The sequence below is a fragment of the Streptomyces sp. NPDC021020 genome (genome assembly GCF_044333285.1).
Lineage (GTDB): Bacteria > Actinomycetota > Actinomycetes > Streptomycetales > Streptomycetaceae > Actinacidiphila.
Genome location: NZ_JBIRQQ010000015.1, coordinates 110,119 through 166,570, shown reverse-complemented (window position 1 = coordinate 166,570; position 56,452 = coordinate 110,119). Strand labels below are relative to the sequence as shown.

General features: G+C 74.3%; 51 protein-coding genes (1 of these 51 cut by a window edge). 21 read left to right on the top strand and 30 right to left on the bottom strand.

Annotated features, from left to right (window positions below; translation table 11 throughout):
• Window positions 1-191 precede the first annotated feature (191 nt).
• Window positions 192-761: a peptidoglycan-binding protein gene (locus ACH4SL_RS34760; protein ID WP_398453606.1), complete on the top strand. Its 570-nt coding sequence runs from the start codon at window positions 192-194 to the stop codon at window positions 759-761.
• A 73-nt stretch (window positions 762-834) separates the two neighbouring features.
• Here ACH4SL_RS34760 and glnA read toward each other — a convergent pair whose 3' ends face one another.
• Entirely contained in the window at window positions 835-2,244 is a 1,410-nt protein-coding gene (glnA, locus tag ACH4SL_RS34755; RefSeq protein ID WP_398453603.1) for a type I glutamate--ammonia ligase, read from the bottom strand.
• A 197-nt stretch (window positions 2,245-2,441) separates the two neighbouring features.
• On the opposite strand from glnA, the gene ACH4SL_RS34750 reads away from it, so the two are divergent.
• Window positions 2,442-2,909, top strand: a complete 468-nt coding sequence (locus ACH4SL_RS34750; protein WP_398453600.1) for an RDD family protein — start codon at window positions 2,442-2,444, stop codon at window positions 2,907-2,909.
• An 82-nt stretch (window positions 2,910-2,991) separates the two neighbouring features.
• On the opposite strand, the gene ACH4SL_RS34745 is transcribed toward ACH4SL_RS34750, so the two are convergent.
• The 4 genes from ACH4SL_RS34745 to lipB all read right to left on the bottom strand — a co-directional run bounded on the left by ACH4SL_RS34745 (window position 2,992) and on the right by lipB (window position 6,314).
• Window positions 2,992-3,669 (bottom strand): DUF4191 domain-containing protein, encoded by a 678-nt coding sequence (locus ACH4SL_RS34745; protein ID WP_398453598.1) that lies wholly within the window; start codon window positions 3,667-3,669, stop codon window positions 2,992-2,994.
• Window positions 3,670-3,735: 66 nt separating this feature from the next.
• On the bottom strand, window positions 3,736-4,008 hold the full coding sequence (locus tag ACH4SL_RS34740; RefSeq protein WP_398453596.1) for a hypothetical protein: 273 nt from the start codon (window positions 4,006-4,008) through the stop codon (window positions 3,736-3,738).
• Window positions 4,009-4,368: 360 nt separating this feature from the next.
• Window positions 4,369-5,346 carry a lipoyl synthase gene (gene lipA / locus ACH4SL_RS34735; RefSeq protein ID WP_398453594.1) on the bottom strand — a complete coding sequence of 326 codons (978 nt, stop codon included), beginning with the start codon at window positions 5,344-5,346 and terminating at the stop codon, window positions 4,369-4,371.
• A 59-nt stretch (window positions 5,347-5,405) separates the two neighbouring features.
• A complete protein-coding gene (gene lipB / locus ACH4SL_RS34730) occupies window positions 5,406-6,314 on the bottom strand; it encodes a lipoyl(octanoyl) transferase LipB (RefSeq protein WP_398453592.1) in 909 nt (302 codons plus the stop codon).
• 319 nt (window positions 6,315-6,633) lie between these two features.
• Here lipB and ACH4SL_RS34725 point away from each other — a divergent pair, with 319 nt between their 5' ends.
• Complete coding sequence (locus ACH4SL_RS34725; RefSeq protein WP_398453590.1) at window positions 6,634-8,415, top strand: regulator; 1,782 nt, start codon at window positions 6,634-6,636, stop codon at window positions 8,413-8,415.
• A 550-nt stretch (window positions 8,416-8,965) separates the two neighbouring features.
• Here ACH4SL_RS34725 and ACH4SL_RS34720 read toward each other — a convergent pair.
• The 22 genes from ACH4SL_RS34720 to ACH4SL_RS34615 all read right to left on the bottom strand — a co-directional run bounded on the left by ACH4SL_RS34720 (window position 8,966) and on the right by ACH4SL_RS34615 (window position 38,176).
• Window positions 8,966-10,234: an NAD(P)/FAD-dependent oxidoreductase gene (locus ACH4SL_RS34720; protein ID WP_398453588.1), complete on the bottom strand. Its 1,269-nt coding sequence runs from the start codon at window positions 10,232-10,234 to the stop codon at window positions 8,966-8,968.
• A gap of 167 nt (window positions 10,235-10,401) precedes the next feature.
• Entirely contained in the window at window positions 10,402-11,298 is an 897-nt protein-coding gene (locus ACH4SL_RS34715; RefSeq protein ID WP_398453586.1) for a TIGR01777 family oxidoreductase, read from the bottom strand.
• 292 nt (window positions 11,299-11,590) lie between these two features.
• Complete coding sequence (locus tag ACH4SL_RS34710) at window positions 11,591-12,103, bottom strand: DUF4240 domain-containing protein (protein WP_398453663.1); 513 nt, start codon at window positions 12,101-12,103, stop codon at window positions 11,591-11,593.
• A gap of 139 nt (window positions 12,104-12,242) precedes the next feature.
• Window positions 12,243-13,355 carry a GNAT family N-acetyltransferase gene (locus tag ACH4SL_RS34705; protein WP_398453584.1) on the bottom strand — a complete coding sequence of 371 codons (1,113 nt, stop codon included), beginning with the start codon at window positions 13,353-13,355 and terminating at the stop codon, window positions 12,243-12,245.
• A gap of 217 nt (window positions 13,356-13,572) precedes the next feature.
• Window positions 13,573-16,272 (bottom strand): pyruvate dehydrogenase (acetyl-transferring), homodimeric type, encoded by a 2,700-nt coding sequence (aceE, locus tag ACH4SL_RS34700; protein ID WP_398453581.1) that lies wholly within the window; start codon window positions 16,270-16,272, stop codon window positions 13,573-13,575.
• A 242-nt stretch (window positions 16,273-16,514) separates the two neighbouring features.
• Entirely contained in the window at window positions 16,515-17,153 is a 639-nt protein-coding gene (locus ACH4SL_RS34695) for a GntR family transcriptional regulator (RefSeq protein ID WP_398453579.1), read from the bottom strand.
• A 148-nt stretch (window positions 17,154-17,301) separates the two neighbouring features.
• Window positions 17,302-19,092: a 2-oxoglutarate dehydrogenase, E2 component, dihydrolipoamide succinyltransferase gene (sucB, locus tag ACH4SL_RS34690; protein WP_398453576.1), complete on the bottom strand. Its 1,791-nt coding sequence runs from the start codon at window positions 19,090-19,092 to the stop codon at window positions 17,302-17,304.
• Between the two features lie 52 nt (window positions 19,093-19,144).
• On the bottom strand, window positions 19,145-20,533 hold the full coding sequence (gene lpdA, locus ACH4SL_RS34685; protein WP_398453573.1) for a dihydrolipoyl dehydrogenase: 1,389 nt from the start codon (window positions 20,531-20,533) through the stop codon (window positions 19,145-19,147).
• 288 nt (window positions 20,534-20,821) lie between these two features.
• Window positions 20,822-22,330 carry a leucyl aminopeptidase gene (locus ACH4SL_RS34680; protein WP_398453570.1) on the bottom strand — a complete coding sequence of 503 codons (1,509 nt, stop codon included), beginning with the start codon at window positions 22,328-22,330 and terminating at the stop codon, window positions 20,822-20,824.
• Window positions 22,331-22,722: 392 nt separating this feature from the next.
• Complete coding sequence (locus ACH4SL_RS34675; RefSeq protein ID WP_398453567.1) at window positions 22,723-23,514, bottom strand: adenosylcobinamide-GDP ribazoletransferase; 792 nt, start codon at window positions 23,512-23,514, stop codon at window positions 22,723-22,725.
• Window positions 23,511-24,185, bottom strand: a complete 675-nt coding sequence (locus tag ACH4SL_RS34670; protein WP_398453564.1) for a hypothetical protein — start codon at window positions 24,183-24,185, stop codon at window positions 23,511-23,513. The genes ACH4SL_RS34675 and ACH4SL_RS34670 overlap by 4 nt, the downstream gene beginning before the upstream one ends.
• Window positions 24,186-24,245: 60 nt before the next feature.
• Window positions 24,246-25,340: a nicotinate-nucleotide--dimethylbenzimidazole phosphoribosyltransferase gene (gene cobT, locus ACH4SL_RS34665; protein WP_398453561.1), complete on the bottom strand. Its 1,095-nt coding sequence runs from the start codon at window positions 25,338-25,340 to the stop codon at window positions 24,246-24,248.
• Window positions 25,341-25,617: 277 nt separating this feature from the next.
• A complete protein-coding gene (locus tag ACH4SL_RS34660; RefSeq protein ID WP_398453558.1) occupies window positions 25,618-26,085 on the bottom strand; it encodes an NUDIX hydrolase in 468 nt (155 codons plus the stop codon).
• Window positions 26,082-27,143 carry a CHAD domain-containing protein gene (locus tag ACH4SL_RS34655; protein ID WP_398453660.1) on the bottom strand — a complete coding sequence of 354 codons (1,062 nt, stop codon included), beginning with the start codon at window positions 27,141-27,143 and terminating at the stop codon, window positions 26,082-26,084. The genes ACH4SL_RS34660 and ACH4SL_RS34655 overlap by 4 nt, the downstream gene beginning before the upstream one ends.
• Window positions 27,144-27,723: 580 nt before the next feature.
• Window positions 27,724-29,961, bottom strand: a complete 2,238-nt coding sequence (locus ACH4SL_RS34650) for an RNA degradosome polyphosphate kinase (protein ID WP_398453555.1) — start codon at window positions 29,959-29,961, stop codon at window positions 27,724-27,726.
• 504 nt (window positions 29,962-30,465) lie between these two features.
• Window positions 30,466-31,392: a mycothiol synthase gene (gene mshD / locus ACH4SL_RS34645; protein WP_398453552.1), complete on the bottom strand. Its 927-nt coding sequence runs from the start codon at window positions 31,390-31,392 to the stop codon at window positions 30,466-30,468.
• Window positions 31,389-32,585 carry an MFS transporter gene (locus ACH4SL_RS34640; RefSeq protein WP_398453550.1) on the bottom strand — a complete coding sequence of 399 codons (1,197 nt, stop codon included), beginning with the start codon at window positions 32,583-32,585 and terminating at the stop codon, window positions 31,389-31,391. Before ACH4SL_RS34640 ends, mshD begins: the two co-directional genes overlap by 4 nt.
• 89 nt (window positions 32,586-32,674) lie before the next feature.
• Window positions 32,675-34,093, bottom strand: a complete 1,419-nt coding sequence (locus ACH4SL_RS34635; protein ID WP_398453546.1) for a sensor histidine kinase — start codon at window positions 34,091-34,093, stop codon at window positions 32,675-32,677.
• Complete coding sequence (locus tag ACH4SL_RS34630; protein ID WP_398453544.1) at window positions 34,090-34,857, bottom strand: response regulator transcription factor; 768 nt, start codon at window positions 34,855-34,857, stop codon at window positions 34,090-34,092. Before ACH4SL_RS34630 ends, ACH4SL_RS34635 begins: the two co-directional genes overlap by 4 nt.
• 135 nt (window positions 34,858-34,992) lie before the next feature.
• Window positions 34,993-36,213, bottom strand: coding sequence for a S1C family serine protease (locus ACH4SL_RS34625; protein WP_398453540.1), 1,221 nt, complete (start codon window positions 36,211-36,213; stop codon window positions 34,993-34,995).
• Between the two features lie 138 nt (window positions 36,214-36,351).
• Window positions 36,352-37,374 carry a LacI family DNA-binding transcriptional regulator gene (locus tag ACH4SL_RS34620; protein WP_398453537.1) on the bottom strand — a complete coding sequence of 341 codons (1,023 nt, stop codon included), beginning with the start codon at window positions 37,372-37,374 and terminating at the stop codon, window positions 36,352-36,354.
• Between the two features lie 43 nt (window positions 37,375-37,417).
• Window positions 37,418-38,176, bottom strand: coding sequence for a response regulator transcription factor (locus ACH4SL_RS34615; RefSeq protein WP_398453534.1), 759 nt, complete (start codon window positions 38,174-38,176; stop codon window positions 37,418-37,420).
• Window positions 38,177-38,269: 93 nt separating this feature from the next.
• On the opposite strand from ACH4SL_RS34615, the gene ACH4SL_RS34610 reads away from it, so the two are divergent.
• The 8 genes from ACH4SL_RS34610 to ACH4SL_RS34575 all read left to right on the top strand — a co-directional run bounded on the left by ACH4SL_RS34610 (window position 38,270) and on the right by ACH4SL_RS34575 (window position 43,928).
• Window positions 38,270-39,097 (top strand): alpha/beta fold hydrolase, encoded by an 828-nt coding sequence (locus ACH4SL_RS34610; protein ID WP_398453532.1) that lies wholly within the window; start codon window positions 38,270-38,272, stop codon window positions 39,095-39,097.
• Window positions 39,098-39,215: 118 nt separating this feature from the next.
• Complete coding sequence (locus tag ACH4SL_RS34605) at window positions 39,216-39,509, top strand: MoaD/ThiS family protein (protein WP_398453529.1); 294 nt, start codon at window positions 39,216-39,218, stop codon at window positions 39,507-39,509.
• A complete protein-coding gene (locus tag ACH4SL_RS34600; protein ID WP_398453526.1) occupies window positions 39,506-41,047 on the top strand; it encodes a hypothetical protein in 1,542 nt (513 codons plus the stop codon). The genes ACH4SL_RS34605 and ACH4SL_RS34600 overlap by 4 nt, the downstream gene beginning before the upstream one ends.
• A gap of 99 nt (window positions 41,048-41,146) precedes the next feature.
• A complete protein-coding gene (locus ACH4SL_RS34595; protein ID WP_398453524.1) occupies window positions 41,147-41,863 on the top strand; it encodes a DUF2993 domain-containing protein in 717 nt (238 codons plus the stop codon).
• Between the two features lie 156 nt (window positions 41,864-42,019).
• On the top strand, window positions 42,020-42,100 hold the full coding sequence (locus ACH4SL_RS34590) for a putative leader peptide (RefSeq protein WP_355342331.1): 81 nt from the start codon (window positions 42,020-42,022) through the stop codon (window positions 42,098-42,100).
• 189 nt (window positions 42,101-42,289) lie between these two features.
• Complete coding sequence (locus ACH4SL_RS34585) at window positions 42,290-43,126, top strand: sulfurtransferase (RefSeq protein WP_398453521.1); 837 nt, start codon at window positions 42,290-42,292, stop codon at window positions 43,124-43,126.
• A gap of 72 nt (window positions 43,127-43,198) precedes the next feature.
• A complete protein-coding gene (locus tag ACH4SL_RS34580; RefSeq protein WP_398192027.1) occupies window positions 43,199-43,489 on the top strand; it encodes a DUF1416 domain-containing protein in 291 nt (96 codons plus the stop codon).
• 121 nt (window positions 43,490-43,610) lie between these two features.
• On the top strand, window positions 43,611-43,928 hold the full coding sequence (locus ACH4SL_RS34575; protein WP_398453519.1) for a DUF3099 domain-containing protein: 318 nt from the start codon (window positions 43,611-43,613) through the stop codon (window positions 43,926-43,928).
• 71 nt (window positions 43,929-43,999) lie between these two features.
• Here ACH4SL_RS34575 and ACH4SL_RS34570 read toward each other — a convergent pair whose 3' ends face one another.
• Window positions 44,000-44,362, bottom strand: a complete 363-nt coding sequence (locus ACH4SL_RS34570) for a DsrE family protein (protein ID WP_398453516.1) — start codon at window positions 44,360-44,362, stop codon at window positions 44,000-44,002.
• 149 nt (window positions 44,363-44,511) lie between these two features.
• Here ACH4SL_RS34570 and ACH4SL_RS34565 point away from each other — a divergent pair, with 149 nt between their 5' ends.
• The 6 genes from ACH4SL_RS34565 (at window position 44,512) to ACH4SL_RS34540 (ending at window position 49,741) form a co-directional block, all read left to right on the top strand.
• The gene (locus tag ACH4SL_RS34565) at window positions 44,512-45,351 is read left to right on the top strand and encodes a hypothetical protein (RefSeq protein WP_398453514.1); all 840 of its coding nucleotides are present in this window, start codon (window positions 44,512-44,514) and stop codon (window positions 45,349-45,351) included.
• Window positions 45,348-46,406: a hypothetical protein gene (locus ACH4SL_RS34560; RefSeq protein WP_398453512.1), complete on the top strand. Its 1,059-nt coding sequence runs from the start codon at window positions 45,348-45,350 to the stop codon at window positions 46,404-46,406. The genes ACH4SL_RS34565 and ACH4SL_RS34560 overlap by 4 nt, the downstream gene beginning before the upstream one ends.
• The gene (locus ACH4SL_RS34555; protein WP_398453510.1) at window positions 46,406-47,407 is read left to right on the top strand and encodes a hypothetical protein; all 1,002 of its coding nucleotides are present in this window, start codon (window positions 46,406-46,408) and stop codon (window positions 47,405-47,407) included. Before ACH4SL_RS34560 ends, ACH4SL_RS34555 begins: the two co-directional genes overlap by 1 nt.
• A 205-nt stretch (window positions 47,408-47,612) precedes the next feature.
• Window positions 47,613-48,176: an FABP family protein gene (locus tag ACH4SL_RS34550; protein WP_398453507.1), complete on the top strand. Its 564-nt coding sequence runs from the start codon at window positions 47,613-47,615 to the stop codon at window positions 48,174-48,176.
• Between the two features lie 109 nt (window positions 48,177-48,285).
• Window positions 48,286-48,759: a Fur family transcriptional regulator gene (locus ACH4SL_RS34545; protein WP_398453504.1), complete on the top strand. Its 474-nt coding sequence runs from the start codon at window positions 48,286-48,288 to the stop codon at window positions 48,757-48,759.
• Window positions 48,760-48,769: 10 nt separating this feature from the next.
• Entirely contained in the window at window positions 48,770-49,741 is a 972-nt protein-coding gene (locus ACH4SL_RS34540; protein ID WP_398453502.1) for a YgfZ/GcvT domain-containing protein, read from the top strand.
• A 13-nt stretch (window positions 49,742-49,754) separates the two neighbouring features.
• On the opposite strand, the gene dtd is transcribed toward ACH4SL_RS34540, so the two are convergent.
• Window positions 49,755-50,180 (bottom strand): D-aminoacyl-tRNA deacylase, encoded by a 426-nt coding sequence (gene dtd, locus ACH4SL_RS34535; protein WP_398453499.1) that lies wholly within the window; start codon window positions 50,178-50,180, stop codon window positions 49,755-49,757.
• A gap of 391 nt (window positions 50,181-50,571) precedes the next feature.
• Between dtd and ACH4SL_RS34530 the strand changes: the two genes are divergently transcribed.
• From ACH4SL_RS34530 to ACH4SL_RS34515, 4 genes are all read left to right on the top strand, one after another.
• On the top strand, window positions 50,572-51,162 hold the full coding sequence (locus ACH4SL_RS34530; RefSeq protein WP_398453496.1) for a hypothetical protein: 591 nt from the start codon (window positions 50,572-50,574) through the stop codon (window positions 51,160-51,162).
• A 406-nt stretch (window positions 51,163-51,568) separates the two neighbouring features.
• On the top strand, window positions 51,569-52,828 hold the full coding sequence (locus ACH4SL_RS34525; RefSeq protein WP_398453493.1) for a GNAT family N-acetyltransferase: 1,260 nt from the start codon (window positions 51,569-51,571) through the stop codon (window positions 52,826-52,828).
• A gap of 77 nt (window positions 52,829-52,905) precedes the next feature.
• A complete protein-coding gene (locus ACH4SL_RS34520) occupies window positions 52,906-53,760 on the top strand; it encodes a dihydrodipicolinate synthase family protein (RefSeq protein WP_398453491.1) in 855 nt (284 codons plus the stop codon).
• A 95-nt stretch (window positions 53,761-53,855) separates the two neighbouring features.
• Window positions 53,856-54,878, top strand: coding sequence for an aspartate-semialdehyde dehydrogenase (locus ACH4SL_RS34515; RefSeq protein WP_398453489.1), 1,023 nt, complete (start codon window positions 53,856-53,858; stop codon window positions 54,876-54,878).
• Between the two features lie 427 nt (window positions 54,879-55,305).
• Here ACH4SL_RS34515 and ACH4SL_RS34510 read toward each other — a convergent pair whose 3' ends face one another.
• Window positions 55,306-56,452, bottom strand: the 3' portion of a protein-coding gene (locus ACH4SL_RS34510; RefSeq protein WP_398453486.1) for a M14 family zinc carboxypeptidase. It continues 116 nt past the right edge of the window; only the last 1,147 of its 1,263 coding nucleotides appear in the window; the start codon falls outside the window, past its right edge; the stop codon is at window positions 55,306-55,308.

Sequence of the window (56,452 nt, the reverse complement as noted above, 5' to 3'; positions counted from 1 at the left end):
GAGGGCGACGGTATGCCTGGTGGCAGGCCCGCCGGCGCCTCCCCGGCCGGCGACCCGCGGCAGGGGACACACCTGCTTCACAGCTTCGGCATATGCCTGTGCGAGGTCTTCACAACCCTCGTCGTCAGCCTCTAACGTCCTCCGCGGTCATGACTTTCGATCACCGCACCTTGCTCCCGAGAGGATCCACTGTGCCTTCGACCTCGTTCCGCCGCCGCGTACTGGCCCGCGCCGCCGTCCCCCTCACCGCTGCCGTGATGGCCACCGGTGTGGCCGCCGTGATGGCCACCCCGGCCGCGGCGAGCAACAGCTACAACGGCAACGCGTACATCTCCGGCACCGGAAACCCGTACGACGATTTCAACGACGAGGGCGCGCTCAACACCAGCACCAACGCGGTCTCCAACGCGACCTGCCTGTGGCAGAGCATCCTCGTCGCGGACGGCTACCTCGACAACACCGTCTACGAGATCGACGGCTCCTTCGGCGCCAAGACGCGGGACGCCACCGAGTCGTGGCAGTCCAACCACGGCCTGGACGACGACGGCTCCGTGGGAAAGCTCACGTTCAAGAAGGTGGCCGAGATCGGCCTCATCGTCAAGAGCCAGAATGACGACGGCAGCGCGACCGCCGTGTACGACGGCTGGGCCATGACCCTCCAGCTCAAGCGCGCGACGAACGGCCGCTGGTCCTTCCTCAACGAGCGTAACGACAAGTGGTACACAGCCAGCTACAACACCCGCACCTGCCCCAACCCGTAACCCCGCCCCCCGCCGGGACCACCTGGTCCCGGCGGGAGCCCGCCCCTCGGGCGGAGGGGCCAAGGACCGCGGTTTAGAGGTCGAAGTAGAGCTCGAACTCGTGCGGGTGCGGGCGGAGCTGGATCGGGGCGATTTCGTGGGTGCGCTTGAAGTCGATCCAGGTCTCGATCAGGTCGGCGGTGAAGACGCCGCCGGCCTGGAGGTAGTCGTTGTCCTCCTCCAGGGCGGTCAGGACCGCGGGGAGGGAGGTGGGGACCTGGGGGACGCCGGCGTGCTCCTCGGGGGCCAGCTCGTAGAGGTCCTTGTCGATCGGCTCGGCCGGCTCGATCTTGTTCTTGACGCCGTCCAGGCCCGCCAGGAGGAGGGCGGCGAAGGCCAGGTAGGGGTTGGAGGACGGGTCGGGGGCGCGGAACTCGACGCGCTTGGCCTTCGGGTTCGAGCCGGTGATCGGGATACGCATCGCCGCCGAGCGGTTGCGCTGCGAGTAGACCAGGTTGACCGGGGCCTCGAAGCCGGGGACCAGGCGGTGGTAGGAGTTCACCGTCGGGTTGGTGAAGGCCAGCAGCGACGGGGCGTGCTTGAGGATGCCGCCGATGTAGAAGCGGGCGGTGTCGGACAGGCCCGCGTAGCCCTGCTCGTCGTAGAAGAGCGGGGTGCCGCCCTGCCACAGGGACTGGTGGACGTGCATGCCGGAGCCGTTGTCGCCGAAGATCGGCTTGGGCATGAAGGTCGCGGTCTTGCCGTTGCGCCAGGCGACGTTCTTCACGATGTACTTGAAGAGCATCAGGTCGTCGGCCGCGGCCAGCAGCGTGTTGAACTTGTAGTTGATCTCCGCCTGGCCCGCGGTGCCGACCTCGTGGTGCTGGCGCTCGACCTGGAGGCCGGACCTCTCCAGCTCCAGGCTGATCTCGGCGCGCAGGTCGGCGAAGTGGTCGACCGGCGGGGTCGGGAAGTAGCCGCCCTTGTAGCGGACCTTGTAGCCGCGGTTGTTCTCCAGGGCGCCGGTGTTCCAGGCGCCGGCCTCGGAGTCGATGTGGTAGAAGGACTCGTTCGACGACGTCTGGAAGCGGACGCTGTCGAAAACGTAGAACTCCGCCTCCGGGCCGAAGTACGCGGTGTCGGCGATGCCGGTCGACGCGAGGTAGGCCTCGGCCTTCTTCGCCACGTTCCGCGGGTCACGGCTGTACTGCTCGCCGGTGATCGGGTCGTGGATGAAGAAGTTGATGTTGAGGGTCTTGTCCCGGCGGAAGGGGTCGACACGCGCCGTGGACAGGTCGGCGCGCAGCGCCATGTCCGACTCGTGGATCGCCTGGAAGCCCCGGATGGACGAGCCGTCGAAGGCGAGTTCCTCGGCCGGGTCGAACGCCGATGCCGGGACCGTGAAGTGCTGCATGACACCGGGCAGGTCGCAGAACCGGACGTCGACGAACTTGACGCCCTCGTCCGAGATGAACTTGTTGACGTCGTCGGCGTTCTGGAACATCCCACTCCTCCTAGGCCCGGCCGACCGGCCGGGGGTGGCGATCGAGGTGCGGCCACTTCAGCGGCCCACACTGCCATGACCTTAAGGACCTGGCATTTCTCAAGCATGACCCATTTGTTTCGTGGGTGTTAACCGGGTGGTGGCGCAGCGGGTCCCCGGCGCGCGGCGCTGGGCCGTCCGGGGGTTACCGTGGTCGGGTGGACAACAGGGAAGTCATCGGATCGTGGCTCTCGGGGCCCCGCGCGGCAGCCGAGCAGATGGGTGTGGAGTTCGGGTACCGCGGTCAGCGGCTCGGGCTCCCGGAGAACGGACCCGGCTCCATCGCGTCCGTCGGCCGGCGCATCGCCGCGCTGTTCATCGACTGGTTCCTCAGCGTGCTGATCGCATACGGTCTGCTCGCGCACCGTCACGTACATCTGGCGAGCAACTGGGCGCTGCTGGTGTTCGGTGCGGTGAGCGTCATCGGTCTCGGGCTCGTCGGCGCGACCCCCGGCAAGCTGATCATGCGGACGCGGGTCGTGCAGGTCGACGGCAAGCGCCTCACCCTGCTGGGCGCCCTCCTGCGCACCGTGCTGGTGCTGCTCGTCGTCCCGGCCGTCGTCTTCGACCGCGACACTCGCGGCCTGCACGACAAGGCCGTCAAGACCGTGCAGATCCGGGTCTGAGCCGCCGCTTCCGGAGCGGGAAGCCAGAAAAAGGGCGCCCCCGTCGCGGGGGCGCCCTTTCCGGGTCAGGTGAGGGAGACGGTCAGCGGCCCTTGGGCATCCGCATGCCCTTCGGCAGCGGGCCCTTCGGGATCGGGAGCTTGGACATCGGGTCGCCCAGCGCCCGCAGCCGGTCGTTGACCTGGGTGGTCTGCGGGCCGGTCAGGGTGCGGGGGAGGCGCAGCAGCGTCGTCCGCAGCTTCTTGAGGGACAGCTCGCCCTCGGCGGTGCCCACGATGTAGTCGTGCACCGGCACGTCGTAGACGATCCGGGAGACCTTCTTCTTCTCGTTGGCCAGCAGGCCCTTGACCCGGTTGGGGTTGCCCTCGCCGATGAGCACCACGCCGGCCTTGCCGACCGCCCGGTGCACCACGTCCTGGCTCTTGTTCATGGCCACCGCCGGTGTCACGGTCCAGCCGCGGCCCACGTTCTGGAGCACTGCCGCGGCCGCGCCGGGCTTGCCCTCCAGCTGACCGAAGGCGGCCTTCTCGGCGCGGCGGCCGAAGATCACCGCCATCGCGAGGAAGGCCAGCAGGAAGCCCAGGATCCCGGCCCAGATCGGATGTCCGATCAGGAATCCGAGCGCGAGGATGACACCGAAGGTGACGATTCCCACAGCCGCCACGATCAGCCCGACCTTGGGGTCGGCCTGCCGGGTCATCTTGTATGTCTGAGCGATCTGCGCCAGTCGCCCAGGGTTCTCGGATGTCTTCCTCGCCATGGGGCAAAGGATACGTGGCCACCGGCTCACCCGTCACGGCGACCACCTGGCTGTGCCGGGACGTGCTCAGTCGCGTACGGCGTCCTCGCGCGCGGCTGTGGCCAGGGCCGCCGCCGGGTCCGGGACGGCGGCCGTCACCAGGGCCGCCATCTCGTGCTCGGCCTCCCGGCGGTCCTTGGCGCGCTGCCGGTCGGCGACGACGGACGCCCAGGCGTTACGGCGGGCGGTCTGCTGGCCACCGCGCAGCAGAAACGATTCGACAGCACGCAGCGCGCCGGCGACCGGCGTATGCGTGGGCAGGTGCGGATACGGACGGGCGTGGACCGACTCGGACGGCATGGCGTCCCCCTCAGGAGCAACGAGACGAACCGGAGTGCGCGGTGCTGGGTCGTGCGTGGTGCGGGCGTACGCGGTACGTACGGGCGTGCGTGGCGCGTCGTGCGGGCGGTGCGGTACGGCGACGGCGGTGCGGGCTGCGGGGCGTACCGGCGATCCGCCTGCGGTGCGACGCCGTACCCGCGTACCGGCCGTGAGAACCAGGCTCGCGACAACGTGTTACCAGCCGGTGACCACCCGGTCAATCTCACATGAAAGCCGCACTCCCGCCCGCACCCCGCCCCGCCAGGTCACTCTTCCGGCAGCCCGGCAGGGCCAGGTGAGGGGATTCACACGCCGGCCCCCGCGGAGGCCTTGGACGGATCAGCCCGCGTGCACCGCGCCGGGCACCGCGCCCAGCCCCGCGCGGCGGTCGACGGCCTGCTGGAAGAGCCGCCCGGCGCGGTAGGACGAGCGGACCAGCGGCCCGGACATCACCCCGGCGAAGCCGATCTCCTCGGCCTCCTCCTTCAGCTCCACGAACTCCGCGGGCTTGACCCAGCGCTCCACCGGGTGGTGCCGCACCGAGGGCCGCAGGTACTGCGTGATGGTGATGAGCTCGCAGCCCGCGTCGTGCAGGTCGCGCAGCGCCTGGCTGACCTCGGCGCGTTCCTCGCCCATGCCCAGGATCAGGTTCGACTTGGTCACCAGGCCCGCCTCGCGCGCCCGGGTGATGACCTCCAGCGAGCGCTCGTAGCGGAAGCCGGGGCGGATGCGGCGGAAGATCCGCGGCACCGTCTCGACGTTGTGCGCCAGCACCTCCGGGCGCGACCCGAAGACCTCGGCGAGCTGCTCGGGCACCGCGTTGAAGTCCGGGACGAGCAGCTCGACCTTGGTCCGTCCGGCGGCCCGCCCGGCGGTCATGGCGTGGATCTGCCGCACCGTCTCCGCGTACAGCCAGGCGCCGCCGTCCTCCAGGTCGTCGCGCGCGACGCCGGTGATCGTGGCGTAGTTCAGGTCCATCGTGACGACGGACTCGCCGACGCGGCGCGGCTCGTCGCGGTCCAGCGCCTCCGGCTTGCCGGTGTCGATCTGGCAGAAGTCGCAGCGCCGGGTGCACTGGTCGCCGCCGATCAGGAACGTCGCCTCACGGTCCTCCCAGCATTCGTAGATGTTGGGACAGCCGGCTTCCTGGCACACCGTGTGCAGGCCCTCGCGCTTCACGAGCGACTGCATCTGGGTGTACTCGGGGCCCATCTTCGCCCGGGTCTTGATCCACTCGGGCTTGCGCTCGATGGGGGTCTCGCTGTTGCGGACCTCCAGGCGCAGCATCTTGCGTCCGTCGGGTGAGACTGCGGACACGACCGGCTCCCTAAAGCTGAGATTGTGCCTGAGGCTTTGATTCTTCGGTGAACGCCAGCTTACGCCGCGGAATTCCTGGAAGGCGTGTCGATGACGCGGGGCAGCGGGACGGCCGTGGTCAGGACCTCGGCGAGGTGCTTCTCGACGACCGGCAGCACCTCGGCGACGGTGACGTCCCGCCCCAGCTCCTCCGCCAGCGAGGTGACGCCCGCGTCCCGGATGCCGCACGGCACGATGCGGTCGTACCAGGTGGTGTCGGGGTCGCAGTTGAGGGCGAAGCCGTGCATGGTCACGCCCTTGGCGACGCGGATGCCGATCGCCGCGAGCTTGCGGTCCTCGCGCCGCTGGCCGGCGTTGGAGGGCGCGTACTCCGGGCCGTTGAGCCGCGGGTCGAACTCGTCGTCCGTGAGTCGCGGGTCGAAGTCCAGGGTCAGCCCGCCCGGCCGCTTCGCTGTGCTTGCGGTCGCGCTCCGGCTCGACTCCGCTCCGGCCGCGTGCCCCTCCCTCGTTCCTCGGTCGGAACCCGCAACCTGCGCTGCATCTCGCCTGCGCTGCTCCACCGGGTCGCCCAGCACCCACACCCCCGACCGCCCCTCCACCCGGGAGGTCTCGACGCCGAAGTCGGCGGCCACCCGGATGAGGGCCTCCTCGATACGGCGGACGTGCGCCACGACGTCCACCGGACGCGGCAGCTTCAGGATCGGGTAGCCCACGAGCTGGCCGGGACCGTGCCAGGTGATCTTGCCGCCGCGGTCGACGTCCACCACCGGGGTGCCGTCCAGCGGGCGCTCGCTGTCCTCGGTACGCCGCCCCGCGGTGTAGACCGGCGGGTGCTCCAGCAGCAGGCAGGTGTCCGCGATCTCGTCGGCGAACCGGGCGGCGTGCACGGTGCGCTGCTGCTGCCACGCCTCCTCGTACTCCACGGCGTCGGGTCCGAAACCCAGGTGAACGAACTTCAGCTCACTCACGGCGACTCCTCTGCGGTGCGGCTCTGCGGTGCGGCGGCGCGGCCGACGCGGGTTGTCGCGAGGCGCCCCGTCAACTGTACGGCGACCAGGCGGAGCAACCCTGCGCGGGGCGGACCCGCCGGGCGCGAAACGGCGTGACCCATACCACGGTGGCCGGCACCGGCGCGATCGGCTTACCCGGCAATGCGGACCGTTGTCGCTCAATCGGACGAATACGGGGCTCTTGTGGCGAGGCGGACGGCGCAGACCGTTACATTCGCGCCGATCCGACGTTCCCGCTGATCCGACGTTCCCGCAGAGGAAGAGGGCCGTACCGCCGATGGCCGACCGTGTCACGCCGCGCATCCCGAACGGACCCTCCGCCGTCCCGGCCCCGGGGCCCGGACGCCCGACCGCCGCGGGCCACCACCCCCCACCCGCGCAGTTCGCACCGGACGAGGAGGCGCGGGCCGCGACGGACGCCGACCTCGAAACCGGCCAGGACCCGAAGACCGCGGCCGCCGGGCCCCCCGGCACGGGCCGCGCCGAACGCACCCAGCACCGCAACGCCCGGCTCGCCGCGCTCATCGCCGAGGCCGGCTTCTCGCACGCCGGCCTCGCCCGCCGGGTCGACCGGCTCGGCCAGGAGCACGGCCTCGACCTGCGCTACGACAAGACCTCCGTGACGCGCTGGCTGCGCGGCCAGCAGCCGCGCGGCACCACGCCCGCGCTCATCGCCGAGGTCTTCACCCAGCGCCTCGGCCGCCGGCTGTCCGCGCAGGACCTCGGGCTCGACGCGTGCGCACCCGTCTACGCCGGGCTCGAATACGCCGCGGGGGCGGCCGAGGCCATCGACATCGTGAGCGGCCTGTGGCGCAAGGACACCGGCAACCAGGCGGAGCTGCGCAAGATCGCCTTCTCGCCGGCAGGCCTCGTCGTCCCCAGCCGCGACTGGCTCATCGGCGCCGCCGACGACTCCGTGAGCCGTCTTTCCACTCCCCTCCCGCCGCCGCGCACCGCCGTCGCCGCGCCGCGCACCCCGCCGCCCGGCACGGCCACGGCCGTACGCGTCCCGGGCGGGGCGTACGGCGCCGCGGCGCGCGGGCCCGGCGCCGGGTACGGCCAGAGCGGCGTGCGGGTGCCCGCGCAGAGCCGCGGCGCGCAGCGCGGCGCCGGACAGGACGCCCGCGCCGTCCCGCCCGGCGGCGCGGGCCGGGTCGGGGCCGGGGACATCGCCGCGCTGCGCGCCGTCGGCGACCTCTTCCGCACCCTGGACCACGCGTACGGCGGCGGCCACGCCCGCCAGGCCCTCGTCCGCTACCTGGAGCACGAGGCCGAGCCCATGCTGCGCGGCAGCTACGGGGAGACGCAGGGGCGCCGGCTCTTCGGGGCCGTCGCCGACCTCACCCGGCTCGCCGGGTGGACCTCCTACGACATCGGGGCGCACGGCCTCGCGCAGCGCTACTTCGTCCAGGCGCTGCGCCTCACCCAGGCCGCGGGGGACCGCGTCTACGGCGGGTACGTGCTCGTCACGATGAGCCGCCAGGCGGTCTACCTCGGGCACGGGCGGGAGGCGGTGCAGCTCGCGCGGGTCGCGCAGCAGGGGGTCGGGACGGCGGCGCCGCCCGCCGTACGGGCGCTGCTGCACGCGGCGGAGGCGCGCGGGCACGGCGTACTCGGCGAGACCCGCGCGTGCACCGCCGCGCTGGCCCGCGCGGAGCGCGCGTACGCCGCCGCCCGGCCCGGCGACGAGCTGCCCGGGTGGGCGCGCTTCTTCGACGAGGCGCAGCTCGCGGACGAGTTCGCGCACTGCCACCGCGACCTCGGCCAATACCGCGCCGCGGTGGCGCAGGCCGAGCGCTCCCTCCAGCTGCGCGCCGCCGGGTACGCGCGCAGCCGGCTCTTCTGCCGCGCCGTCCTCGCCTCCGCGCGGCTCGCCCTCGGCGAGGTGGACGCGGCCTGCGCGCTCGGGGCGGAGGTGGTCCGCGGCGCGGCGGACATGCGGTCCGCTCGCGCGGCGGATTACGCGCGGGACTTCGCGCGGCGGCTCGACCCCTACCGCGACACGTCCGCCGCCCGCGCCTTCTTCACCCGCACATCCCCCGCGGGGCTCCCCCTCTGACCCCGCGCGGGGTGAGCGTTTGCGCTGCCGCGCGGGGTACGTCAGGGGCGCGGGGCGGGTGCGCTTGCCGCGCGGGGTGAGCGTTTTTTAGGGGCGCGGGGAACTGCGCGGCCAGCCAGGACGTGCCGTCACGTCGTCACCGGCCCGGTGGGGCAGTTCGGTGCGTTCCGGACCACCGGCCGGTGGGTGGTTGCTCGCGCAGTTCCCCGCGCCCCTGGCGGGGCGCTGGTCCTGCGCTGCCGCGCGGGGCGCGCCCGTAGGGGCGCGGGGAACTGCGCGACCGGCCACGGCGTGCCGTCACTTCGTCACCGGCCCGGTGGGGCAGTTCGGTGCGTTCCGGACCACCGGCCGGTGGGGGCGGGTCGCGCAGTTCCCCGCGCCCCTGATGGTGCCCGGCGCCGCAGCGTGAAGCCCCCGCGCGCCAGCGTGAAGCCCCCGCGCGCCAGCGCGAAGCCCCCGCGTGGCGGCGCGGAGCCCTCGCGCCCATGGCGCCCGGCGCCGCAGCGCGAAGCCCCCGCGTGGCGGCGCGGAGCCCCCGCGGGGGGTGGGGTCAGGCCGCGGCCTGGTGGGGGGAGGGGGACGGGAGAGTGTCACGGACCATCGTGGAAGCGGCGCGGCGCGCGGAGATCAGCGCGCCCTGCAACGTGCTGGAGGTGCGGTGGGAGCCGCAGACGTAGAGGCCGTCGAGGAGGCGGACGGGGCGGTGGAGGTCGTGGGGGGCCGGCATCGCGGCGACCGCCTCGGGGTCGGTGTGGAAGCCGAGCAGCTCCCACTCGTCCGTCGGGGTGTCGTACAGCTCCGCGAGATGCGCCCGTACGGACTTGTCGGAGTCGCCGTCCGGCGGCGGGCCGAGGACGACCGAGGTGATCAGGGGGCGCCCGGCGGGCGCGCGGGTGGGGTCGATCGCGGAGGCGGGCAGCGAGTGCGAGACGGGTCCGAGCCGGTCCGCGTCCAGGACGAGCACCGGCTCCCGCAGCGGCGCCACGGGCGCGGCGTGGTGGTAGACCGTCACCTGGTGGAAGCCGGGCACCCGCAGCCCCGGCAGCAGCTCCGCCGCGGCCCGCGCCCCCGTCGCCACGAGCACCGCCCGGCAGGGCAGCTCCGTACCGTCCGCGGTGCGTACGCTGTGCACCGCGACCCGCTCCGCGCGTGTACCCAGCCGTACCGTGCCCGACGGCAGCGCGGCCGCGAGCCGTTCGGGCAGGCTCGCCGCGCCGCCCGCCGGCACGCACGTACGGCCCCGGGCGAAGCCGCGCAGCACCAGGTCGGCGACCCGGCTGGACGTCTGGAGCTCCGGGTCGCACAGCAGCGCGGCCAGCAGCGGCCGCAGGAAGCCCTCGACGCTGCGCGGCGCGAAACCGCGCCGGGAGAGCGCCTGCGCCGCGGTCGTCTCGGGGCGCGCGGCGAGCCGCCCGTCGGGCGCGCCCGCGAGCCGGCCGAGGGTCGTGGCGAGCCGGGCCCGGTCCAGCGCGGAGCCGAGGCCCGCCGCCCGTATGCCGCGCGGGTCGCCGACCCGGTAGCCGCGTCCCCCGGAGCGTACGAGCGCGCCGGGCGCGAGCGGGGCGAGCGGCAGCCCGCGCAGGGCGGGCACCCGGTGGAATTCCGGATAGGAGGTGTTGAGCAGTTGCGGCCTGCGGTCGAGCCGGAAGCCGTCGACGGTGTCGGTGGCCATCCGGCCGCCGACCCTTTCCGCGGCCTCCAGCACGCCGACCGTCAGGCCCGCGTCCAGCAGGTGGTGCGCTGCGGACAGGCCCGCGAGGCCCGCTCCGATCACGATGACGTCCACAGGTGCCGTGGTCTTGCCGCGTGCTGACAGCACGATGTCCCTCCCCGAGGTTCGGGCCGACTCCCCGCTCGTGTGGCGCCCGGCGCGGGGCGCACGACCGGTGCGGCTCGGTCGGTGGGGCGCGCGCGGCGCGGAACGCTGGTAAGGGTCATGCCCCCATCAAAGGTCCTTGATGCGGGCGCAACCGGTCCGATCCGGCCTTATCCGGTACGCAGCGCCGCGCGGATCGCGTCGTCGATGCCGGGGTGGGCGAAGGTGAAGCCGCTTTCCAGCAGCCGCGCGGGCCGCACCCGCTGACTGCCCAGCACGTCCCCGGCGAATTCGCCGAGCGCCGCGCGCAGCACCGGCGCCGGTACGGCCGCGAGCGTCGGGCGGTGCAGCACACGGCCCATCGCCGCGGTGACCTCACGGTTCGTCAGCGGCTCCGGCGCGGTCAGGTTGACCGGGCCGGTCAGGGCCGGCGTGCCGAGGATGTGCCGCAGCGCCGCGAGCTCGTCCCGCAGCGAGATGAAGCTCCAGAACTGCCGCCCGTCGCCGAGCCGGCCGCCCAGGCCCGCCTTGAAGATCGGGAAGAGCCGCCCCCAGGCGCCGCCCTCCCGCGCCACGACCAGGCCCGTACGGGCGAACGCGGTACGGATCCCGGCCTCCGCGGCCGGCTGCGCCGCGGCCTCCCAGTCGCGGACCAGCTCGGCGAGGAAGCCGCGCCCCGCGGGGGCGGACTCGTCGACTGGCTGGTCGCCGGTGTCGCCGTAGTAGCCGATCGCGGAGCCGCACACCAGCACGCGGGGCGGTACGTCCATCGCGGCGAGCGCCGCGGCGAGCGTCCGCGTGCCCTGGACCCGGCTGTCGTACAGCACCTTCTTGCGGGCGTCGGTCCAGCGCCGGTCGCCGACACCTGCGCCCGCGAGGTGGACGACGGCCTCGACGCCGGTGAGGTCGCGCGGGTCGAGCCGCCCCGCCGCGGGATCCCACCGCACCTCGTCCGGCCCCGCGGCCTCCCGCCGCACCAGCCGTACGACCTCGTGCCCGCTTCCGCGCAACTCCGCGCCCAGCGCACCCCCGATGAGCCCCGACGCACCCGTGACGGCAATTCGCATGCCCTCATCCTCCCCCGGGGCCCACCATTACGCCGCCGGGCGCGCGGTTCTGCTGCGCAGGGCAACCCCCAGGGGCGCGGGGAGGGCGCGCTTGCCGCGCGGGGCGAGCGTTTTTAGGGGCGCGGGGAACTGCGCGACCAGCCACGACGTGCCGTCACGTCGTCACCGGCCCGAAGGGGCAGTTCGGTTCGTTCCGGACCACCGGCCGGTGGTGGGCTGAGCGCGCAGTTCCCCGCGCCCCTGCGGGGCGCCCCGCGCCGCAAGGCGGGACCGGCCCCGCGCAGCGGCAAGCTCAGGCGAACGCGTCCCACAGACGCGGCAGCTTCGCTGCCATCGCCGCGGAGTCGTCGAAGTCGAGGGCCTCGCCCTCGGGACTCTCCCGGGCCGGGAGGCCCAGCTCGGGGAGAGGGAGCGCGGTGAGGCGCTCGTACGCCTCGTCCGCCGCGTAGCCGACATCCTCCGCGTCGCCGTCCGTGTCGGGGTCGAAGCCGGGTGCCAGCTCGGCGAGGTCGTCCGGCTCGGCGAGGGCGCCCTCGAAGACGTGCCGGCCCTGGGCGATGAGCCAGCAGCGGAAGTAGTCGAAGGACTCCTCGTCCGCGCCGCCGAGCATGATGTCGGCGGCGGCCCACAGATCCCAGCGGAAGGCCCGCAGGAAGCGGGTCTCGAAATGCCGGGCGAAGTCGAGCACCGCCTCGGGGTCGAGCCGGGTGAGGCGCTCGACGAGCAGATCCGCATGCTCGTCCGGATCGCCGCCCGCCGCGTCGCGCGTGCTGTCGACGATCTCCCAGAACTCCGTCTCGTCCATCACGGGTCCAGCTTCCCGGTTGCCGCGGGCGCATGCACGCGATCTCCGTCGGCCGCGTCCGTGTCGTTACGCACACCGGTGCGCGGCCCGGCGCGCGGACGTGCCCCCGCGCCGGGCTGGGGCACCCGGGGCGCACCGCTCAGCGGCGCCGCAGCCGCAGCCGGTAGCGGACGGTGCGGCGCAGCGGGCGGAAGCCCAGCGTCGCGTTGACGGTCAGCAGGTGGCGGCTGTCGTCCGGGACGGCGGTGTGCAGCTCGGTCAGGCCGGGCTGCGCGGCGGCGAGCCGGCGCAGCAGCTCGGCCGTCATCCACAGGGCGAGGCCGTGGCCGCGGTGGTCGGGGACGACCGCGGTGTCGTACTGGCGGGCGCGCCGCGCGCCGTCGCCGGGGAGCAGCACGGTGGTGTAGCCGACGAGGTCGCCGGTGTCGTGCAGCGCGGCGACGGTGAGGAGCCGGTCGCCGCGGCGGGCGGCCAGCTCGGCGGTCTCGTGGACGCACGAAGGGTCCCAGCGGGTCGCGCCGGGGGCGAGCCCGGCCTCCGGGGGGAGCGGCGGGAGGGTGCGCAGGGCGGCGGTGAAGCCGTCGGCGAGCGTGTCGGGGGCCGCGCCCTCCCAGGCGGTGAGCCGGTAGCCGGGGTGGGGGACGTCGGGGAGCTTGGCGACGGGCGCGGGGACGTCGTCCAGCGGCAGCCGCTGCCAGGTGCGGCGCAGGACGGGGACGAAGCCGCGGGTGGCGAGGAAGCCCTCGCCGGACGTGCCGGACGTGACCTCGCCGACGAGGCTGCCGCACCCGGCGGCGGCCGCGGCCTCGGTGACGGTCGCGAGCAGCCGCGAGCCCGTGCCGAGCCGCCGGTGCGCCGGGTGCACGGTCATGCGGATCTCGCCGGTCACCCCGCCCTGCCCGCCGCCGCGGGAGCCGGAGCCGCCCGCACGGGAGCCGGAATCGCTTCCGCCCGCGCCGGAATCGCCCGAGCCGCCCGTACCACCGGCCGCCGTACCGCCAGGGGAGAGTTCGTCCTCGGCGGCCGGGAGGCGCAGGGACGCCGTGGCCACCGGGTCGGACGCCGCGCTGCGCAGCAGCCACAGCACCTGCCGGAGGCGGCTGCCCGTCGTGGTCAGCCGGGCCCGGACCGCGGCGTGCGAGGGCACCGGCTCGCCGGGCCGGTCGTGCGCGAACGCGGCCGACTGCACGCGGTACCACGCGTGCAGGTCCTCCGCCGTGGGAGCGGCCAGCGGGCCGGGGTTGGCAGGCATCCGGGGCAAGCTAGCGGGTACGTGTAAGCACCCGCAATCCCTTTCGGGCCAAGGTTGGTTTCCAATTCACCTAAACGGTGGGGCACTTGGGCCGCACGGGCGGCGAACGGCCGCCGCCGCCCGGCCAGTCGGCCCGGCCGGGCGGCGGCAACTCAGCACGTACGGGAGACGCGTACGAGCGGCGGGTACGGGGCGCGCGGCCCCGTACCCGAGGGCCTCAGAGGCCGTACCGCTCGGCCGCCTCCTTGACCTTCGACGGCTCGATCTCGCCGCGCCGCGCGAGCGCCGCGAGCGCCTGCACGGTCACCGACTGCGGGTCGACACCGAAGTGCCGGCGGGCGGCGTCGCGGGTGTCGGACAGGCCGAAGCCGTCCGTGCCGACCGACGTCCAGTCCTGCTCGACCCACGGCGCGATCTGGTCGGGCACCGCCCGCATCCAGTCGCTGACCGCGACGACCGGACCCGGCGCGCCCTCCAGCGCCCGCGTCACGTACGGGATGCGCTCCTCGCCGCGCAGCCGCGCCGCGTCGCACTCCAGGGCCTCGCGCCGCAGCTCGGTCCAGGACGGCGCGGACCACACGTCGGCGGCCACGCCCCAGTCCTCGGCGAGCAGCCGCTGCGCGTCGAGCGCCCAGTGGATCGCGGTGCCGGACGCGAGCAGCTGGAGCCGGGGGGCGTCGGCCGCGGCGCCCGCGGCCTCCTGGTAGCGGTAGAGGCCCTTGAGGATGCCCTCCTCGGCGCCCGCGGGCATCGCGGGCTGCACCTTCGGCTCGTTGTAGACCGTCAGGTAGTAGAAGACGTCCTCGGCGTCGGGCCCGTACATCCGCCGCAGGCCCTCGCGGACGATCACCGCGACCTCGTACGCGAACGCCGGGTCGTAGGAGAGCGCCGCCGGGTTGGTCGAGGCGAGCAGGTGCGAGTGGCCGTCGGCGTGCTGGAGGCCCTCGCCGGTCATCGTGGTGCGGCCCGCGGTCGCGCCGATCACGAAGCCGCGGCCCAGCTGGTCGGCGAGCGCCCAGAACTGGTCGGCGGTGCGCTGGAACCCGAACATCGAGTAGAAGATGTAGAACGGGATCATCGGCTCGCCGTGCGTGGCGTACGACGTGGCCGCCGCGGTGAAGTCGGCGAGCGAACCGGCCTCGGTGATCCCCTCGTTGAGGATCTGGCCGTCCTTCGCCTCCTTGTAGTACAGCAGCTGGTCGCGGTCGACCGGGTCGTACGTCTGGCCCTTGGGCGAGTACAGGCCCGCGGACGGGAAGAGCGACTCCATGCCGAAGGTGCGCGCCTCGTCCGGGACGACCGGCACCCAGCGGCGGCCGGTCTCCTTCTCCCGCATCAGGTCCTTGACCAGCCGGACGAACGCCATCGTGGTGGCGATCTCCTGCGTGCCCGAGCCCTGCTCCAGCGCCTTGTACGCCTTGTTGTCGGCGGCCGGCAGCGGCAGCGGCCTCGCGGTGACCCGCCGGGCCGGGGCCGGACCGCCGAGCGCGGCGCGCCGCTCGCGCAGGTAGCGCATCTCGGCGGAGTCCTCGCCCGGGTGCCAGTACGGGACGGTGTCCCCGGCCAGCGCGCTGTCCGGGATCGGCAGCTCCAGCAGGTCGCGCATCGTGCGGAACTGCGTGAGCGTGAGCTTCTTCATCTGGTGGTTCGCGTTGCGCGACTCGAAGCCCGCGCCCAGGGTGTGGCCCTTGACGGTCTGGGCCAGGATCACCGTCGGAGCGCCCTTGTGCTCGACGGCGGCGCGGTAGGCCGCGTAGACCTTGCGCGGCTCGTGCCCGGCGCGCGAGGTCTGGAACAGCTCCAGCAGCTTGGCGTCGGCCAGCGTCCCGCCGAGCGCCCGCAGCGCCGGGTCGGCGCCGAAGAAGTGCTCGCGGATGTAGGCCGCGTCGCGCGTGGCGTACGTCTGGAACTGCGCGTCCGGGACCTCGCGCAGCCGCCGCAGCAGCGCGCCCTCGGTGTCCTGGGCGATGACGGAGTCCCACGCCGAGCCCCACAGGGCCTTCACGACGTTCCAGCCGGCGGCGCGGAACTGCGCCTCCAGCTCCTGCACGATCTTGAAGTTGGGGCGGACCGGTCCGTCGAGGCGCTGCAGGTTGCAGTTGACGACGAAGGTCAGGTTGTCCAGGCCCTCGCGCCCGGCGAGCGCCAGGGCGGCGGTCGACTCGGGCTCGTCCATCTCGCCGTCGCCGAGGAAGGCCCACACGTGCGAGTCGGAGGTGTCCTTGATGCCGCGGTGCTCCAGGTAGCGGTTGAAGCGCGCCTGGTAGATCGCGGACAGCGGGCCGAGGCCCATCGAGACGGTGGGGAATTCCCACAGCCACGGCAGCCGCCGCGGGTGCGGGTACGAGGGCAGGCCGTCGCCGCCGGCCTCCTGCCGGAAGCGGTCGAGCTGCGCCTCGGAGATCCGGCCGTCGAGGAAGGCCCGGGCGTAGATGCCGGGGGAGGCGTGGCCCTGGATGTAGAGCTGGTCGCCGGAGCCCGCGCCCTCCTTCCCGCGGAAGAAGTGCTGGAAGCCCGTCTCGTACAGCCACGCCGCCGACGCGAAGGTGGCGATGTGGCCGCCGAGGCCGAGCTTGCTGCCGCGGGTGACCATGGCCGCGGCGTTCCACCTGTTCCAGGCGGTGATCCGGGACTCCAGCGCCTCGTCGCCCGGGTAGGCGGGCTCGGCGGCGGTGGGGATGGTGTTGACGTACTCCGTCTCCAGGAGGGCGGGCAGCACGGGGCCGCCCCCGGGGCCGGAGGTGTCGCCGGCCGAGGCGTGGTCGAGAACGCGCCGCATCAGGTACGCGGCCCGGTGCGGGCCGGCGGCCTGGGTGACCGCGTCGTACGACGCGAGCCATTCCGCGGTCTCTTCCGGGTCCCGATCCGGGATCTGATCGAGCTGACCTGGCCGGGTACGGCCAACGGCGTCAGGCATGGGGTGCCGCCTTCCGGACGGAGGGAGGTGATGAGGAGCGATGGATTCGTCGGCAGACAGGGCTCGCCCTCTGAAAACGACGATACCTCTGCGATCGATGATCGATCAATCCTGCTCAGGGGGTGAATCCAAAGTCGGCACGGGGTGCCAGCCTTCGAGGCACGCCGTGCCGTGCTGGCTGCGCCTTCGAATCCCGCGCGACCCTCCGTGCGCTCCGGAGGATTATGCGGCCGACAGCATGCCTATACCTGCGGAGCGCAGCTCAGCACATGCGACTTGATGAGCGCGCAGATCTCCGGGTCGCGCCGGGTGAAGGCGTCCACGATCTCCTGGTGCTCGGCGGCGTACGCCCGCGGCGCGGGGCTCAGCCAGCGGATCGACAGCGTCGTCCACACCTCGATGCCCAGCGCCTCCCAGGCGTGCAGCAGCACCTTGTTGTGCGTCGCCCGGACGATCTCGTGGTGGAAGGCCACCGTGTGCCGGGCCTGCGCCTCGCCGTCCAGCGCCGCGTCCGCCACCCGCAGCGCCTCGACCTCCCGCTCCAGCGCCGACGGGTCGTCCGCCAGCCGCGGCGCCGCGAGCTCCGCCGCGACCTGCTCCAGCCCCGCGCGCACCGGGTAGCTCTCCCGCAGCTCGGCCGCGGTGAGCCGGCGCACCCGCACGCCCTTGTTCGGCGCGGACTCGATGAGCCGCAGCGTCTCCAGCTCGCGCAGCGCCTCCCGTACCGGCGTCTGGCTGACCTCCAGCTCGGTCGCGATCCGGCGCTCCACGATGCGCTCGCCCGGCTTCCAGCGGCCGCTGACGATCCCCTCCAGGATGTGCTCGCGGATCTGGTCGCGGAGGCTGTGCACGACCAGGTGGGGGACTGCGGCATGGGTCATGGGGCGCGCTCCTTCACGGGTGGCGTGCTGTAGACGATACGACGCGGAAGCAACCCTGCCTCCCACCGGACCGCATGTCAGACGGCCGCGCCCCCCCCCCGGGAACCGGGACGGGGGCGCGGCCGGCCGGCCGAGAGCCTCGCGGGGCCTACAGGCCCAGCTCGACCTCGAACTCGCCGGCCTCCAGGATCTCCTTGACCGCCGTCAGGTAGCGGGCCGCGTCGGCACCGTCCACCAGGCGGTGGTCGTAGGACAGCGACAGGTACGTCATGTCGCGGACGCCGATCGTCGTGCCGTCCACCGTCTCCAGGACCACCGGGCGCTTGACGGTCGCGCCGATGCCCAGGATGGCGGCCTGGTTCGGCGGCACGATCACGGTGTCGAAGAGCGCACCGCGCGAACCGGTGTTGCTGATCGTGAAGGTCGCGCCCGCCAGGTCGTCCGGGGTGATCTTGCTCGCCCGGACGTTGGCCGCCAGCTCCGCGGTCTTCTTGGCGATACCCGCGATGTTGAGGTCGCCCGCACCCTTGATGACCGGGGTCATCAGGCCCTTCTCGGAGTCCACGGCGATGCCGATGTTCTCGCTGTCGAAGTAGGTGATCGTGCCCTCGTCCTCGTTGATCCGGGCGTTGACCACCGGGTGCGCCTTGAGCGCCTGCGCGGCGGCCTTGACGTAGAACGGCATCGGCGAGAGCTTGACGCCCTCGCGCGCCGCGAACGCCTCCTTGGCCTGGCCGCGCAGCCGCATCAGCCGCGTGACGTCGACCTCGACGACGCTGGTGAGCTGCGCCTGCGAGTGCAGGGCCTTCATCATGTTGTCGCCGATGACCTTGCGCATCCGGGTCATCTTGACCGTCTGGCCGCGCAGCGGCGAGACCGCCTGGGCGGCCTTCGGCGCGGCGGCCGCGGGCGCGGCCGGGGCGGCAGCGGCGCTCGCGGCGGCCTTGGCGGCCTCCGCGGCGGCGATGACGTCCTGCTTGCGGATCCGGCCGCCGACGCCCGTGCCGCGCACCGAGCCCAGGCTCACGCCGTTCTCGGCGGCGAGCTTGCGCACCAGCGGGGTCACGTACGCGCCCTCGTCGACCGGGGCGGTGGCCGCGGGAGCGGCGGGAGCGGCCTGCGGCTGGGCGGGAGCCGGCGCGGGGGCCGGAGCAGCCGGAGCCGGAGCCGCCGGAGCGGGCGCGGGCGCGGCCGCAGCGGGGGCGGGCGCCGGAGCTGCCGGAGCCGGAGCCGGGGCGGCCGGCGCGGGGGCCGGGGCAGCCGGGGCCGGGGCGGGCGCGGCGGGAGCCGGAGCGGCGGCGGGCGCGGCACCGGCCTCGCCGACCACCGCGAGCCGGGCGCCGACCTCGGCCGTCTCGTCCTCCTGGACCAGGATCTCCAGCACCGTGCCGGACACCGGCGACGGGATCTCGGTGTCGACCTTGTCCGTCGACACCTCCAGCAGCGGCTCGTCGGCCTCGACCGTCTCGCCGACGGCCTTCAGCCAGCGGGTGACGGTGCCCTCGGTGACCGACTCGCCCAGCGCGGGCAGCACCACGTCGGTGCCGGACGCGCCGGAGCCGCCCTCGGCGGCCTGCGCCGTGGGGGCCGGAGCCGGGGCGGCGGCCTCGGTCGACGGCGTGGCGGACGCGGGCTGGGCGGGCTGCTCGGGGGCCGGGGCGGGCTCGGCGGCCGGGGCGGGAGCGGCGGCGGGCGCGCCGCTGCCGTCGTCGATCACTGCCAGCTCGGCGCCGACCTCGACCGTCTCGTCCTCGGCGACCTTGATGGACGCCAGGACGCCGGACGCGGGCGACGGGATCTCGGTGTCGACCTTGTCGGTCGACACCTCCAGCAGCGGCTCGTCGGCCTCGACGCGCTCACCTTCGGCCTTGAGCCAGCGGGTGACGGTGCCCTCGGTCACGCTCTCGCCGAGCGCCGGCAGGGTTACGGAAACCGCCATGGTTGCGGTTACTCCTCTGCAATCTGTGCGGATGGGTGGCGTGGTGTGAGGGTCAGTCGTGCGAGTGCAGCGGCTTGCCCGCGAGAGCCAGGTGGGCCTCGCCCATGGCCTCGTTCTGCGTCGGGTGCGCGTGGATGAGCTGCGCGACCTCGGCGGGCAGCGCCTCCCAGTTGTAGATGAGCTGGGCCTCGCCGACCTGCTCGCCCATCCGGTCGCCCACCATGTGGACGCCCACGACGGCACCGTCGCGGACCTGGACGAGCTTGATCTCGCCCGAGGTCTTGAGGATCTTGCTCTTGCCGTTGCCCGCCAGGTTGTACTTGAGCGACACGACCTTGTCCGCGCCGTAGATCTCCTTGGCCTTGGCCTCGGTGATGCCGACGGAGGCGACCTCGGGGTGGCAGTACGTCACGCGCGGCACACCGTCGTAGTCGATCGGCACGGCCTTCAGGCCCGCCAGCCGCTCGGCCACCAGGATGCCCTCGGCGAAGCCGACGTGCGCGAGCTGGAGCGTGGGCACCAGGTCGCCGACCGCCGAGATCGTCGGCACGTTCGTCCGCATGTACTCGTCGACCAGGACGTAGCCGCGGTCCATCGCGACGCCCTGCTCCTCGTAGCCCAGGTTCTGCGAGACCGGGCCGCGGCCGATGGCCACCAGCAGGACCTCGGCCTCGAAGGTCTTGCCGTCGGCCAGCGTCACCTTCACGCCGTCCGCGGTGTACTCGGCGCTCTGGAAGAAGGTGCCGAGGTTGAACTTGATGCCGCGCTTGCGGAAGGCCCGCTCCAGCAGCTTCGAGCTGTTCTCGTCCTCGACCGGGACCAGGTGCGGCAGGCCCTCGACGATCGTCACGTCGGTGCCGAAGGACTTCCACGCCGAGGCGAACTCGACGCCGATCACGCCGCCGCCCAGCACGATCGCCGACTTCGGCACGCGGTCCAGGGTCAGCGCGTGGTCGGACGAGATGATCCGGTTGCCGTCGATCGTCAGCCCCGGCAGCGAACGCGGTACGGAACCGGTCGCCAGCACCACGTGCCGGCCCTGGATCCGCTGCCCGTTCACATCCACCGAGGTCGGCGACGACAGCCGGCCCTCGCCCTCGATGTAGGTCACCTTGCGCGAGGCGACCAGGCCCTGCAGGCCCTTGTACAGGCCCGAGATCACGTCGTCCTTGTACTTGTGGACGGCCGCGATGTCGATGCCCTCGAAGGTGGCCTTCACACCGAACTGCTCGCTCTCGCGAGCCTGGTCCGCGATCTCACCGGCGTGCAGCAGCGCCTTGGTGGGAATGCAGCCGTTGTGCAGACAGGTGCCCCCGAGCTTGTTCTTCTCGATCAGGGCGACGTCCAGTCCCAGCTGCGCAGCACGCAGAGCGGCCGCATAGCCCCCGCTGCCGCCGCCGAGGATCACTAGGTCGTAAACAGTGCTGGCGTCGTTCGCCACGTCACGTCCTCCATGCATGGGTTCGCCGGAGCCGGTCCACCATGACCGGACGGCGGCTTTGGTTCGGCCGCTTTGTCTCAAAGGGGGGCCCTGTCGTGCCGAGACAACATCTTCGCACTTCTCGCGCCCTCGCGGGGCACCGGCCCTGCCCGACGGAACACGCGGTACGGCCCCCGGCATGCCGCCGGGGGCCGTACGCGTGACACATCTCACCTGCTGCCCGCTTTTGTCAGAACCCGCTCCCGCGGCGCCCTGCGCGGGCGGTACGGGGGAGGTGACGGGGCGCGCTCAGAGCAGTTCGCCGTCCGCGGTCCGCCGGGCCAGCGCGACCAGCGTCCGTACGGCCGAACCGGTGCCGCCCTTCGGGGTGTAGCCGGACGGCCCGCCCTCGTTGAAGGCCGGGCCCGCGATGTCCAGGTGCGCCCAGGTGATGCCCTCGCCGACGAACTCGCGCAGGAACAGCCCCGCGACCAGCCCGCCGCCCATCCGGACGCCCATGTTGGCGATGTCCGCGGTCGGGGAGTCGAAGGTCTTGCGCAGCGCCTGCGGCAGCGGCATCGGCCAGGAGTCCTCGCCCTCGGCGAGCGCGGCGGTGTGCACGGCGGTACGGAAGGCGTCGTCGTTCGCCATGATCCCGAAGCGGCCGTCGCCCAGCGCCAGCACCATCGCGCCGGTCAGCGTCGCGACGTCCACGATCGCGTCCGGCGACTCCTCCGACGCCCGCACCAGCGCGTCCGCCAGCACCAGGCGGCCCTCGGCGTCGGTGTTCAGCACCTCGACCGTCTTGCCGCCGTACATCCGCAGCACGTCACCGGGGCGGGTCGCGCCGCCGCCCGGCATGTTCTCGGCCAGCGCCAGCCAGCCGGTCACATTGACCGCCAGGCCCAGCTTCGCGCTCGCCACGACCGCGGCGAAGACCGCGGCCGCGCCGCTCATGTCGCACTTCATCGTCTCGTTGTGGCCCGGCGGCTTCAGCGAGATGCCGCCCGAGTCGTACGTGATGCCCTTGCCGACGAAGGCCAGCGACCGCTTCGCCTTGGGGTGCGTGTACGCCACCCGCACCAGCCGCGGCGGCGTCGCCGAGCCCTGGCCGACGCCCATGATGCCGCCGTAGCCGCCCTTGAGCAGCGCCTTCTCGTCCAGCACCTCGACCTTGAGGCCGAACTCCTTGGCCGCGGCCTGCACCTCGGCGGCGAACGCCTTCGGGGTCAGGTCGTTCGGCGGGGTGTTCACCAGGTCGCGCGCCCGGTTCATCTCCGCGGCCACCGCGACGGCGCGCTCCACCGCGGCCTTGAACGCCTTGTCGCGCGGCTTGCCGCCCACCACGGCGACCTCGCCCAGCGGGGCCTTGCCGGCGTCCGCCTGGTAGGCGGTGAACCGGTACGCGCCGAGCAGCGCGCCGATCCCCACCGCCTCCACCAGCGCCGGCTCGTCCGCCGGCAGCGCGTACGCGGCCTTCTTCGCCCCGGCCAGCGCCCGCGCGGCCGTACCGGCGGCCTTGCGCAGCGCCTCGGGGTCGAAGCCCTCGCCTGCGGCGGGCGGCTCGCCCAGCCCCACCGCCACCACGACCGGAGCCTTCACGCCGTCCGGCGCGGGGAGCTTCGTGAGCTCGCCCTCCGCGCCGGTCGCGCCGAGCGTCTCCAGGGTCGCGCCGAGCTTGCCGCCGAAGGCGGCGTTCACCGACTCCGCGCCCGGCGCGAGCACGGGGCCGCCCTTGGCGGCCTTGCTCACCCCCACGACGACGGCGTCCGCGCGCAACGCTGCGGCGGCGGAGGTACTGAGTGTCAGAGCTGTCACGGTCGGTTGGGTCCTATTCGGTCGAGGTCCGCATCGATGGCCGGTGGGTGGCCCGGCCGGGCCGTCTCCGCATCGTAATCCGCCGCACCATCGGGGCATTTCGCGGGCGACCTGCCGAGCGTACGCCGCTCCGCGGCGGGTTACGGTTCCGCTCCGTGGTGCGGTGACCGTTTTTCCGCCGCCCGGCGGCGAAGGGGCTCGCGGCTGCGCCGCGGGGTGCCCCGCAGGGGCGCGGGGAACTGCGCGACCAGCCCACCACCGTGGTGCACGTCGTCACCGGCCCGGAGGGGCAGTTCGGTCCGTACCGGACCACCGGCCGGTGGTGGGTTGCTCGCGCAGTTCCCCGCGCCCCTGGTGGTTGCCCGGCGCCGCAGCCGTCCCCCCGCGGGGGCTCAGCGCAGGGCGAGGGGGAGCAGGGCCACCGTCGTCGCGGATTCGGCGAGGGCGCCGAAGACATCGCCGGTCACGCCGCCGAAGCGGCGCACGCAGTGGCGGAGGAGGGCCTCGGCCGTGAGGAGGGCCAGGGCGACGGAGACGGCCGCGCGCAGGGGGGTGAGGCCCCCGAAGGGGGCGTACGCGGCGGCGGCGAGGGCCGCGCAGGCCGCGGGGACGGCCAGGGCCGCGGGTACGGGCACCGTACCCGCGACCGCCGCGCCGAGGCCGTCCGGGCGGGCCGGCGGGACGCCCGCGCGGCACGCGAGGGTCAGCGCCACCCGCGCGGTGACCGCCGCGGTCACCGCGGCCCCGCACCCGTAACGCCACCCGTGCCCGTAGCACTGCGCGACCGCCGCGACCTGGGCGAGCAGCACGAGGACGAGTACGACGACGCCGAAGGGCCCCACGTCGGACTGCTTCATGATCCGCAGGGCGTCCTCCGCCGGTTTGCCGGAGCCGAGCCCGTCCGCGGTGTCCGCGAGCCCGTCGAGGTGCAGCCCCCGGGTGAGGACGGCGGGGACGGCCACCGCGCCCACCGCCGCGAGCAGCGGCCCCGCGCCGAGGGCCCGCAGCAGGCCGCCGCAGCCCGCGGCCGCGAGCCCCACGACGGCGCCCGCGAGCGGCGCGGCCAGCATGCCGCCGCGGGCCGCGCGCCCGTCCCACCGGCGCACCCGCACGGGCAGCACGGTGAGGGTGCCGAAGGCGAAGCGCAGGGCGTCCGCCGTGGTGGGCCGGGAGTCGTCGTTCACCGCGCGAGGCTATCCGCCCCGCCTCCCCGCCCCATCGCCCGGGCCGCGGCGAGCAGCAGGATCAGGGCGACGCCGGCCAGGTGCTCGTACCCGGCGAGATTCGGGATCGACACGGCCTCCAGCACCATCGCGGCGACGATCGCGCCCGCCGTCCACCACGCGCGGTGGCGCAGCGCGACGTACACCCCGAGCCCGACGACCGCCGCGGACGGCCCGGTGTCGCGCACCAGCAGGTCCGCGTGCGGCAGCGCGAGCGGCCAGCGCGGGCCCGCCCACAGGCAGTAGCGGGCGAGGCCGGTGCCGGCGAGCGTGGCCAGCAGCGCGACCGCGAGCGTACGGCGCGGGCCGATCGTCGCCTCGGCGATGCCGAAGACCACGACGACCTGGAGCACCAGGCCCCACACCGGCAGCTCCGGGTCGGGCAGGAAGAGCGACAGCGGTGTCCGCAGCAGCGCCACCCACCACGGCAGGCTCGCGTAGACCCCGCCGAGGCGTTCCACCCAGCCGGTCGTGGCGTGCCGGTGCTGGAGGATCTGGAGGGCGAGGATGCCGGCGCACGCGGCGAGCGTGACCGGGACCCCGCGCAGACCGCCCGCGCGGACCCGCCCCCACACGTCGGGGAAGAGCCGCCGCGCCTCCGCGACGGGCCCGCGGTGCCGCGTGGTCCCCATGACGGGGAAGCATAGATCGTAATGTCCTATTTACGGCATTATGACTGGGGTGCGGCGCGCCTACGCCGTGACGTCCTCTTCCGCCGGCTCCTGCTCCGGCTCCTCGGGGGCTTCTTCCCGGGGAAGCTCGGCGGAGAGCGCCGCCGCGGACTGCACGAGGGGGAGGGCCAGCAGGGAGCCGACGCCGCCGCCCAGGTGGAGGCCGTGGTCGAACAGCGGGTCCAGGGAGACCCGGTCGAGCGCCTTCGCCTGGCCCGGCTCGCCGGTCGCGTGCGCGGCCAGCCACCAGTCGGGGGCGCGGAAGGCGACCCGCTGGCCCACCAGCGCGCAGGCCGCGCTCACGACGCCGTCCAGGACGACGGGCATCTTGCGGACCGCCGCCTGGAGCAGGAAGCCCGTCATCGCGGCGTAGTCGGCGCCGCCGACCGCGGCCAGCAGCGCGATCTGGTCGCCCAGCACGGGGCGCGCCCGGCGCAGGGCGTCGCGGATCGCGGCGCACTTGCGCATCCACCCGAGGTCGTCGATACCGGAGCCGCTGCCGGTCACCACGGAGGCGTCCGTGCCGCACAGCGCGGCGATCAGCACGCCGGCCGCCGTCGTACCGCCCACGCTCAGGTCGCCGAGCAGGACGAGGTCGGTGCCGGCGTCGGCGTGCCGGTCGGCGATGGCCATCCCGTGCCGGAAGGCCTCCTCGGCCTCCTCGCGGGTGAGGGCGTCCTCGACGTCGATACGGCCGGAGCCGCGCCGTACCCGATACGCCGTCACCTCGGCGGGCAGCTCCGCGGGATCGCAGTCCAGCGCCATGTCGACGACCTCGACCGGCACACCGCCCAACTGCCGGGCGATCACGCTCACCGGCGCCGTGCCGTCGAGCACCTCCCGCACCAGCGCGCTCGCCGTACCCGCGGGCCGCGCGGACACATCGAGCGCGGCGACGCCGTGGTCCGCGGCGAAGAGCAGCACGCGGGGCGAGGTGATCGGCCGTGCGGGGACCACTCCCTGCACGGCGGCCAGCCAGTCCGCGATCTCCGCGGCCTTCCCGAGCGCGGTCGCGGGCCGCACGAGCGAGCTCCAGCGCTCCTGGGAGTCGCGCCGGGCCCGGGCGTCGGGTCGCTCCACGAGGGAGCCGAAGTCGTCGAGTTCAATGCCACTCACCCGCCGAACGTTACCGCCCCCGTCCGGCGGGATGCTTTTCCCCCTGCGCGGGGAGCCCGTTCCCTCTGCGCGGGGAGCGCCCGTTCCCGCTGCGCGGGGCCTTGAGCTCGCCCCTGCGCCCTCAGGGCACGGCTGCGGCGCCGGGGGACCACCAGGGGCGCGGGGAACTGCGCGCTCAGCCCCCACCGGCCGGTGGTCCGGTACGAACCGAACTGCCCCTTCGGGCCGGTGACGACGTGACGGCACGTCGTGGCCGGTCGCGCAGTTCCCCGCGCCCCTAAAAACGCTCACCCGGCGGGGGAAGGTCACCTCTCGGGGAGGCCAGCGCCAGCAGGAGCGCATCGATGAGGGGCCGGTCGCGGTCGTGGGTGAGGCGGTGGCGGGCGGCCCGCGGGGGGAGCCAGACCATCGCGTCGACCTCCGCGTTGGGGGCGAAGCCCCCCGCGTCGGTCCGAGCCCTCGCCCCCCAGTAGCGGACCTCCTTGGGGCGGCCCGCCACGAGGTAGTGGCGGGAGGGCAGCGCGGCGCCGAGCTCGCAGTCGAGGCCGGTCTCCTCGCGGGTCTCGCGCAGCGCCGCCGCCGCGAAGCCCTCACCGCGCTTGAGCTTGCCCTTGGGCAGGCTCCAGTCGTCGTAGCGGGGGCGGTGGATGAGCGCGATCTCGATGCCGCCCGGCGCGGCGCGCCACAGGACGGTGCCCGCCGCGCGTACGGCGGTGCCGTCCTGGCCGGGAGGGGGCGCGGTCATTCCCGGCGCGCCCCCGGGAGGGAGGGCTGCCACAGCCGGGAGAAGGCGAAGCGCGCGGCCTCGACCTCGTGCCGCTGGTCGGCGTGCAGGACGCCGAGCGCGTACGCGGTCGCCGGCGCTATGCGCGGGGTGCGGGCCGCGGCGGCTACGGCCCCGGCGGATTCCGCGGCCTCGCGGTGGCGCTCCAGCAGCCGGGCGGCGTCGGCGAGCCGCTGCCGGTCGGGGCCGTCGCCCTCGGGGCGCGTCACCTCGGCGGCGTAGCGGCTGAGCCGCAGCAGTACGCGGACCTGGTGCCAGGGCGCGTCCTGGAGGTCCGCGGTCAGCTCGGCGCCGAGCGAGGCCTGGACGGCGTCGGCGTTGTACGGGTGGGCCGCGCGGTGCAGCGGCAGCGCGGCGACGGCGTCGGTGAGCCGCGCGTACGCCTGCCCGGCGAGTTGCGGCAGCACGTTCGCGGCGGGCGCGGCGGCCGCGGGCGAGAGCGGCACCTCGGAGACGAGCACGGCGATGGCGTCGGCCAGCGCGTGGAAACGCGAGGAGCCCATGGCCTGCAAGGACGCCGAGTGGGCGCGGGTGCGGGCCAGGGTGAGCTGGCGCTCCAGCAGCGCGCCGGCGCGGGCGGCGCCGAGCGCGAGCGGCCCGCCGCCGGAAGGGGGCGGCGTCGGCGCGCCGGTCTTGCCGGTTCTGGCGGCGCCGGAGCCCCCCGCGAGCACCGGCTCCTGCCCCTCGGGCGCGGCGACCGACAGCCGCCGCAGCGCGTCGAGCAGCCGGGCCAGCCGCCCGGCGTGCTGCGGCTCGCGGCCCAGCGTGCTGGACAGCCAGGCCAGCTCGGCGCGCAGCGGCTCGGCCCACGCCGGGTCGGTGAGCACCCCGAAGGTGTGCAGCGCCCCGCCGATCCGCCGGGCGCTGCCGCGCAGCAGGGCGTCGGCCTCCGCCTCGTTCTCGCCGCGCAGGCTGAGCCCGCGCAGGAAGCCCGCGGCACGTTCGTGCAGGTAGCGGGTCAGCACCTCGCCGGCGGTCCCTCCGGCCTGCGGCATGACGTCGTACGGTTCGGCGCTCATGATGGTGCTGGTCCCCGTGTCCCCGTTGTCTGCCGGTGCCCTGCCGCCACGGGCGGACAGCAGGCGCGGTTGCCTGATCCTGCTCGGTACTCCCGCCGCCCCGTCCGGCGGCGGCCGCGTCGCCGCCCCACCCGGGGCATACGTCCCCGCGCCGCCGGAGGCGTGCGCGTCCCCCGCCGCACCACCCGCGCGGCCGGGGGCCCCGGGACCCGGTGACCCGGCGCCGCGCGCGGGCGTGCCGCCGTCGCGGCCGGGAGCCGCGCTGTTCGCGGCCCGCGGGGCCTGCCCCGCGGTGGGGTTGTCGCCGTGGTCCGGTGCCGCGGCGGCGCCGGCGCCGCGCGCGGGCGTGCCGCCGTCGCGGTCGGGAGCCGTGCTGTTCGCGGCCCGCGGGGCCGGCCCCGCGGTGGGGTTGTCGCCGTGGTCCGGTGCCGCGGCGGCCGCGCTGCCGGAGGCGTGCGGTCCCGGCGCGCCGGCGGCGCTCGCCGTGGCGGGAGTGCCGCCGTGGTGCGGCGTCGCACCACCCGCGCCGCCGCCCGCGGCGGGCGGCGTGCCGCCGGGGTCCGGGTCCGGGGGGACGGGGTCAGGTTGCTGCTGACGGGCCACGCCGGCGCCTCCGGGCGTCGATGAGCATCTCCTGGACGTTGCGCAGCGGGCGCCCGTCGGCGTCGGTGCTGTGGCGGGTCCAGTTCCCGTCGGCGGCCAGGTGCCAGGACGACGTGGTGTCGGACATCCCGGTTTCCAGCAGCCGGTTCAGGGTGGCGCGGTGGGCCGGGTCGGCGACCCGGACGAGCGCCTCGATGCGGCGGTCGAGGTTGCGGTGCATCATGTCGGCGCTGCCGAGCCACACCTCGGGCTCGCCGCCGTTGCCGAAGGCGAAGACCCGGGAGTGCTCCAGGAAGCGCCCGAGCACGCTGCGTACCCGGATGTTCTCCGAGAGCCCGGGCACCCCCGGGCGTACCGCGCAGATGCCGCGGACCCAGATGTCCACCGGGACACCGGCCTGCGAGGCGCGGTAGAGCGCGTCGATCACGGCCTCGTCCACGATCGAGTTGACCTTGATCCGGACGAAGGCCGGATGGCCGGCCTTGTGGTGCTCGACCTCGGCCATGATGCGGGTGACCAGGCCGTCGCGCAGGCTGCGCGGCGCGACCAGCAGCCGGTTGTACGTGGCCCGGCGCGAGTAGCCGGACAGCCGGTTGAACAGGTGCGAGAGGTCCGCCCCGACCTGCGGGTCCGCGGTCAGCAGGCCCAGGTCCTCGTAGAGCCGGGCCGTCTTGGGGTGGTAGTTGCCGGTACCGACGTGGCTGTAGCGGCGCAGCGTGTCGCCCTCCTGCCGGACGACCAGCGAGAGCTTGCAGTGCGTCTTGAGGCCCACCAGGCCGTACACCACATGGCAGCCCGCCTCCTCCAGCTTCCTGGCCCACTTGATGTTGGCCTGCTCGTCGAAGCGGGCCTTGATCTCGACCAGCACCAGCACCTGCTTGCCCGCCTCGGCCGCGTCGATCAGCGCGTCGACGATCGGCGAGTCGCCGGAGGTGCGGTAGAGGGTCTGCTTGATGGCCAGGACGTTCGGGTCGGCGGCCGCCTGGTCCAGGAAGGCCTGCACGGACGTCGAGAAGGAGTCGTACGGGTGGTGCAGCAGGATGTCGCGCTCGCGCATCGCCGCGAAGATGTCCGGCGCCGACGCCGACTCGACCTCCGCGAGGTCGCGGTGGGTGCCCGCGATGAACCGCTGGTACTTCAGCTCCGGCCGGTCCAGCCCGGCTATCGCGAACAGCCCCGTCAGGTCCAGCGGACCGGGCAGCGGGTAGACCTCGGTGTGCTTCATCTTCAGCTCGTGCACCAGCAGGTCCAGCACGCGCGGCGCGATCGACTCCTCGACCTCCAGCCGCACGGGCGGGCCGAAGCGGCGCCGCATGAGCTCCTTCTCCAGCGCCTGGAGCAGGTTCTCCGCGTCGTCCTCCTCGACCTCCAGGTCCTCGTTCCTGGTGACGCGGAACATGTGGTGGTCCAGCACGTCCATGCCCGGGAAGAGCTCCTGCAGATGCGCCGCGATCACGTCCTCCAGCGGTACGTACCGCTGCGGGCCCGCCTCCAGGAAGCGCGACAGGATCGGCGGCACCTTCACCCGCGCGAAGTGCTCGTGCCCGGACACCGGGTTGCGGACCACGACCGCGAGGTTCAGCGACAGGCCGGAGATGTACGGGAAGGGGTGCGCCGGGTCCACCGCCAGCGGGGTGAGCACCGGGAAGATCTGCTGCCGGAAGAGCGTCGCGAGCCGCGCCTGCTCCTTGTCGGTCAGCTCGCCCCAGCGGATGACGTGGATGCCCTCGTCCGCGAGCTGCGGGGCGACGTCGTTCTGGAAGCAGGCGGCGTGCCGGGCCATGAGCTCGCGGGAGCGGGTGAGGATCAGGTCCAGGACGTCCCGGGGCTGGAGGCCGGACGCGGAGCGTGTCGCCACGCCGGTCGCCATCCGGCGCTTCAGGCCCGCGACGCGGACCATGAAGAACTCGTCCAGGTTGCTCGCGAATATCGCCAGGAAGTTCGCCCGCTCCAGCAGCGGGGTGGCCGGGTCCTCGGCCAGCTCCAGCACGCGCTCGTTGAAGGCGAGCCAGCTGCGCTCGCGGTCCAGGAAGCGGCCCTCGGGGAGGGCCTCGCCGAAGTCGGCGTCCTCGGCGGCGGCGTCCGCTTCCGCGTCGGCCTCCAGGCTCGGGACGACCCGGGGGCGGAAGGCGCCGAAGCCGTCGGCGTCGGCGTCGTCCCCGTCCTGCCCCGGCTGGGGCTGGACGGGGACGCTGGGATGATTCGTCTGGGCCATGGTGTGCGAGCCCTCCTCCGGATCCGGCACGTGGTACGCGCGGCCGACACCCCCCGTCAGGCGGCCTCCGGCCGTCGCTCCATTGTCTCGTGCGGAGGTGCCTTCCGGCAGGTCGGGGGAGTTCGGCCGGTGGGGGGCGGCGGGTTGCATCCTGCGATGCTGGCGGTTGCGGTTGAACCGCTGGTAACGAGAGTCTTGCCGTCAGGCAAGCGCAGCGCCTCCGGCGGGGTTGCCGTCACCGCGCGGGGTGACCCCCTCGGACCTTCGTTCCCTTACGCCAGGGGGGTGAGGCTCCGCCCTGCCGGGCGAGGGCACACCGCGCCCCTCCGCCGGTGGGTGGTTGCGCGCGCAGTCCCCCGCGCCCCTTCGCACCGGGGTGCCACTTGCGGTGGCGTTCGCGATCGTCCGCACGCTGTGGCTGGTCGCGCAGTTCCCCGCGCCCCTGGCCCGTCCCCTGCGCGGCATGCGCGAGCCCCTGACAGGGCGAACCCCGCCGGCCGGCGGCTAGCTCTCCGTGCGGTACATGAGGTCGACCTCGTGGGTGGTGAAGCCGAGGCGTTCGTAGACGGAGACGGCCGCGGTGTTGTCGGCGTCGACGTAGAGGAGGACGCCGGGGAGGTTGCGGTCCGTGGCGAGGTGGCGGAGGCCGATCGTGGTGAGGGCGCGGCCGAGGCCGCCGCCCTGCTCGCCGGGGGCGACGGCCACGACGTACACCTCGCCGAGGCCCAGGTCGGCGTGGACCTTCGTCCAGTGGAAGCCGACGAGGCGGTCGCCGCGGAAGGCGAGGAAGAAGCCCGCGGGGTCGAACCAGGACTCCGCCGTGCGGTCGTCGAGGTCGCGCTGCGTGAGCGAGCCCTGCTCGGGGTGGTGGGCAAAGGCCGCCGCGTTGACGGCGAGCCACGCCGCGTCGTCCTCGCCGGGGCGGAACGTGCGGACGGTGACGCCCGCGGGCAGGACGGGCGCGGCGAGCCCCGACAGCTCCGCGTCCAGGGACCTGCGCATCTGCCGCAGCTCGCGGAAGAGCTGGAGGCCGAGCTGCACGGACAGGTGCCGGGCGGCGGGGTGGCCGCCGTGCGCCCAGACGCGCAGCCGCCGGGCGGTCGCGGCGAGCAGCGCCTCGCCGAGGGCCCGCCCGTGGCCGTGCAGCCGGTGCCGCGGGTGGACGAGGAATTCCGCGGCGGGCGCCTCGACCGGGTCGGTGTCCTCGATCTGCGCGTAGCCGGCGAGCACGTGCCCGCCGCCCTCGCTGTCGGGGGCCCACAGCAGCAGGTGCCGCACCCCGGGGCGGCCGGGGTGCCGTACGTGCAGCCGGCCCTGCTCGGACACCGCGGGCTGGCCGTCGGCCGCCGCCGCGTCCTCGATCAGGTCCAGCACCGCGCGCGCGGTGCCGGTGGGCAGTTCGGTCAGGGTGTCGATCCGCCGGGCGCTCATGCCGGAATCGTACGGGCCCGGTCCGCGCGGCCGGCGGCGGGCACGGTCCCGCGCACCGGAATCAGCCCGGCGGAGGCGAAGGTGGCGGCCGCGGCCAGCGCGAAGCCCGGCCAGTACCCGGCGGCGCTGATGAGCGCGGCCATCAGCGGCGGCACGACCGCGGCGGTGAAGTTCTGCCCCGTGTTGTGGACGCCCAGCGCCCGCCCGGACCAGGCGGGCCCGGCGTGCTCGGCGGTGGAGGTGAAGGACAGCCCGTTGGTGCTCGCCGTGATGGCGATCGCGGCGACCAGCAGGACGGGCGTCAGCGGCGACGGGAAGGCGGTGCCCAGCGTGGTCGCGCCGACGACGGCCCCGGTCAGCAGCGCCAGCTGCCGCATGGGCCGCAGCCTGCTGCCGACCCGGTCGGACCACCGCCCGACCAGGATGCGCGACACCGCCCCCAGCCCCTGCCCGGCCGCGATGAGCTGCCCGGCGTGCACGGGCGTCCAGCCGCGTACGTCCACCAGCAGCACCAGCGCGAAGGCACCCGCGGTGAACTGCGCGACGACCAGCAGCGCGGCGGAGCCGTGGATCCGCCACAGCAGGCTCGACCCGCGGTAGGGGTTGGGTGCGGGCTCGGCGGCGGTGGTCTGCGGGCGGGCCGGGTCGGCGGCGAAGGCGGCGATCAGCACGGCGATGACCCCGCACGCCACCGCGAGGAAGCCGAAGGCGCCCGCGAGCCCGTGCCCGGCGGCCAGCGGCGGCATGGCCAGCGCGGCCACGCCCATGCCCAGCGGTGTGGAGGTCTGCCGGATGCCCATCGCGAGCCCCCGCTGCTCCTTGCCGAACCAGCCCATGACCAGCCGCCCGCTCGCGGAGTAGACGGACGCCCCGGTGGCCCCGGCCAGGGTGAGCATCGCCCCGAGCGCGACCATGCCGTGCACGCCCCACGCGGCGGCGGCCAGCGCCGCGGCGGCTCCGCCGAGCCCGGTGGCGATGACCACCCGCTCGCCCCAGCGGTCGGCGGCCGCGCCCCACCCGTAGAGCGCCAGCACCAGGCCCACGGTGGGGCAGGCGACGAGCACGCCGACCTGCGTGAGCGTGAGCCCCTCGCGTCCGCGCAGCTCGTCGGCCAGGTACGGCACTCCGTAGACGAAGGCGCAGGCCGCGGTCTGCGCCGCGGTCCCCAGGCCCAGCATGATCCAACGCCGCATGTCCGGCGCACCTCCCCGATCTGGATGGTGCGCCCAAGTATTCTCCGTCGGCCGGGATATGAGACGGCTATTTCGTATGATGAGACGCGTCAGGTCTCCGGGAGCGTCTCCGGCGGGGCCGTGGGGGCGCCGGGGAGCTGCACGGTCGCCAGCGTGCCGCCGCCCTCGGCGGGCGCCAGGGTGATCGTGCCGCCCGACTGCTGGACGATGCGGGCCACGATCGACAGCCCCAGCCCGCTGCCCGGCAGCGAGCGCGCGGTGGGCGAGCGCCAGAAGCGCTCGAAGACGTGCGGCAGCTCCTCGGCCGGGATGCCGGGCCCGTGGTCGCGCACGCTGAGCCGCCCCTCGTGCAGGGCGACGTCGATCACGCCGGACGGCGGGCTGAACTTCACCGCGTTGTCCAGCAGGTTCACGATGGCCCGCTCCAGCGCCGCCGCCTCGCCCCGGACGTACCAGGGCGCGAGTTCCGCGCCGATCGTCAGGCCCGGACCGCGCAGCCGGGCGCGGCGCAGCGCCGTCTCGGTGATCTCGTGCAGCGGCACCACGGTGAGGGAGCGGGCGGCCGCGTCGGCCCTGTTGAGCTCCTGGAGGTCGCCGATGAGCGCGGCCAGCTCCGTCATCTGCGCCTTGACCGAGGCGAGCAGCTCCCGCCGGTCCTCGGGCGGCAGTGGCCGGCCGGTCGCCTCGCTGCGCTCCAGCAGTTCGATGTTGGTGCGCAGCGACGTCAGCGGGGTGCGCAGCTCGTGCCCGGCGTCGGCGATGAGCTGCTGCTGGCGGTCCCGCGAGGACGCCAGCGCCGCGGTCATCGCGTTGAAGGACTGCCCGAGCCGGGCGATCTCGTCCTCGCCCTCGACAGGCAGCCGGACGTTCAGGTCCTCGGTCGCCGCGACGTGCTCGACCGCCTCGGTCAGCCGGTCCACCGGCCGCAGCCCGGTCCGCGCGACCCACAGCCCCGCGGTCGCCGCGCCGACGACGCCGACCCCGGCGACGGCGAGCAGCAGCCACGCCAGGTGGTCCAGGGTGCGGTCGATCTCGTCCAGGGGGCGGGACACCGTGATCGCGAGGTTCGTCCGGGCGTTGTTCTTGATCAGCGGCAGGGTCACGGCCCGCACCTGCTGCCCGCCGTCGGTGCGGGCGTTGTGCTTCGCCGAGTCCCGGGACCCGTCGGCCACCTGCACGTCGGTGTGCTGCACCTTGAGCGCCACCGCTCCCGCGCCCACGCACCGCTGCCCGTGCGAGTCGATGATCTGCACGCTGGTCAGGCCGGGCGGCAGGTTGTTGTTGCTGGGGGCGTTCGTCTGGCACTGGTCGAGGATGGACTCGATGTACACGTTGCCGCCGCGCGGGGTCAGCTGGGTCTCCAGCTGGGTGGTCAGCGTCGAGTCCAGCTGCGCGACGAGCTGGTCCCGCGTGATGAACCAGCACGCGAACGCCGCCGCCGCGACCGCGACCGCCACCGCCGCGGCCGTCAGCAGCGCCAGCCGGGAGCGCAGGGCGAGGCGTCTCACGCGTGACCGCCCTCCGGCGCGCGCAGCACGTAGCCGACGCCGCGCACGGTGTGCACCAGGCGCGGCATCCCGCCGGCCTCGGTCTTGCGGCGCAGGTACATGACGTAGACGTCCAGGGAGTTCGAGGACGGTTCGAAGTCGAAGCCCCACACGGCCTTGAGGATCTGCTCGCGGGTGAGGACCTGCCGCGGGTGGGTGAGGAACAGCTCCAGCAGGGTGTATTCGGTGCGGGTCAGCTCGACCGGGGTGCCGCCGCGGGTCACCTCGCGGGTCGTGACGTCCATCCGCAGGTCGGCGAAGGTCAGCGCCTGCTCGGCCGCGCCGCCGCCCGCGGCCGCCGCGGTGGCATAGGAGCTGCGGCGCAGCAGGGCGCGCAGCCGGGCGAGCAACTCGTCCAGCTCGAAGGGCTTGACGAGGTAGTCGTCCGCGCCCGCGTCAAGGCCGGTGACCCGGTCGCCGACGGTGTCGCGGGCGGTGAGCATGAGGATGGGTGTGGTCACCCCGGTCGCGCGCAGCCGGCGGGCGGTGGTCAGGCCGTCCATCCGCGGCATGAGCACGTCCAGCACGATCGCGTCCGGGTGGTACGCGTCGACGGCGTCGAGTGCCGCGAGGCCGTCCGCGGCCAGCTCGGTGTCGTAGCCCTCGAAGGCCAGGCTCCGCCGCAGCGCCTCGCGCACGGCGGGCTCGTCGTCGACGACCAGGACGCGGGCGGCGGTCTCGCCGGCGTCGGCGGTGCCGGGTGCGGAGCCGGGACCAGGGTTCATCTGCATCCTCGCGGGGGAAACGGGGCCGGAAACGGCCGGGCGGACAGTACGGGGAGCGCGGTACGGGGGTGCGGTGCGGGCGGGGCCGGCTCCTCGGGGGAGCCGGCGTCCCAGCCTCGCACGCCGCCGCTCCGCTCAGCTCGTGCCGTTCGTCCCGCTCGTGCTGTCGGAGCCGCCCGCCCGCAGCGTCGGCAGGTCGGCCTTCACGGTGTTGACCGGGATCGCGAAGCCGAGGCCGACGCTGCCCGACGACGACGAGGAGGAGCCGTCGGAGGAGGAGTCGGAGTACATGGCCGAGTTGATGCCGATGATCTGGCCGGACATGTTGATGAGGGCGCCGCCGGAGTTGCCGGGGTTGAGCGAGGCGTCGGTCTGGATCGCCTTGTACGTCGTGGTGGAGCTGCCGGTGTCGCCGTTGTACTGGTTGCCGCCGAAGGAGAAGGGCCACTGGTCGCCGCCCCGGCCGCCGTTGCCGCCCTGGCCGAAGCCCTGGCTGTTCTGGCCCTGGTTCTGGCCGGTCTCGACCGGCACGGTGACCTCGCGGTTGAGCGCGGAGACGATGCCGCTGGTCACGGTGTTGCTGAGGCCCTCGGGGGAGCCGATGGCGACGACCTGGTCGCCGATGGCCACCGAGGAGGAGTCGCCGAGCGACGCGACGGGCAGCTTCGAGGCGCCCTCGATCTGGATGAGCGCGAGGTCCTTCTTGGCGTCGGTGCCGACCACCTTCGCGGCGGCGGACTTGCCCGAGGCGTACGTGACGCTGATCTGCTGGGCGCCGGCGACCACGTGGTTGTTGGTGACGACCTGGCCGTCCGCGGTGATGATGACGCCGGAGCCGGTCGCCTTGCCCTGGCTGGACGCGGCGGTGATCTCCACGACGCTGGGGTCGACGGCCTTGACGACGCCGGCCACGGTGCCGTCCAGCGCGGCGGCGTTGACCGCGGCGGAGCTGGTGGCGGCGGCGTGCGCGGCGCCGGACGCGGAGTCGTCGGTGGCGTGCCCGATGAAGGCGCCGACGCCGCCGCCGATCAGGCCGGCCGCGACGGCCGCGGCCGCCATGAGCGCGACGGGCCTGCGTACCCGGCGCCGCGGGGCGGGCGCGACGGGCTCGCCGAAGGGGCCGGGGGCCGCCGTGTGGGCGTACGGGTCGTACGGGGGCGGCGGCGGGAAGCCCGGGTGGCCGCCGGCGGGGTGGACCGTGCCGGACAGGGCCGGGGGCTGGGACGGCGCCGGGGTGCCCTGCCCGTACGGCTCGGACGGGGCCGGGGCGTCCGGCGCCTGGGACTCGGAGTAGAGCGGAAGCTGCGGGTCGTGCGGGTACTGGGGTTCGCCGTTGCGGCTGCTCTCGTCGGTCATGTCTACGACTGTGCGGCCGGATTATGAGAGCGGGCTGAGCACACGCTGAGAAGCCCGGCAGAACCCCGTATGCCCGATATAAAGACAAGCGTCCGGACGATCGGATCCCGCGACGGGCCCGGCGGTTGGTGCGACCCCTCAGTGGCAGCCGCAGGACTGCCGGACCACCAGCCGGGACGGGAACTGCCGCAGCCGCTCGCGCCGCGCCCCCGGCACCCGCAGCGAGTCGTCCAGCACCGCGTCCACCGCCGCGCGCGCCATGCCCTGCCGGTCGGAGGCGACCGTGGTCAGCGGCGGGTCGGCGAGCCCGGCCTCCTTGACGTCGTCGAAGCCCGCGACCGCGAGCTGCTCGGGCACCTCGATGCGCAGCTCGCGCGCGGCCCGCAGCACCCCGAGCGCCTGGTCGTCCGTCGCGCAGAAGATCGCCGGCGGCCGGTCCGGTCCCGCCAGCAGGCCGAGCGCGACCTGGTAGGCGTCGTAGCGGTTGTACGGGGCCTGGAAGAGCCGGCCCTCGGTGCTGCGCCCGGCCTCCTCCATCGCGCGCCGCCAGCCCTCGACGTGGTCGGTGACCGGGTCGCCGACCATGGGCGTGACCTCGGTGCCGCCCAGGCACGCGACATAGGGGTGGCCGTGCTCCAGCAGATGCCGCACCGCGAGCTGCGCGCCGCCGATGTCGTCGGTGCGCACCGCGATGTCGTCGATCGCCTCGGGCCGCTCGTGCAGCAGCACCACCCGGGCGTCCCACGCGTCGATCTCGGTGGCCGCGTTGTCGCTGAGGCCCTGGCTGATGAGGATCAGCCCGGAGACCCGCATCCCGAGGAAGGCCCGCAGGTAGTGCGTCTCGCGCTCGTCGAGGTAGTCGGAGTTGCCGACCAGCACCATCTTGCCGCGCTCGGACGCGGCCTGTTCGACGGCGTGCGCCATCTCCGCGAAGAACGGCTGGCGCGCGTCCGGCACGATCAGGCCGATCAGGTCGGTACGGCGGCTGGCCATCGCCTGGGCCACGCGGTCCGGGCGGTAGCCGAGCTGCTTGATGGCCGCGAGCACGCGCTCGCGGGTGGCCGGGGCTACCGGCCGGGGTCCGTTGTTGATGACGTAGCTGACGACCGCGGTGGAGGTCCCCGCCAGCCTGGCCACGTCGTCGCGCGTCACCTTGGGCACGACGGGAAGTCTACGCGTGTCTATCCGTTCGTCACACGGATTGTCATACCGTCTGCTCTGCGGACGAACGGCTCCCGCGCCGGGCCGCCGGCTCGGCCGTCCCGGCAGCCTCCTCGGCACCCCGCTCCGCCTTCTCCGGGGTGACGAAACGGTAGCCGACGTTGCGCACCGTACCGATCAACGACTCGTGCTCCACGCCGAGTTTCGCCCGCAGCCGCCGTACGTGCACGTCCACCGTGCGGGTGCCGCCGAAGTAGTCGTAGCCCCACACCTCCTGGAGCAGCTGGGCGCGGGTGAAGACCCGGCCCGGGTGCTGGGCGAGGTACTTCAGCAGCTCGAACTCCTTGAAGGTCAGGTCCAGGACCCGGCCCTTGAGCTTGGCGCTGTAGGTGGCCTCGTCGACCGACAGGTCGCCGTTGCGGATCTCCATCGGGCTGTCGTCCCCGGCGATCTGCTGGCGCCCCATCGCGAGCCGCAGCCGCGCCTCGACCTCCGCCGGGCCCGCGGTGTCCAGCAGGACGTCGTCGATGCCCCAGTCCGCGGTCACCGCGGCGAGGCCGCCCTCGGTGACGACGAGCACGAGCGGGCAGCCGGGCCCGGTCGAGCGCAGCAGCTGGCACAGGCTGCGGACCTGCGGCAGGTCGCGGCGCCCGTCGATGAGGATGACGTCGGCGCCCGGGGTGTCGACGAGGGCCGGGCCCTCGGCGGGGGCGACCCGCACGTTGTGCAGCAGCAGCCCGAGCGCGGGCAGCACCTCGGTGGACGGCTGGAGTGCGTTCGTCAGCAGCAGCAGAGAACTCACACGGATCTCCCGTCGGTCGGACTGGTGCGAAAAAGCACGAAAGGACCCGGGGGCGGCATTGCCCAGGTCCTCTTGCACAGGAGAATAGCCGACATGACCACCGCTGCCGACCCTCACGACAGGCGTTTGTGTGTTTCCGCGCTCACTTCGGGTGGCCGGCGTGCCGTTCTGTTGACATCCGACGGTGTCCCGATCGACGCCGAGCACCGCCCGGCGGCGGGCGGCGCGAAGGACCTCGCAGTCGTCGTCGCGCACGGTTTCACCGGCGCCCTGGAGCGCCCCGCGGTGCGCCGCGCGGCGGGCGTGCTCGGCGCCGAGGGCGGCGTGGTGACCTTCTCCTTCCGCGGCCACGGCGGCTCGGGCGGGCGCTCCACGGTCGGCGACCGCGAGGTCCTGGACCTGGACGCCGCGGTGGGCTGGGCGCGGCGGCTGGGCTACGCGCGCGTCGCGACGGTCGGCTTCTCGATGGGCGGCTCCGTGGTGCTGCGGCACGCCGGGGCAGGTGCGGGCGCGGGGCTGCGGCCGGTCGACGCGGTCGTGTCCGTCAGCTCGCCCGCCCGCTGGTACTACCGCGGTACGGCGCCGATGCGGCGGGTGCACTGGGTCATCACCCGGCCCGCGGGGCGGCTGGTCTCCCGGGTCGGCCTGCGTACCCGGATCCACACCCGCGACTGGGACCCGGTGCCGCGCTCGCCCGTCGAGTCCGTGCCGTACATCGCGCCCGTGCCGCTGCTGGTCGTGCACGGCGACCGGGACGGCTACTTCCCGCTCGACCACCCGCTCTCGCTGGCCGCCGCGGCGGGCGAGGGCGGCGCCGAGCTGTGGATCGAACGCGGCTTCGGGCACGCCGAGAACGCCGCCGACGCCGCGCTGCTCGGCCGCGTCGGCGCCTGGATCACCGCGAGCTGCGCGCCCCGGTGAGCGGCCGGTGACCCCGCCGGGCGGTGCGAAGGGCCATCATGGACCTCGCCGCACCCCGCGAGGGCCCCGCGGCCGAGCAGGACCGGCACCACGACGCACGATGAGGGACGGAGCCCCGATGGCCGCAACCGACACGGCCGCTCGCCCGGCAGCGGGCACGATCCGCTACTGGGCCGCCGCCAAGGCCGCCGCGGGCACGGCGGAGGAGGACTACCGCGCGGCGACGCTCGCCGACGCGCTGAACGCCGCCCGGCAGCGGCACGCCGGGCGGCCGGAATTCGCGCGCGTGCTGCGCCGCTGCTCCTTCCTCGTCGACGGCAGCCCCGTCGGCACCCGCGACCACGCCGAGGTGCCGCTCCCGGACGGCGCGACCGTCGAGGTGCTGCCGCCCTTCGCGGGAGGCTCGGCATGAGCGACCACCGCGACGGCGGCCAGTACGGGTACGGCCCCGGCTACGGCCAGGGCGACGCGCAGGGCCGCGGCCACGACGAGCGGGCCCACGGCGCCGCGCCCTACCCCGTGGACGGCGCGTACGTGCCCGAGCCGCTGCCCTCCGGGCCGGCCCCGCACGCCGGCCAGGGCGCCCCCTTCGGCGCCCCGCCGCCCGGCGACGACTGGTCGGCCCACACCGCGGGCCCGGACGGCACGCCGTACGGCACCCCCGGCGACGCCTGGGCCGCCACCCCGCCGTCCGCCCACCCCTGGAACGCCGCCCAGCCCCCGTACGCGGAGGGCGCCCCCGGCTACGGCACGCCTCCCGGCTACGACCCGGGCGCCCCCGGTTACGGCGCCGACCCGGCCACGGGCCACGCTCCCGGGTACGGCGACGGCGGCTACGGCACACCCGGTTACGGCGCCGACCCGACCGCGGGCCACGCCCCCGGCTACGGCACGCCCCCCGGCTACGACCCGGGCGCCTCCGGTTACGACACCGCCGCTCCCGGCTACGACACCGCCGCCCCCGCCCATGTGCTCGGCCACGGCCCGCTCGGCTACGACGCCACCGGCGTGGACACCGGCGCCCCCTGGCAGCCGCAGCAGCAGCCCGCGCCGCACGCGTACGCCACCGCCTCCGCCGAGGCCGAGCCGTACGCGGCCGAGCACACCGCCGTCCTGCCCCCGATCCCCGAAGCGGGCGACGCCGCCCCCGGCCCCCGGGCCGCCCGGCGCGGCGGCCCCGCACCAGTGCGGCCCGACGGGCGGACCGGCTCGCCGATCATCGCGCCCGGCATCCAGCCCGCCGCCCTCACCGCGGCGCTCGGCCTGCTGCTCGCGGGCGGCGCGGCGGTCGGCAAGCCGGCGCTGGCCGTCGTGCTGGTGCTGCTCCAGGCGGTCACGGCCGCCGGCTGGTTCCGGCTCAACGGCATGTGGCCCGCCCGGCAGGGCATCGTGCTGGCCTTCCTCGCGGGCGTGACCGCCGACGTCGGCATGCTCGCCGCCGACGGCGACCACGCGCCCGCCGTGGTGCTGGGCACGCTCGGCGTGTGGCTGCTGCTCGTGCTCGTGCTGCAACTGCGCCACCACGGCAGCGCCGACGAGCGTCTGTCGTCCCTCACCGCGACCTCCGCCTCGACCCTGATCACCGTGCTGGCCTGCGGCTATCTGGCGACGCAGGTGTCGGACGCCGGCCACGGCCCGGTCGTCGCGGGCGCGGTGGCGGTCGCCGCCGCGGCGCTGGTGCGCGCGCTGCCGCTGCCCGGCGAGCCGCTGTCGCTCGGCGCGGCGCTGCTCGTGGCCGCGGCGACGGGCGCGCTGACCGGCCCGGCGGTCGACCTGGGCACGGGCAAGGGCGTGCTGCTCGCGGCCGCGGCCGGGGCGTGCGCGCTGATCGGGCTGCGGGTGGCGAGCTACGACTTCCCGTCGCGGTTCGTGCACTTCACCGCGGGGGTGGCCCTGCCGCTCACCGCCGCGGCACCCGTCGTCTACGCTCTGGGCCGCGCGCTGACCTGAGGTAACGGTTCGGGGCCGGGGGGAACCGCGGCCCCCCTGCCGCCCGTCAGGCGTTGCGGGAAGTGTCAGGGGTGGGACCGAATGGGGAGTGGCGGACGCATGGGCTCGTGGCGGGTATGGCGGACGATCCTGATCATCGTGGTGATACTCGGCGGCCTGTTCTACGCCGCCGACTGGTTCGCGGTGCGCGTGGTGGAGGACCGGGCCGCGGACAAGGCCCGTACGTCCGAGGGCCTGGACCACAAGCCGTCGCTGTCGATAGACCACTTCCCGCGGCCCTTCCTGACGCAGGTGCTCTTCGGCAAGATCAAGCACGTCTCGATCAAGGCCGAGGACGTCAACGCGGGCGGCGGCCGGCAGGAGGTGCGGATCACGACCTTCACCGCCGACCTCTACGACGTGAAGCTCTCCGACAGCTTCTCGAAGGCGACCGCCGACCGCGCCACCGGCGACGCGTTCGTGAGCTACGACGACCTGTCGAAGTCCGCGCCCCCCGGGGTCAAGGTGAGCGCCGCGCCGCCGGCCGCGGACGGCTCCGCGCGGGTGAAGCTGTCCGCGTCGCTGCCCGGCATGGGCGGTGACCTCAGCGTCTTCAGCCGGGTCGAGGTGAGCGGCCAGAAGATCACCATGCACGCCGAGAGCATGCCCAAGGAGATCACCGCGCTGGGCCTGGAGAAGTCCGTCCGCAAGCAGATCGACTTCGACGCGAACCTCACGCACCTTCCGCACGGCATCACCCTCACCAAGGCGGTCGGCACCTCCACCGGGATGGACATCAAGGCCGCGGGACAGAACGTGGAGCTGGTCTCCGGCTGATCCACGGCCTGACCGGGGCTTTCGGGCCGGGGGCAGATCGTCACGGAGACGGGCGGGCGCTGCGGCGCCCGCCCGTTTTCCGGTATATGGACAATCTTGTCTCGTCATTTGACACGCCGGTGACACTCGCGGGTCCGTTTCCCTACGATCGGGACCATGAAGCGACAGGCGGATCTCACGAAGCGGCGGGCAGTCGATCTGTGCCGCGTCGCCGCCATGCTCTGTCGCATGCCCTGAGGGGCGGCAGCTCTCCCGCACCGCGCGTCCGGCCGCAAGGCGTCAGCGCTCCTGCCTGCCCCGCGCCGTGCCGCGCGCCGACGAAGCCGCCCGCCGGCACCGCACCCCCGCACCTCGCACCGCAACCGCACCGCGCGCCGCGAACCACGCAGCAACCGCAGCATCCGTACTGCCCCGGAGGAGAACAGCATGAGCCGCAGTGACGTCCTGGTCGACGCCGACTGGGTCGAGGCCCACATCGACGACCCCAAGGTGGTCATCGTCGAGGTGGACGAGGACACCTCGGCGTACGACAAGAACCACATCAAGAACGCCGTCCGCATCGACTGGAAGCAGGACCTCCAGGACCCGGTCCGCCGCGACTTCGTGGACCAGGCGGGCTTCGAGGCGCTGCTGTCCGCCAAGGGCATCGCCAACGACGACACGGTCGTCCTCTACGGCGGCAACAACAACTGGTTCGCGTCCTACGCGTACTGGTACTTCAAGCTCTACGGCCACGACTCGGTCAAGCTGCTCGACGGCGGCCGCAAGAAGTGGGAGCTGGACTCCCGCGACCTCGTCGCCGCCGTGCCGACGCGCGCCGCGACCGACTACAAGGCCAAGGCCCAGAACACCGCGATCCGCGCCTACCGCGACGACGTCGTGGCCGCGATCGGCACGCTGAACCTGGTCGACGTCCGCTCGCCCGACGAGTTCTCCGGCAAGCTGCTCGCCCCGGCCCACCTGCCGCAGGAGCAGTCGCAGCGCCCCGGCCACGTGCCGAGCGCCCGCAACATCCCGTGGTCGAAGAACGCCAACGACGACGGCACGTTCAAGTCCGACGACGAGCTGAAGAAGCTCTACGAGGACGAGAACGTCGACCTGGCCAAGGACACCATCGCGTACTGCCGCATCGGCGAGCGCTCCGCGCTCACCTGGTTCGTGCTGCACGAGCTGCTCGACCAGGGCAACGTCAAGAACTACGACGGCTCGTGGACCGAGTACGGCTCGCTGGTGGGCGTGCCGATCGAGCTCGGCGCCAACTGACCCGACTCCCGGGCACCACGGTCACCACGACCACCCGATCGACCCCCAGCGACAAGGCGAGGACTGAACGTTATGTGTGGAGCGAAGGCCGGCGGCCCGGAACTGGCGGGCATCGACGTGGCCAAGGAGACCATCATCCAGGGCTCCGTCACCCGTGACGGCGAGCCCGTCAGCGGGTACGTGCGACTCCTGGACGGCGGCGGCGAGTTCACCGCCGAGGTGCCGACCTCGGCGACCGGGCAGTTCCGCTTCTTCGCGGCGCCCGGCACCTGGACGCTGCGCGCGCTCGTCCCCGGCGCGACGGTGGACCGCACGGTCGTGGCCCAGCAGGGCACGCCCTCCGAGGTGGCCATCGCCGTCTGAGACGGTGTGACCGGCATACGGTCGTCGTAGAGCGGAGGGCCGCATCCCGTGACGGGGTGCGGTCCTCCGCCGTGCTGTCCGTTCTGTTTCGGTATCCGCCTGGCGGACGTACCGTTGAGATGTGGACGCACGACGCCGTCACTGGTATTTCGCCATGATGGGCACCTGTGTGGTGCTGTTCGTCATGGCATGGGCGGTCGTGCGCCTGTGGTCCGTCCCGGCCGCGATCGTGATGTGCCTGGTGGCCATGACCATCCCGCCCTTCGCGGCGATCGTCGCCAACCGGCGCCGCCCGGGGGAGCGGTGGTTCGACGAGCAGGACGGGTCGGAGGACGACGACGGCACCGACGACGGGCGCGGCTCCGACACCGGCGACGCGCAGTCGGACGCGTGGTGGAACGAACTGGAGGGGCGGGGCCGCAAGGACCGCCGCAGATGAGGCCGGGGCCGCGAGGCCCCGCTTTTCCTGTGCCTCCGTGTCGCCGTGCCGCCGTGCTTCCGTGCGCCGTCTCAGTAGACGAGCGCCCGCACGCCCTCCGGCATGATCTCGCTGACGAAGACCTGCGCGCCCGCGATGCGGACACCCGGCAGGACGTCCCGCTCGCCGATGTCGCGACGGGCGGCGCACTGGCTGCACAGCGTGACCTGGCCCGCGCCGATGACCGCGTCGAGCAGGTCGGGAAGCGGCGCGGCGTGCGGGAGTTCGAACTCCGCGGCCCTTCCCGGCAGCGCGAACCAGGCCGACTCGCCCGTCAGCCACAGCGACACCTGCACCCCGCTCGCCACCGCGACCGCCGCCACCGTGAAGGCCTGCGAGCACCGCTCGGGCGCGTCGGCGCCCGCCGTCACCTTGATCACCAGCTTGTTCGCCATCCGACCAGCGTAGATGCCGGGTGTATGTGGCACACGTCACGCCGAGCCTGTGCATATTCGGTGGAGGTCCGGTGTGGCGGCTGGACATAATACGAGTCCGTGTGTGATCGACCGCACACGTGTACGTACATACGCCTGGGGGGGCATTCATGGAGGAGTGGGGCGGCGACGTGCGCCGCGACGACGGCGAGGGCGCGGCCGGCAGCGCCGGTGGGGAAGCGGCGCCGTATTTCGCACCGGAGCTGACCGGGGCCACCGCCCCGCCCGTGCCCGCCGAGCGGCCCTACCGGCCGTGGGCCCGCCGGAAGCTCACGCTCGCCGTCGCCGCGGCCCTCGTGGTCGGCGTGCTGGCCGGCGGCGGCGCGGGCTACGCCGTGCAGAGCGGCCGCCCGGCCACACCGCTGCCGCCGCTCGTCGGCGCGGCCCCGACCCGGCCCGCGGGCCCCGGGCCCACCCAGCCCGCGCCCCAGGCCGCCGACGACCGCAACGCGATCTTCGAGGGCAACCTGCTCAAACTCCTGGTGGCAGCCCCCGGCGGGGCCAAGCACAGCGAGCGCGGCTGGCTCACGCAGTCCGAGCTGGCCGACGAGCTGGTCAACTACAACGCCTTCGAGGAACTCAACGAACGCGGATTCCGCCGCGCGGTCGAGGCCACCTGGGATTCCGGGCACGACGACGAGGTCACCACCGACGTCCTGCTCACCCAATACCGCGACGACACGAGCGTCTACACCGAGCAGGCGCTGCGCGACGCCGTGAGCTCCATGGACTTCGACCACCAGCACAGCGGCATCTCGCTGCCCGGCACCGTCGACGGCGTGGTGATGCCCTCGACCCTGCCCTACAAGGAGCACGACCTGGAGGTGTACGTCGGCCAGGCCTGCGCCCGGGTCGGCAACATCCTCGTCGAGGTCTACATCTCGTCGCTCGACCCGGTGAGCGAGAAAGCCCTCCGGTCCGTGATCACGAAGCAGCTGGAGCGGCTGTGAGCGACGAGACCCCCCGCCCCGAGCAGCCCGAGCCGGCCGCCACGCCGGAGACACCCGCCGTACCCGCGCCGGAGGCGACGCCTGAGCCGGAGACCGCCGCCGTGCCGGAGCCGGAGCCCGCGGCCGGGACCGCCCCGGAGGGCGTGCTTCCCGTGCAGCCCGCGGCGCTCGCCGCGCCCGCGCCCGTACCGCCGCCGCCTTCCGCGTACGGCTACCCGGCCGCGCAGTCGTACGCCTACCCGGCGTGGGGGGCGCCCGTGCCGCCCGCGCCCCCGCGCCGGAAGCGGCGGACCGCGCTGCTCGTGACCGGTGCCCTCGTGGTGGTCGCCGCGGCCGGCGGGGGCTACGCGCTCACCCGGGACGGCGACGGCGGCAAGCCCGTGGCCAAGCCCTCGGCGACAGCCACGCCGACGCCGAGCAGCACGTACGCGGTGACCGCGGGCGGCACCCACATCGGCGACCTCGGCCAGATGCTGCTGCCGATGCCCGAGGGCATGCGGCCGGGCGCGGACGTCGAGCAGTTCGGCAACGACACCGTCCTCGACGCCTCGCGGGCGAAGACGCTGCTCATGGGCGGCGACAGCGGGTCCTCCCTCTTCACCTCCGCCCAGCGCCGCAAGCTCGAATCCGACATCGACGCGATGCACGTCAAGGGCGCCGCCCTGCGCACGTACCGCACCGCGGACAACAAGCAGACGTACCAGGTCGTCCTCGTACAGGTCGGCAACAAGACGGCCGCGGGCGCCGGGCCCGAGGCCTACCGCTCGCTGACCAAGGGCTCGAAGTACCTGGAGACGGGCCCGGACGTGCCCGGCTACCCGCACGCGGTGTGCGTGCGCCCCTCCGACGACGCGTACGACGATTTCAGCGACGACGACTACGACGATTTCGACGACTACGGCCCGCCGTCCACCGACACCATGTTCTGCGAGGCCACGGAGGGCGACCTGATGGTGCAGTTCCAGGCGGTCGGCGTCGGACTGGACGAGGACGAGATCTCCTCGCTGCTGCGCCGCCAGCTCGACCGCGTCAAGGCGCCGGGGGAGGGAATCTGATGTCCGACGTGTCCGAAACCCCCGCCGAGCAGCTCGCCGAGCCCGCGCCCGTACCCGTACCCGTACCCGAGCCGACCGCTCCCGAGCCGGCACCGACCGCTCCCGAGCCCGCACTGTCCGCTCCCGAGCCCGCGCCCGCACCGTCCGCGCCCGCCTACCCCGCCCTGCCGCCCGCCTACGCGCCGCCCGCGTACGCGCCGCCTCCGCCCGGGTACGTGCCCGGCGCGCAGGCCGTGCCGTCCGCGCCCCGGCGGATGAGCCCGCGGACGCGGGTGACGCTGCGCTGGACCGCCGTCCTGCTGGTCTTCGCCGTCTTCGGCGCCGGTACTGCCTACGCCGTGACGCGCCCGGAGCGTACGAAGATCCCCGGCCTGAAGACGCCCGACGACGGCCGCTGGACGTACCCCGCGCTCGCGCTGCCGCAGCTGCCGGGCAGCAGGCCCCGCCCCTTCGACGCCACGCGCAACCCCGCGGCCGTGCACTACGCCGACCTGCGGACCCTGCTCCTCCCCGAGCCGCAGGACGCGGTGGACGACACTGCGCTGCCCGGCGCGAAGGGCTGGCTGCCGTCCGCCGCGTATCTCGCGACGCGCCCGAACGGCGACGGCCCGCAGCAGGAGGCCGCGCTCAAGGACGGCGGCCTGCGGCACATCGCGGCGCGCGGCTGGACCATGCCGGACGGCACCCACGGGCAGGTGTACCTGCTCCAGTTCATCTCCCGCGCCTACGCGGGCCGCTACGCGCAGAACCAGGAGTCGACGCCCCCCGAGGGCGTGTCCGCGGGCGTCAAGGACACCGCGCCGGCCGACCTCACGCACCCCGAGGGCACAGCCGTCCACGCGTTCGGCGAGAAGGCCCCGTACGGCCCGGAGATGACGCGGTACGCCACCGTCGAGGCGGGCGACACCGTCGTGGTCGTGACGCTCACCCGCAAGGGCGGCGCCGTGCCGGAGGAGGCCTTCGCGCAGACCGTCGCCCTCCAGGCGCAGATGCTCGGCTGACCCCGCGCCCCAGGCCGGACGGCCTGCCCGCGTCTCCGCAGGGCCGCGCACTAGACTTGGTCGCGGCCCTGCCCGCTGCCCTCGCGAGGAGCACGTCCCGTGCACATTGAGTACTACTTCGACGCCCTGCTCGTGCTGGTGTGCGTCGCCGTCGCCGCGTTCGCGCTCTACGCGGTCAAGAAGCTCTACCAGGGCCAGCGCTGACATGATCGAGATTCCCTCCGACCTGCACCCCGACCTCGTGCCGCTGGCCTTCCTGCTGGGCCGCTGGGAGGGCGCGGGGGTCTTCGACTTCCCCGGCGCCGAGAAGTGCAACTTCGGGCAGGAGGTCGCCTTCCGCCACGACGGCCGGCCGTTCCTGGAGTACACCTCGCACACCTGGGTGCTGGACGCCGAGGGCAGCAAGACCCGTCCGCTGGAGAGCGAGACCGGCTACTGGCGGATCGGCGCCGACCGCAAGGTCGACGTCACGACCACCCGCGACGAGGGCGTCGTCGAGATCTGGACCGGCGAGCTGGCCGAGGGCAAGCCGCAGATCGACCTGGTCACGGACGCGGTCGCCCGGCTGCCCTTCGCCCCGGAGTACAGCGGCGGCAAGCGGCTGTACGGCTACGTCAAGAGCGACCTGATGTGGGTCGGCGAGAAGGCCACCCCGTCCGTGCCGCTGCGCCCGTACATGTCCGCGCACCTGAAGAAGGTCGTGGACCCGCGCGAGTGGGTCGGCGACCTCAAGGACCTCCCGGACGACGGGATCGCCTTCTTCAAGTAGGGCGGGCGGGGGTCTGGGAGCAGCGGGCGGGGTCCGGGAGTAGGGGTCCGACTCCTGCATACGGGTCCGGACCCGGGGTGCAGGGGTGTCACCGTCCTACACTGGCCACGTGGTCACCACCGACTGGAAGAGCGACCTGCGCCGCCGCGGCTACCGGCTCACGCCGCAGCGGCAGCTGGTGCTGGAAGCGGTCGACGTCCTGGAGCACGCCACCCCGGACGGCATCCTGTGCGAGGTGCGCAGGACGGCCTCGGGGATCAACATCTCCACCGTCTACCGCACCCTGGAGCTGCTGGAGGAGCTGGGCCTGGTCAGCCATGCCCACCTCGGGCACGGCGCGCCCACGTACCACCTCGCGGACCGGCACGACCACATGCACCTGGTGTGCCGCGACTGCGACGTGGTCACCGAGGCCGACGTCTCGGTGGCCGCGCCGCTCGGCGAGGAGCTGCACGAGCGCTTCGGTTTCGAGACGGACATGAAGCACTTCGCCATCTTCGGCCGCTGCGCGGACTGCGCGGCGAAGGCGGCCGCCCGCGAGGCGGCGGAGGACGGCGGAAAGTCCGCGCCGGGCGGGTCGTAGTCTTGACGGCATGACGACGAAGAGCCCCTTGCTGTCGCTGCCCGGCGCTGTGCCGGCGGAAGGCCCCGACGAAGGGGTGGCCGCGCACTACGGCGACCTCTTCCGCGAGCAGCGCACGCTCGCCGACGGCCGCGGATTCGTGGACCTCTCGCACCACGGCGTCGTCACCGTGACCGGCGCCGACCGGCTGCCGTGGCTGCACCTGCTGCTCACCCAGCACGTCGAGCAGCTCCCGCCGGGGCAGGCCACCGAGGCGCTCGTCCTCTCCCCGAACGGGCACATCGAGCACGCGCTCTACCTCGTCGACGACGGGGAGACGACGTGGGTGCACGTCGAGCCCGGCACCCAGGGCGAGCTGCTCGCGTACCTGGAGAGCATGAAGTTCTTCTACCGGGTCGAGACCGCCGACGCGACCGGCCGCTTCGCCCTCGTCCACCTCCCCGCGGGCTCCATCGTGCCCGTCCCGGACGGCTGGGCGGTGCGCGAGACGCCGTACGGGCGGGACGTGTTCGTGCCGCGCGAGAGCCTGGAGGATTTCGCGGCCCAGGCGGGACCGCCCGCGGGCGTGCTCGCGTACGAGGCGCTGCGCATCGAGACGCACCGGCCGCGGCTCGGCCTGGAGACCGACCACCGCACCATCCCGCACGAGCTGGGCTGGCTGGAGACCGCCGTCCACCTGCACAAGGGCTGCTACCGCGGCCAGGAGACGGTGGCCCGCGTCCAGAACCTCGGCCGCCCGCCGCGCCGCCTGGTCTTCCTGCACCTGGACGGCAGCGAGGTCCGGCTGCCCGGCCACGGCACCCCGCTGCGGGTCGCCGAGGAGGGCGGCGAGGGCCGCGTCGTCGGCACCGTCACGTCGTCCGCGCGGCATTGGGAGCTGGGGCCGATCGCGCTCGCGGTCGTCAAACGCAACACCCCCGAGGGCGCGACGCTCGTCGCCGACGGGACGGCCGCGACGCAGGAGACCGTCGTCGCGCCCTGACGCTTCGGGGCGCTCACATCTCCAGGACGACGGTGAAGGGCCCGTCGTTGGTGAGCGACACCTTCATGTCGGCGCCGAAGACACCCGTCTCCACGGTCGCGCCGAGCGCGCGCAGCTCGGCGACGACCGCGTCCACGAGCGGCTCGGCGACCGGCCCGGGGGCCGCGGAATTCCACGTCGGGCGGCGGCCCTTGCGCGCGTCGCCGTACAGCGTGAACTGGCTGATCACCAGCAGCGGGGCGCCGACGTCCGAGCAGGACTTTTCGTCGGGGAGGATGCGCAGCGTCCACAGCTTGCGGGCGAGCTGGGCGGCCTTCTCCTTCGTGTCGTCGTGCGTCACCCCGACCAGCACGCACAGCCCGGGCCCCGCGACGGCCCCGACCGTCCGCCCGTCGACCACGACCTTCGCCTCGCTCACCCGCTGGGCCACCGCACGCATGCGCCCATTGTGACGCGCGCGCCGGGGGCGCCGGCCCGCGGGTGGGGCGTACGCGAGGGGGCGCGCGCCCGTGCTCTGGCGCGCCGGGTCAGCGGCTTCGCACAACTGTTGCGAGGTCCGTTCGGGTGCAGAGTCGCTGCGCGGCCTCGGGCCCAGGTGGCAGCATCGACGCCAGGATCCCCGGGCCCGCGGCAGCCCGCCTCGTGCGGGGTGACCCCGCACTCGTGTGCGCGGCGGCCTGCCGTGCACGGGAGGTGACCCGTACCCCGCGTGTGCTGCGTGCGGGGGACGACACGCATGACCGCAACCGACGCCGGACAGACTCCCGGCACCGCCGCCCGCACCGGCCGGCGGCGCCGCAGAAGCCCACGCCCACCAGGAAGGGCCACCCATGCTCAAGGCCGACGCACCCGGGCCGTCCCGCCCGCCCGCGCCCCGTGCCCCGCTCGCCGACACCGCCGAGCCCGACCTGGGCGCCCTCGACCTGCCCGCGCTGCGCGCCCTGCGCCGCGACGCCCAGCGCGAGGAGGCCGACCTGTCGTACCTGCGCCGCCTGCTGCACGGGCGCATCGACATCCTGCGGGCCGAACTGCGCCGCCGCGCTCCCTCGGGGGCCCCCGGGGAAGAACCCGGGCCGGACGCGCCCGCGCCCGTACCCGTCCTGGACCGCCTCCCGGAGATCCTCACGGACGGCCCCTCCCGCGTCCGCTCCTCCGCCCGCCACGTCACCCTCGGCACCCCGCTCACCCCGCGCGTCCAGCGGCTCGCCGAGGAGATACTCGCCGAGGTGGAGCTCTCCGACCTCGCGGCGCGCACGGACGCGGAACTCGACGAGGCGATGGCGCGGCTGGCGCGCCACGAGCAGGAGGTGTCGGGGCGCCGACAGCGCCTCCAGCACACCGTCGACGGCTGCTCCGCCGAGATCACCCGCCGCTACCGCGAGGGTGAGGCCCGCATCGACGATCTTCTCTGCGACGGCTGAGGGGGGTTGCGCTCCGGGGTGCCCCCGGGGGTGCTTTGCCGCGACCTTGCGGCGAGTGGGTGGCTGGTCGCGCAGTTCCCCGCGCCCCTTTCGCCTCGGGCTGCCCCTTGCGGTGGGCGTCGCGATCTTCTGCCGGTGGTGGGCTGGTCGCGCAGTTCCTCGCGCCCCTGGTGGGTGCCCTCGCTGCGCAGGGTGAGCGTTTTTAGGGGCGCGGGGAAGTGCGCGCTCAGCCCCCACCGGGGGGAAGGCGACCGGTCACCGCAAGTGGCACTCACCCAGGGGCGCGGGGAACTGCGCGAGCAACCCACCACCGGCGGGAGGTCCGGTACGAGACGGGATCGCCCCGGCGGGGCGGGGGGCGTTTAACCGGGTGCGGCGGCCCGCGCGGTGTGCGTACCGTGCCACGATGGGGACAGAGATTCGCACGTTGGGCGACGACGACGTCGCAGGGTGGCTGAAGGCGCTGAACACCGGGTTCCACCGGGCCGTGGAGCTCGATCCGGAAGAAGTCGCGTTGCGGCGCGCGACGCTGGAGCTGGACCGGACGCGCGGGGCCTTCGACGGGGGCAGATGCGTCGCGACCTTCCGGAGCATGCCGCGGGAGCTGACCGTCCCGGGCGGCGCAGCCATCAGCGCCGACGCGGTCACCAACGTGGCGGTGACGCCGACGCACCGGCGGCGCGGGCTGGCCAGCAGGCTGATGGCCGCCGACCTCGGGGCGGCCAAGGAGCGCGGGGACGCGGTGGCGATCCTGATCGCCGCGGAGTACCCGATCTACGGCCGCTTCGGCTTCGGGCCCGCGACCTGGGTCACGGACTGGGAGATCGACATCCCCCGGGCGGGGCTGGACCGGCGCTACGCCGGGCCGGACCCGGCGCAGGGCGCCATCGAGCTGGTGGACGGCGCCGAGGTCCGGGCCTTCGGGCCCGCCCTGCACGAGCGGGTGCGCCGCGCGACGCCGGGCGCGATCAGCCGCAGCAAGACGTGGTGGGACCTGAACACCGGCGCGGTCGTCCACCCCTCGAACGGCTGGACCGCCCCCTTCTTCGCCGCCTACCGGGACACCGCGACCGGCGAGGTCGACGGCCTGGTGGCGTACCGCGTCAACGACCCGCACTGGCCGAACAAGCTGCCGCACTCCGACGTGACGGTGGTGAGCCTGACCGCCGCGACGCCTGCCGCGGAGGCGGCCCTGTGGCGGCACGTGCTGTCCCTGGACTGGGTCAGGAAGCTCACCACGGACCACCGCCCGCCGGACGACGTGCTGCCGCTGCTGCTGGGCGACCCGCGGGCCGCGAGCGTCGAGACGTACGCGGACTTCATGTGGCTGCGCGTGCTGGACGTCCCCGTGGCCCTGAGCGCCCGCGCCTACGCCCCCCTCGCCGCGGACCTGGTGCTCGACGTGCGGGACACCGCGGGTCTCGCGGGCGGCACCTTCCGGCTGGAGACCGCGCCGGACACCGCCCCGCGCTGCACGCCCGCGCCGGGTGCCGCGCCCGATCTGACTTTGGACGTCGCCGACCTCGGGCGGCTCTACCTCGGGGACGAGTCGGCGCTGCGGCTCGCGACGCTGGGCCTGCTGGCCGAGCACCGCGCGGGCGCCGCCGCGACCGCGGACGTGCTCTTCCGCACCGCGCGCCGCCCGTGGTGCCCCGAGGTGTTCTGACATCTCATTTTTGCTTAACGGTTCATCGCAGAACATTTCACTGGACCTACCACGTCACCCCGGGTGAGACTCGGGACATGACCGCACCCCCGCCCGTGTACGTACCCCTCGTGACCCCCTTCACCGCCTCCGGCGCCGTCGCGTACGACGCGCTGGAGGCGCTGGCCCGCGGGCTGCTCGCGGACGGGGCGGCCGGTCTCCTCGCGCTCGGCACCACGGGGGAGCCGGAGAGCCTGGAGCCGGCCGAGCGGGCCGCCGTCGCCGAGCTGGTCGGGCGGGTCTGCCGCGAGGCGGGCGCGTACTTCGCCCTCGGCGTCGGCGGCGGGCGGGACCTGGGCCCGTGGCCGGTCGAGCCGGACGCGCTGCTCGCGACCGTCCCGGCGTTCGTCCGGCCCGGCGAGGCGGGCGTGGTCGCGCACTTCACCGCGCTCGCCGCCCGCAGCCGCCTGCCGCTGCTCGTCTACCACGTGCCCTACCGCACCGGGCAGCCGCTCACCGCCCGCACGCTGCGCGCCCTCGCCGCGATCCCCGGCGTCACCGGCGTGAAGTACGCGGCCGGCGGGATCGACGCCGACACCGTCGACCTGCTGGGCGACCGCCCCGCCGGCTTCGACGTCCTCGCCGGGGACGACGTCTTCGCGCCCGCGCTGCTCGCCCTCGGCGCGACCGGCGTCGTCGCCGCCTCCGCGCATCTGGACACCGCGGCCTGGGTGCACCTGGCCGCCACCGGCGACCGCGCCCTCGGCCACCGGCTCGCCGCCCGCGCCGCCGCGCTCTTCCGCGAGCCCAACCCCATCGTGATCAAGGCCGCCCTGCACGCGGAGGGCCGCATCCCGACGGCCGACGTACGGCTGCCGCTGCTGCCCGCGAGCGCCGCCTCCCTGGCCGCGCTGCCGCCCGCCGTGGGCCCCGCCGTACGTCTCGGCACCTGAAACCATTCGCCGCCCGCCGCCGCCTGCGGTGATACTCGAACGGCGGGCACCCCCCACAGTCCACCAGAGCCCACCGAGAGCGGAGAGTAGCGGCCATGAGGATCGGAATCGTCGGAGCGACCGGACAGGTCGGCGGAGTCGTACGCCAGGTGCTCGCCGAACGGAAGTTCCCGGTGGACGAGCTGCGGCTGTTCGCGTCCGCGCGGTCCGCGGGCCGCACGCTGCCCTGGAACGGCACCGAGGTCACCGTCGAGGACGCCGGCACCGCCGACTTCTCCGGTCTGGACATCGCCATCTTCTCCGCGGGCGGCGCCACCAGCCGCGCCATCGCCGAGAAGGTCGCCGCGCAGGGCGTCGTCGTCATCGACAACTCCTCCGCGTGGCGCGGCGACCCCGAGGTCCCGCTCGTCGTCTCCGAGGTCAACCCGCACGCCCTCGCCGACCGCCCCAAGGGCATCATCGCCAACCCCAACTGCACCACGATGGCCGCGATGCCCGTGCTCAAGCCGCTGCACGTCGAGGCCGGGCTGACCTCGCTGGTCGCCACCACCTACCAGGCCGTCTCCGGCTCCGGGCTCGCCGGCGTCGCCGAGCTGCACGGGCAGGCCTGCGCGGTCGCCGAGGCCGCGGACCAGCTCACCTTCGACGGCGGCGCCGTCACCTTCCCCGAGCCCGCGGTCTACGCCCGGCCCATCGCCTTCAACGTGCTCCCCTTCGCCGGGAATCTCGTCGACGACGGCAGCTTCGAGACCGACGAGGAGCAGAAGCTGCGCAACGAGTCCCGCAAGATCCTGGAGATCCCGGAGCTCACGGTCTCCGGCACGTGCGTGCGCGTCCCGGTCTTCTCCGGCCACTCCCTCCAGCTCAACGCCCGCTTCGCGCGGCCGATCAGCGTCGAGCGCGCGTACGAGGTGCTCGCGGGCGCGCCCGGCGTGGAGCTCTCGGAGATCCCCACGCCGCTCCAGGCCGCGGGGCGCGACGTGTCGTACGTCGGCCGCATCCGCGTCGACGAGACGGTCGAGAACGGTCTCGCGCTCTTCGTCTCGGGCGACAACCTCCGCAAGGGCGCTGCGCTGAACGCGGTGCAGCTCGCGGAGCTGGTTGCTGCCGCGCTCTGAGGGTGCGCTCCGGGGCGGTGGGTTGCGGTTCGTCGCGCGACCTTCCGCCGGTGGTGGGTTGCTCGCGCCGTTCCCCGCGCCCCTGTTGTTACCCGGCGGGGCATCGCGCGCTCCGTGCGGGGGTGGGTCGGGTGCCACTCCGGGGGTACCTCCTCGGAATGCGCGTCCGACCTCATGAGCTAGGTGGCGGGTCTTGCGTGCGCATTCCTCCGGGGGCACCCCCGGATCGTCCCCCTCCCGGCCGGAGTGGCGGCTGCCTGCCGGTGGGGGTGGATGTGTGAGGGACTGCGGGTAGCCCCCGACGGCGGGTCACCCCCACAGGGAGGCGTGCACCCGCCCACTATCTGCACGGGTGGCTGGGGGTGGGAAACACCCCGCGCCGCCAGGCGCGGGCACCCCCCCACCGGCGGGGAGCCGGGCGGCGGGCTCAGCCCAGGAGGAGGCGGGCCGTCGCCAGGACGGATTCGGACTGGACGTCGACCTGGGTCGGGACGGGGAGCCACCGGGTGGCGTGCGCCGCGGTGAGGTCCGCGGACCAGGTGGCGAGGAGGCGGTCCGCCTCCTGCGCCACCGCGTCCCGCGCAGGGGTGAGGCGGCGCAGCGTGCCCGCGGCGCGCAACGGCATCCGGCGGGCGGCGATGTCGAGCGCGGCCACGTGCGCGCGGGTCAGCGGCACGGGCGGCGCGGCCTCCAGCGCCTCCCACTCGTCGGCGACCCGCGGGGCCATGGTGATCAGGCCCTCCGCGATGCGCAGGAGTTGCGGGTCGCCCGCGGTGGTGCGGGCGCGGTCGAGGAGCGCGGTGGTCGCGCGGGTCTGCGCGCGCAGCCGCGCGGCGGCCGCGGTGAGGGCCCGGCCGGGCTCGGGGTGCGCGGTGGAGTCCGCGATTCCCGCGCTGGCCCACATCGGCACCTCGAATAGCGCGGTCATGCCGCCGTACGCGGCGGGCCGTATCCATGTGGAGCCGGCGACGTCCTCGGGCAGGCTGTCGAACTGGCTGCGCTCGCCCGGCGCGGGCATCGCGTAGACGCCGGGCCCGGACACCCGCCAGTACAGCGCGTCGTACGTGCCGGTCTGCACGGGCACGTCCCGCTCCGCGCAGATCTTGCCGAGTACCTCGGACAGGCCCGGCAGCTCGCGGGTGACCTGCGCCCAGGCGCCGCCGATGTCGTTGCCGTGCAGCGAGCACTGGAGTACGGGCCGCAGTTCGTCGATGAGGGCGAGGAGCGCCTCGGACTCCGGGAGCGGATCGTCGGCGGCGCGGATGGACGGCGCCCACTCGGGCTGCTCGTCGGCCGGCGGCCGGTACGCGTACCGGAAGTGGGCGGCGGGGGTGCGGCGGACGGCGGGGCCGTCCTCGGTGCGCAGGGCGCCGTCCGGGTCGAGGCACAGGACGAAGTGCCAGGCCGCGCCGGCCCCGGCGTGCAACTGCGGCTCACGGGCGACGCGTTCGGCGATCCGCATCGCGCTCGCGCCGCCGATCCGCTCGTCGGCGTGGGCCCCGGCGACGACGAGGATGTTGCGGACCCGGGGCCGGTCGTGGCCGACGGTGAGGACGTAGAGGGGGCGTCCTTCA

Excerpts from the sequence above, each read along its gene's own strand:
- ACH4SL_RS34630 (WP_398453544.1), bottom strand. The coding sequence starts at position 34,857 with ATGAACCCTGGTCCCGGCTCCGCACCCGGCACCGCCGACGCCGGCGAG.
- ACH4SL_RS34555 (WP_398453510.1), top strand. The coding sequence starts at position 46,406 with ATGTCCGACGTGTCCGAAACCCCCGCCGAGCAGCTCGCCGAGCCCGCG.
- ACH4SL_RS34585 (WP_398453521.1), top strand. The coding sequence starts at position 42,290 with ATGAGCCGCAGTGACGTCCTGGTCGACGCCGACTGGGTCGAGGCCCAC.
- ACH4SL_RS34660 (WP_398453558.1), bottom strand. The coding sequence starts at position 26,085 with ATGACCGCGCCCCCTCCCGGCCAGGACGGCACCGCCGTACGCGCGGCG.
- ACH4SL_RS34705 (WP_398453584.1), bottom strand. The coding sequence starts at position 13,355 with ATGCCTGCCAACCCCGGCCCGCTGGCCGCTCCCACGGCGGAGGACCTG.
- ACH4SL_RS34525 (WP_398453493.1), top strand. The coding sequence starts at position 51,569 with ATGGGGACAGAGATTCGCACGTTGGGCGACGACGACGTCGCAGGGTGG.
- ACH4SL_RS34670 (WP_398453564.1), bottom strand. The coding sequence starts at position 24,185 with ATGGGGACCACGCGGCACCGCGGGCCCGTCGCGGAGGCGCGGCGGCTC.
- aceE (WP_398453581.1), bottom strand. The coding sequence starts at position 16,272 with ATGCCTGACGCCGTTGGCCGTACCCGGCCAGGTCAGCTCGATCAGATC.
- glnA (WP_398453603.1), bottom strand. The coding sequence starts at position 2,244 with ATGTTCCAGAACGCCGACGACGTCAACAAGTTCATCTCGGACGAGGGC.
- ACH4SL_RS34610 (WP_398453532.1), top strand. The coding sequence starts at position 38,270 with ATGACCACCGCTGCCGACCCTCACGACAGGCGTTTGTGTGTTTCCGCG.
- ACH4SL_RS34655 (WP_398453660.1), bottom strand. The coding sequence starts at position 27,143 with ATGAGCGCCGAACCGTACGACGTCATGCCGCAGGCCGGAGGGACCGCC.
- sucB (WP_398453576.1), bottom strand. The coding sequence starts at position 19,092 with ATGGCGGTTTCCGTAACCCTGCCGGCGCTCGGCGAGAGCGTGACCGAG.
- ACH4SL_RS34580 (WP_398192027.1), top strand. The coding sequence starts at position 43,199 with ATGTGTGGAGCGAAGGCCGGCGGCCCGGAACTGGCGGGCATCGACGTG.
- ACH4SL_RS34520 (WP_398453491.1), top strand. The coding sequence starts at position 52,906 with ATGACCGCACCCCCGCCCGTGTACGTACCCCTCGTGACCCCCTTCACC.
- ACH4SL_RS34725 (WP_398453590.1), top strand. The coding sequence starts at position 6,634 with ATGGCCGACCGTGTCACGCCGCGCATCCCGAACGGACCCTCCGCCGTC.
- mshD (WP_398453552.1), bottom strand. The coding sequence starts at position 31,392 with ATGAGCGCCCGGCGGATCGACACCCTGACCGAACTGCCCACCGGCACC.
- ACH4SL_RS34710 (WP_398453663.1), bottom strand. The coding sequence starts at position 12,103 with ATGGACGAGACGGAGTTCTGGGAGATCGTCGACAGCACGCGCGACGCG.
- ACH4SL_RS34650 (WP_398453555.1), bottom strand. The coding sequence starts at position 29,961 with ATGGCCCAGACGAATCATCCCAGCGTCCCCGTCCAGCCCCAGCCGGGG.
- ACH4SL_RS34715 (WP_398453586.1), bottom strand. The coding sequence starts at position 11,298 with ATGCGAATTGCCGTCACGGGTGCGTCGGGGCTCATCGGGGGTGCGCTG.
- ACH4SL_RS34540 (WP_398453502.1), top strand. The coding sequence starts at position 48,770 with ATGACGACGAAGAGCCCCTTGCTGTCGCTGCCCGGCGCTGTGCCGGCG.
- dtd (WP_398453499.1), bottom strand. The coding sequence starts at position 50,180 with ATGCGTGCGGTGGCCCAGCGGGTGAGCGAGGCGAAGGTCGTGGTCGAC.
- ACH4SL_RS34600 (WP_398453526.1), top strand. The coding sequence starts at position 39,506 with ATGAGCGACCACCGCGACGGCGGCCAGTACGGGTACGGCCCCGGCTAC.
- ACH4SL_RS34550 (WP_398453507.1), top strand. The coding sequence starts at position 47,613 with ATGATCGAGATTCCCTCCGACCTGCACCCCGACCTCGTGCCGCTGGCC.
- ACH4SL_RS34595 (WP_398453524.1), top strand. The coding sequence starts at position 41,147 with ATGGGCTCGTGGCGGGTATGGCGGACGATCCTGATCATCGTGGTGATA.
- ACH4SL_RS34625 (WP_398453540.1), bottom strand. The coding sequence starts at position 36,213 with ATGACCGACGAGAGCAGCCGCAACGGCGAACCCCAGTACCCGCACGAC.
- ACH4SL_RS34695 (WP_398453579.1), bottom strand. The coding sequence starts at position 17,153 with ATGACCCATGCCGCAGTCCCCCACCTGGTCGTGCACAGCCTCCGCGAC.
- ACH4SL_RS34565 (WP_398453514.1), top strand. The coding sequence starts at position 44,512 with ATGGAGGAGTGGGGCGGCGACGTGCGCCGCGACGACGGCGAGGGCGCG.
- ACH4SL_RS34515 (WP_398453489.1), top strand. The coding sequence starts at position 53,856 with ATGAGGATCGGAATCGTCGGAGCGACCGGACAGGTCGGCGGAGTCGTA.
- ACH4SL_RS34530 (WP_398453496.1), top strand. The coding sequence starts at position 50,572 with ATGCTCAAGGCCGACGCACCCGGGCCGTCCCGCCCGCCCGCGCCCCGT.
- ACH4SL_RS34745 (WP_398453598.1), bottom strand. The coding sequence starts at position 3,669 with ATGGCGAGGAAGACATCCGAGAACCCTGGGCGACTGGCGCAGATCGCT.
- ACH4SL_RS34740 (WP_398453596.1), bottom strand. The coding sequence starts at position 4,008 with ATGCCGTCCGAGTCGGTCCACGCCCGTCCGTATCCGCACCTGCCCACG.
- ACH4SL_RS34605 (WP_398453529.1), top strand. The coding sequence starts at position 39,216 with ATGGCCGCAACCGACACGGCCGCTCGCCCGGCAGCGGGCACGATCCGC.
- ACH4SL_RS34590 (WP_355342331.1), top strand. The coding sequence starts at position 42,020 with ATGAAGCGACAGGCGGATCTCACGAAGCGGCGGGCAGTCGATCTGTGC.
- ACH4SL_RS34570 (WP_398453516.1), bottom strand. The coding sequence starts at position 44,362 with ATGGCGAACAAGCTGGTGATCAAGGTGACGGCGGGCGCCGACGCGCCC.
- ACH4SL_RS34640 (WP_398453550.1), bottom strand. The coding sequence starts at position 32,585 with ATGCGGCGTTGGATCATGCTGGGCCTGGGGACCGCGGCGCAGACCGCG.